This window comes from Bacillus sp. FSL R9-9834 (assembly GCF_038006905.1).
In the GTDB taxonomy this organism is placed as follows: Bacteria; Bacillota; Bacilli; order Bacillales; family Bacillaceae_G; genus Bacillus_A; species Bacillus_A pacificus.
The window spans coordinates 4,379,876-4,437,546 of the sequence record NZ_JBBOWD010000001.1; the positions used below are offsets into that span (position 1 = coordinate 4,379,876).

Below are 57,671 nucleotides of genomic sequence, written 5' to 3' on the forward strand. Positions count from 1 at the left end.
TCCATTCTGGAACAGATACGTTTTTATCAAATGGATACGGAATAAATTTCGCAAGTGCTGGCGCTAAATCTTTACAGTACCAGTATGCAACAAGGTATGCGATAATAAAGCTTGTTAACTTTACAAGTTGCAAGATGAACCCTCTGCGTAAGCCGAGGAAAAATCCCATAACAAGCAGTAAAATGATAATAATATCAATCATGTTATTCCATTCCTTTTTTTGTCATACTTTCTTTCAATTTCTCATGTTCTTCTTTTAATTTTATGTAATCGTGTATGACGTTTACCGCCGTCAATACCGCTAGTCTACTCGTGTCAAGCGAAGGATTCTTGGCATTGAGTTCGCGCATTTTATCATCCACAATCGCTGCTACCATGCGGATATGACTTGTACTTTCATCGCCAACAACTGAATATTGCTGACCATAGATTTCTACATTAATTCGACTTTTCTTTCCCTTTTGTTGTGACAACTCACCGGCCTCCAATCACGTACAGAATCCTAAAGTTTATCATACCATGAACCTTCATAATATGGAAACAGAAAGAACAATCCGATATGATAAAAATAACAATATAAAAAAAGGGGCGACCATTATGTCAAATTCTATCGTAATTCAAACAAGTTCTACAGTAATTGAAGACATGAAACAACAATATAAACATTCGCTTAGCCCGAAAACTCCGCAAGGCGGGATCTTCATGGCAAAAGTGCCATCGTGCACCATTACAGCGTATAAATCCGGAAAAGTAATGTTCCAAGGTGGACGTGCTGAAGCAGAAGCTGCCCGTTGGCAAACTGTCTCCCAAACTCCAAAAACAGCTGTAAAAAAATCTGTCGATTCACACCGTTATGCACCGCCTGCTTCTATCGGTACAATGTCAATCGTAGGGTCAGATGAAGTGGGTACTGGTGATTTCTTCGGACCGATGACAGTAGTTGCTGTATATGTGGATGCGAAGCAAATCCCACTACTAAAAGAGCTTGGTGTAAAAGACTCTAAAAACTTAAATGACGAACAAATTACTGCCATTGCGAAACAACTTCTTCACGTTGTCCCTTACAGCTCTCTCGTCCTTCATAACGAAAAATATAACGAGCTATTTGATAAAGGAAACAACCAAGGTAAGTTAAAAGCTTTACTACACAATAAAGCTATTACAAACTTATTAGCTAAAATTGCACCTACAAAACCTGAAGGCGTCTTAATCGACCAATTTACACAACCTGATACATACTACAAATATTTAGCAAAACAAAAACAGGTACAGCGTGAAAATGTTTATTTTGCGACGAAAGGCGAAAGCGTCCATTTAGCAGTAGCCGCTGCTTCCATTTTAGCTCGTTACTCATTCGTAAAACAATTTGACGAACTAAGTAAAAAAGCTGGTATGCCGCTTCCAAAGGGTGCTGGTAAACAAGTTGATATCGCCGCTGCTAAATTAATTCAAAAGCTTGGTAAAGAGCGATTACCTGAGTTTGTGAAACTGCATTTTGCTAATACAGAGAAGGCGTTTCGCTTATTAAAATAGTATCGACAAAAACAGGAGCCTACAAACTCCTGTTTTTTGTTTCACCCTACTATTGTCCTTATAGTTTTGTTATAATTATAATATACAGATTATTCTAACATAGGAGGAGATTCCCATTGCTACTTCTACAAATGATTCTAAATATTTTACTAGGTAATCCACACGAAAGACAGTTTGAAATTAGAGAAAACATTCAGCTACTCAGTGAGCAACGAGAGTTCAACGATTTAATAGAGCGTTACGGCCGGTCTTTCTTATTAAACTTTCGGATTCGAAGATTTATCCCACTTTAACGGGCAGTAAGACCCCCACCTCAAAATTCAGCGAAAGCAAAGAAGTTGGGTGGGGGATCAACTGCCCATAAAAGTCCGATTGGTTCAACTAATAATCAGTGGGGGATGACCCCCCCCACTGATTAAAGTTTCACTTTATCGGGAAACACGATGCCCGCTCGTTAATACATAATCCCGCAAAACTACAACACTTCTGCGAGGAGCTTGAATGTATGATTAGAAAAAGGAGGTTTTTCATATGAACGCTGTAAAAGTAAAAAAGATATTATATGCTTTCGTACACATCGTAGGTCCACTTTCTTACCTCACTATTTCTACCATTTGGGGAGCTTTTTTCACTACTAAATCTACATTTGAAAATATATCTGATAATCTTGGTGTGATGGCCATCTATTACGTGTTCATGAGCTTACTGTGGTTTTTCTATTTCGATCGATTAGACAAGGATGTAGATAACATTACAAAAGAAATTAACGATAAGAAAATGTAATATATAAAAAAGGAGAGTCGCCAAGACTCTCCTTTTTTATGTTAGCTTCGTTTCTGCTTCTTATTTGATGAAGGTACTTTATGAGAACCTGTTTCATGTGTTGTCGTTCCTTGTCCTTCTACTTCTGGAGAACCTAGGCCCGATCTTGAATGATCTTTTTTCACTTTTTTACTCATTTATATTCACCCCTTCGCGTTACTTTTTGCTACAGGAGAATAAACTATACAAAATAAAAAGCGAGAGGAAATCCTCTCGCTTTTTTCATATTTTAGAATTCAGAAGAACCTGGAGTTCTTGGGAATGGAATTACGTCACGGATGTTAGCCATGCCAGTGATGTACATTAGGAAGCGCTCGAAACCTAGACCGAATCCAGCGTGTTTTGTACCGCCGTATTTTCTAAGTTCTAAGTACCACCAGTAGTCCTCTTCGTTCATACCTAATTCTTTAATTCTGTCTACTAAAACGTCCATTCTTTCTTCACGTTGACTTCCGCCGATTAATTCGCCGATGCCAGGAACTAGAAGGTCAGTAGCAGCCACTGTTTTACCGTCGTCATTTAAGCGCATGTAGAATGCTTTAATGTCTTTCGGATAGTCAGTTACGAATACAGGGCGTTTGAAGATTTCTTCTGATAAGTATCTTTCGTGCTCTGTTTGTAAGTCAATTCCCCATTCTACTGGGTATTTGAAGTCAGCACCTGATTCTTGAAGTACTTTAATTGCTTCTGTATAAGTGATACGACCGAAGTCAGAGTTAATTACGTTGTTCATGCGCTCTAGAACTGTTTTATCAACGAAGCTGTTGAAGAATTCCATTTCTTCTGGTGCATGCTCTAATACGTATTTCATTGCATATTTCAGCATATCTTCTGTAAGGTTCATTACGTCACCTAGTTCAGCGAATGCAATCTCAGGCTCAACCATCCAGAACTCAGCAGCGTGGCGAGTTGTGTTTGAGTTTTCTGCACGGAATGTAGGTCCGAATGTGTATACATCACGGAATGCTAATGCATAAGCTTCAGCGTTCAGCTGTCCACTTACTGTTAAGTTTGTTTCTTTGCCGAAGAAGTCTTTTGATTCATCAACTTGTCCGTCTTCGCCTTTTGGTACGTTGTTTAAATCTTGCGTTGTTACGCGGAACATTTCGCCCGCACCTTCTGTATCACTACCAGTGATGATAGGTGTGTGAACATGTACGAATCCACGCTCTTGGAAGAATTGGTGAATCGCAAATGCTGCGATAGAACGTACGCGGAACGTTGCAGAAAATGCATTTGTTCTTGGACGTAAGTGAGCGATTGTACGTAAGTATTCAAACGTATGACGTTTCTTTTGAAGTGGGTAATCAGAATCTGATAAGCCCTCAATATCAATTTTTTCTGCTTTAATTTCAAATGGTTGCTTCGCTCCAGGCGTTACAATTACTTTACCTTCTACTTTAACTGAAGAGCTAAGTGGAAGTTTTGCAATTTCTTTGAAGTTATCTAATTCTGTATCGAAAACGATTTGAACGCTTTTGAAGAAGCTACCGTCGTTTAATTCGATGAAACCAAACGCTTTTGAATCACGTAAGTTACGAATCCACCCTGATACTTGTACTGTTTGACCTGCGTATTTATCTGTATCTCTATACAGACTTTTTACTAATGTGTTTTCCATAGTGAAATTCTCCTTTGCTGATATATTTAAATACAAAAAAACCTTTCATCCATAAAGGGACGAAAGGTTAAACTTCGCGGTACCACCCAATTTGTCATAAAGACCAACTTTAACTCGTATGTAATACATACTTCCCAGTTTGTAACAGGCCGGATTCCCGTCTAAGTCTACTCTTGAATACAAGATTCAATTTCGGTTAGCAACTCCAAGGTGTTCTTCACATATACCGCCTCATCAGGCTTTCACCGTCCCTGACTCGCTTTGGATTATAGTATATACTACTTTTCCTTATCATCGTCTTTCATTTTGTTAAACTAAAATTAATGTACTACATTCGAGAGAAAGATGCAAGATGTCGGAAAATATATCAGTATTTTTCTTTTTTAACAACATATATTTAAACGATTTCCATGAGAAACTAATTCTCTACCGTATTATTCTAATTCACTTTTAATAATTCTTTCATCTTCATTTCTGTATCTTCCTCTGTACGTGGCTGATAAATTGTAAGCTTTAATTCAGGTGCATCATAAACCTGGAGTGTAACATGATCCATAACTAACGTTCCTACGGCAGGATGTAAAAGTACTTTCCGACCAATAGGTGTTCCTTGCACTTCATGATTTGACCACCACATACGAAATTCACTACTTCTTTCCGTAAGTTCCTCAATCACATTTTTAAACCACTCGTCCCCAATAAATTGTGTATATGTAGCGCGGAACTGTGCAATTAAACGCTGTGCATGATTTTCCCAGTTTTCAAATAGTTTACGGTATTCTTTTGATGTAAAACAACGCCACACCGCATTTCGATTTCTCTCATCCATTTCACCAAAATCACCAAATACAACGCTGGCAGCCTTATTCCAATGAACAATGTTAAGTTTTTCATCAATTACATAAGCAGGACAAAATTGTAATTGATCTAATAATCCCTCTAAAACTCCATTTATATGTCCAGCAATCGGCTTCCTTATTTGAGAAGATAGCGAAAGATTTGCCAATAAAATCAAATGATTTCTTTCTTCTCCCTCCAACCGAAATACACGAGAAATTGACTCTATAACTTCTTGAGAAACTTGGATATCACGCCCTTGTTCTAACCATGTATACCATGTCAATCCAATTCCCGCTAATTGTGCAACTTCTTCTCGTCTTAATCCTTTTGTTTTTCTTCGCTGACCAATTGGTAAATTAAATTGCTCAGGAGTCAACCTAGCGCGGCGGCTTTTTAAAAAATCTGCTAGTTCCTTCCTTCTATCTGCATCGCTTAACATATAATATTCCCCTTTATTAGTGGTAGTTTTTATACCAGTATAAATACACTCCTATTTTCATTATAAACCTACCTTTATCTTAATAAGTAAAGGAGGTGAATTTTATGATAATAAAAAATATAGAAACACATTCTTTTGAACTAACACAGCGATTTGTTTTATTTATGGCGGTAATATGTGGTTTTACAGTAGCAAACGTGTATATAAATCAAACTCTTTTAGTAAGTGTAGCCCATACTTTTCATGTTTCAGAAACTAGAATCGGTATTGTCGCTACTGTAACCCAAGTCGGATATGCACTAGGAAATCTCTTCATAGTTCCTTTAGGGGATATACTTGAGAGAAAAAAATTAATTTTAATTTTATTGTCTCTCATTTGTATTAACTTAGCTTTAGCCGCTTTCTCAACAGATATGACTTGGCTAATTGGAGCTAATTTTATTCTTGGATTTGTTACAATCATTCCCCAGATTGTAATCCCTTTCGTCTCTCAATACGCCACTGATCGAAATAGGGGTCAAATTTTAGGCAATGTATCTATCGGTCTAGTTTGCGGCATTTTAGGAGCTCGATTAATTAGCGGATTCATCGATATTCACTTCGGATGGCGAACTGTTTATGGGATTTTTTTCATAAGTACTTTCATTCTTATGTTATTAGTGAAAATATATTTCCCTAAAGGAGATAAGCCTCATCACATGCAATATAAAAAGCTTCTCTTTTCTTTCATCCCACTCTTGTTGCAAGAGAAAATGTTACGAAAAGCTTGTTTAAGTCAAGGGATGGTATTTGGAGCTTTCAGTGTTTTTTGGACTACACTTATTTTCTTATTAACCACACGTCCTTATCATTACGGAAGCTCTACTGTTGGATTAATCGGTTTAGTAGGAATAGCAGGAGCATTTGCAACACCTATTATTGGACGCATTATAGATAAAAAAGGAGCCATATTTGCGAACGCTTTATGTACGTTTATTTCATTTTTTTCTTTTTTACTATTTTTATTTTCAGGGTACTGGTTACCAGGACTTATTGTAGGGGCTCTTTTACTTACAGCTGGCACTCAAGCAAATCAAGTAGCTTGTCAAGCACACCTTTTCCAATTAAATCCTGAGAAACGAAGTAGTTTGAACGGCATATACATGGTCGCAACATTTCTCGGTGGGTCTATAGGCTCATACTTCGGGCTACTCGTCTGGAGCAAATGGCAGTGGACCGGAGTATGCATTCTTGGAATTTCCATGATAAGTATTACACTAATCTCATTTATAAAGGTGCCTCACTATACTAGAAAGGAAGATGTATGTAATGAAAAATCCTAGTGTGAATTATGAAAAAGGAATGAAAATTTTAGCAAAAATCGCTCCTGAACATTACCAAAAGATCGTAAATAACCTTGCAGATTCTGTTGCACCTGATTTAGGAACATTAGCTGTAGAATTTAACTACGGTCAAATTTTTGCCAGACCAGGTCTCGACTTGAAATCCCGATTACTTGCGACCGTTGCTGGATTAACAGCTTTAGGAAATACTGAACAACTGAAATTTTATATAAACGGAGCTTTAAACGTCGGATGGACAGAAGAAGAAATCATTGAAGTAATGATGCAGATGATTATATATGCCGGATTTCCTGTAGCATTAAATACCATTTTAACGGTTGCTACCGAAGTTTTTACAGAAATAAAAACAGGCACAATGTAATTAAAAATAAAAAAGGTTGAGTATCCATTAAAGGGTACTCAACCTTTTTATTTAAAAATTACTTACGTAACTCCGCACCAAATTTCTCTTCTACCGCTGTTAATACACGGTTATGTGCTTCTGTTACTTCTTCGTCTGTTAACGTACGCTCTGGATCGAAGTAGTTCATAGAGAATGCAAGTGACTTCTTGCCTTCTTCCATTTTTTCACCTTCGTATAAGTCAAATAGTGTTACGTCTTTCAGAAGTTCCCCGCCAGCTTCAGCAATAACTTGCTTCATTTCGCCAGCTTTTGTTTCTTTCGTTACGACAACAGCCATGTCACGTGTCATGGATGGGAAACGTGGAATCGCTGAGTAGTAAGTTTCTTCTGCGTCTGCACCGAATACTTTTACAAGAGATAGTTCAAATACGAATGTATTTTTCACATCTAATTGTTTTTCTGCTTCTGGGTGCAATTGACCGATGAAACCAATTACTTCGCCATCTAATACGATGTCAGCTGTACGACCTGGGTGCATACCTTCACGTTTTGCTGGTGCATAAGTGATTTGGTTTGAAACGCCAAGTACGTCGAATAATCCTTCTAGTACACCTTTCACAACGAAGAAGTCTACTACTTTCTTCTCACCTTGCCATGCATGGTGAAGAGCAAGACCTGTCATAACACCTGCAAGATGTTGTTCTTCTTTCGGAAGTTCTCCTTCTTCTGTCGGTAAGAAGATAGAACCTACTTCGTATAAAGCAACACTGTCGTTTTTACGTGCAACGTTGTATGAAACTGCTTCTAACAATTGTGGTACTAAGCTTAAACGAAGTTGGCTACGTTCTTCACTCATTGGAAGTGCAAGAGCGACAGGCGCCTTTTCGTTTGGCTCAACCATATATTGTTTCGCTTTGTCAGTGCTTGTTAATGAATACGTGATTGCTTCATATAAACCAGCACCTTCTAAGAAGCGACGTACTTTACGACGTTTCGTTTGTGCTGATGTTAATTTACCACGAGTCATCGTTCCAGAAGGTAATGTAACTGGAATGTGGTCATAACCGTATAGACGGCCCACTTCTTCTACTAAGTCTTCTGAAATTGTAATGTCAGGACGACGTGCTGGTACATTCACGTGGAATGTTCCTTCTACTTCTGTGAATGGGAACTTTAAGTTTGTGAACATTGTACCCATTTCACTTGCAGAAATATTTGTACCTAATACACGGTTTACTTTGTCAGCAGTAACAGATACTGTACGCTCTTGTACTTGTAAGTTGTCAGCTTCTACTACACCTTCAAGCGCCTCACCGCCAGCGTATTTCGCCATTAAAGCAGCTGCGTGTTGAATTGCTTCAAATGTACGTGTTGGGTCGATTCCTTTTTCGAAACGCGCACTTGACTCACTGCGAAGACCTAAGTCTTTTGATGTACGGCGCACTGTTTGACCCGCAAAGTATGCAGACTCAATTAGAACGTTTACTGTCTCATTTGTAACTTCAGAATCCGCTCCACCCATTACACCAGCAACAGCTAAAGCTTTTGTACCGTTTGTAATGACAAGATGGTGGCTTTGTAATGTACGTTCTTGATCATCTAACGTTTCAATTTTTTCACCTTCTTTTGCAAGACGAACAACGATTTCTTTTGAACCTAATTTATCGTAATCGAATGCATGTAACGGTTGACCGTATTCCATTAAAATGTAGTTTGTAATATCAACTACGTTGCTAATTGGACGAATGCCAGCTGCCATAAGGCGCGTTTGCATCCACATTGGTGACGGACCAATTTTTACGTTCTTTACCATTTTTGCAATGTATAATGGGTTTTCTTCTTTCGCTTCTACACTTACAGAAATGTAATCAGCAGTTTTTTCTGCTGTTTCTTGTAAGTCGATAGCTGGAAGTTTTACTTCACGGCCATAAATAGCAGCTACTTCATATGCAACACCTAACATGTTTAAGCAATCTGCACGGTTTGGTGTTAAACCAAGCTCAAGTACTTCATCATGTAAGTTTAAAATTTCAAGTGCATCTGCACCAACTTCAGCGTCACTTGGGAAGATGAAGATACCATCTGCATATTCTTTTGAAACTAACTTTCCATCAATGCCAAGCTCTTGAAGAGCACAAACCATACCGTGAGAAGCTTCACCACGTAGTTTTGCTTTTTTAATTTTGAAATTACCAGGTAGTACAGCGCCAACTTTTGCAACTGGCACTTTTAAACCTTTTGCAATGTTAGCAGCACCACAAATAATTTGAACTGGTTCTTCTTCACCGATATCGATTAAGCATTTGCTTAACTTATCAGCTTCTGGGTGTTTTTCACATTCTAATACGTGACCAACTACAACACCTTTTACACCTTTATTTAATACTTCAACGCCTTCTACTTCAATACCACTTTTCGTGATTTTGTCTGCTAGTTCTTGTGCCGTTACATCTTTAATATCTACATACTCTTGTAACCAACGATATGATACGAACATACTTATCCTCTCCTTCCCTTACGCTCGTTTGAATTGTTGTAAGAAACGTACATCATTTGTATAGAAATGACGAATGTCATCTACGCCGTATTTCAACATTGCGATACGCTCTGCGCCCATACCGAATGCGAAACCTTGATATTCTTTTGAATCATAACCAGCCATTTCAAGTACGTTCGGGTGAACCATACCTGCGCCTAAAATTTCAATCCAACCAGTTCCTTTACAAGTGCCGCAACCTTTGCCGTGACACATCATACAAGAAATATCCATCTCTACAGATGGCTCTGTGAATGGGAAGAAACTTGGACGAAGACGGATTTCACGATCTTCACCGAACATCTTTTTCACGAATACTTGCAGTGTACCTTTTAAGTCACTCATACGAATATTTTTATCAATTACAAGACCTTCAATTTGCATGAACTGGTGTGAATGCGTCGCATCATCGTCATCGCGGCGATACACTTTACCAGGACAAATAATTTTAATTGGGCCTTTTTCTTTATTATTTTCCATCGTACGTGCTTGCACAGAAGATGTATGTGTACGTAGTAACGTTTCTTCTGTAATGTAGAATGTATCTTGCATATCACGTGCTGGGTGATCTTTCGGTAAGTTTAATGCTTCGAAGTTGTAGTAGTCTTTTTCTACTTCTGTTCCTTCCGCTACTTCATAACCCATACCGATGAATACATCTTCAATTTGTTCAACAACAGCTGTTAACGGATGGTGACAACCTGTTTCAACAGGACGACCTGGTAAGGTAACATCAATTGTTTCAGTAGCTAATTTCGCTTCAATTACTGCTTTTTCTAAGTTGCTGATTTTGTCATCTAGACGCGTTTGAATCGCTTCACGTACTTCATTTACTAATGCTCCCATACGTGGACGCTCTTCTGCTGATAATTTTCCCATGCCGCGTAATACTTCTGTAATTGGACCTTTTTTTCCTAAATACGCTACGCGTACGTCGTTTAAGCCTTTTAGCTCTTTCGCTTCTTCAATAAGCTCTAACGCTTTTTGCTTTAGCTCTTTTAAACGTGCTTCCATTTGGAACCCTCCTAATTTTAAAAATAAAAAAACCTCGCTCCCAAAAAGGGACGAGGTAAATTCGCGGTACCACCCTAAATTGACAGAACATGTCTGCCCACTCATTAGTTATAACGATCAATTCTGACCGGAACGCCTTTACATATACATGGTCCTGGCGTCAACTCCAGAGGTGAATTCACTTCCGTCTACCATAAGAATGCTTTCAGTCTACGGCATTCTCTCCCTATATGGCGATTTTGTAAGCTACTCTTCTCTATCAACGTTTTTCGTTATTTAACTTTTAATATAATGTACTTCAACTTATTATAAGAAGTTTTTTATTTGTTCGCAACCGGGCTTTGCAAATAATACGTTAAAATCCCTGCTGCAACTGCAACATTTAATGATTCTGCCCCGCCGTAAATCGGAATATACAAGTTTTGATCCGTTTTCGCAAGAATTTCTTGACGTACGCCGTTTCCTTCATTTCCTACAATTAATGCAAAACTACCAGCTGGTGTTACTTCCCCGTACGGAACTCCATTTTCAAGAGCTGTTCCATATACAGGAACGTTATTTTCTTTTAACTTGTCTACCCATTCTTCTAAGTTCCCTTTTACAATTGGTAAGTGGAAAATAGAGCCTTGTGTAGAACGGAGTACTTTACTATTATAAACATCAACACAACCTTCTCCAAGCACAACGGCATGAATGCCAGCTGCATCAGCTGTACGAATAATCGTCCCTAAGTTACCTGGGTCTTGCAGACCATCTAGTAAAAGAAACTTTCCATCAGCAAGAGCTACTTCTTTCTCATGCTTTTCACAGACAGCAAATACACCTTGCGTCGTTTCTGTTTCACGAAGTACTTTTACGATTGCTTCCGGTACGATATACATCTCTACATCATTAACTGTCCAATCTTTCGGAAGGTCTGTCTGATCTGAAACGATAAGTTCTGTTACAACTCCTACTTTTAAAGCTTCCTCCACTAAGTGGAATCCTTCTACAAAAAATAAACCTTTTTTATCGCGTTCTTTTTTCGTTTGCAGCTTTTTCCACTGCTTCACACGCGGATTTTGTACTGAATCAATGTTTTTCATAATATGTATTTCCCTCTCTTCTTGTCTTATCATTATAGCCTATTTTTCATACATATTTACATAAAAAAGAACAAAAACTAACGTCAGTTTCAATTCTGAAGAAGAGGTGAAAACAATGAGTTTTAATTTACGCGGTGCTGTATTAGCAAATGTATCTGGTAATACACAAGATCAATTACAAGAAACAATTGTCGATGCAATTCAAAGCGGTGAAGAAAAAATGCTACCAGGTCTTGGTGTTTTATTTGAAGTCATTTGGAAAAACGCCGATGAAAATGAAAAGCACGAAATGTTAGAAACACTAGAGCAAGGATTAAAAAAATAAGCAATTTGAAAATCACCTTTGCATAGGCCAAGGTGATTTTTTTTGCGGAAAAATTTTTTCTTCTCCTAAACATTTCTACTTTACTAACGAACTATGATGGAGTACAATGTTCAAAATACATTTAAACCGATCGATTTTCTTTATAGACACCATAAGATAAAGTGAAACTTTAATTAGTGGGGAGGGGGGGTCATCCCCACTAATTATTAGTTGAACCAATCGGGCTTTTACGGGCAGTTGATTCCTCACCTAACTTCCTCGTATTCGCTGAATTTTGAAGTAGGAATCTTACTGCCCGTTAAAGCGGGATAAAAGGAGTGAATGTTTTATGCACCGTATTACGCTTGAACAAATTTTTAAACACCATATTACACAAAAATACGTAAATCGTTCTGGGATGGTCCACGCGATTGCTGTCGCTTACCATGCGTTTCACTTAGCTAAAAAGCATCACGCCTCAGTCGATGCTGCTACAAAGGCTGGTTTCCTTCATGATATCGGACATCATACGTGGTACACAGGCGGCGAATGGGACTATGATTTATATAAAAAGAATGATATACACGCAATTAAAGGAGCAGAAAGAGCTCATAAATTGCTTATTAGATTAGGAGAGCACCCTAAACTAGCAAAAGAGATTTCTATCGCCATTCTTCTTCATACTGATTCTTTCTTAGTAGAACAAGAAATCGAAAGAACATCTCTTCAAAACATTATTAAATGGGCAGACGAAGCAGATGAAGAACCGGGCGGAGCGCATCATTATCGAACAATTTCTTATGAAAAAGCATTAAAAGCTATTCAACAGTTAGACCGTTTAGTAGAGCGTGAATTGCAAATAGAGCAATCAAAATCGAATAACAAAGCAGAACATAGTTATCAATAAGAAAGAGGCATCACTATAGGGTGATACCTCTTTTATTATTTTATGGAAAATACACCTTTATATGTAATATTTAAATGTTACACCCGAAAACGATATGCTTTATAATTAAATATACAAATATAAAGAGGTGATTTTACAAATGCAACCCGCTACACAACTTTCTAATGAACAGAAATACTCTATGTCATGGTTACAATTTATTAGCTCCGTTTTATTCGCTTTTTTCGGAACCGGACTTATTACTGTGTTCCTCGCAATGCCATTAACAATTTATACAGCTGGTCTCACAAATAAAAAACAAATTGCCCTGTACGAATCTATTGCCAATACCGCAAGTACCGTATTACAACTAGCCGTACTGTTATTCTTCATTTTTAAATTCGAACCCGCAAAAAAATTACTACTAAAATCTTTTAACTTTAAAGCACTGAAAGAATGGCGCACATACGTATATTTACTTCTTTTCTTCGTTATAAACATCGTACTCAATTACATACTGTTAAATTATGTGTTCCAAAATGCAACGAAGCAGCAATCTTCCGCACTAAGCTTAGACGTCTTTAAGCAATATCAAATATTATTGCTTCTCAGCTTCGCCATACTCACACCCATTTTTGAAGAACTTATTTTCCGTGGTTTTATACTTCGCTTCTTCTCAGAACGCTTTCCATTTTGGATCGCAGCCATCGTAACAAGTTTCTTCTTCGGTATCGCTCATACATACTCACTTGGGGTTATGGTAATTACTTTCTTCATGGGATTATTAATGGCTATTTTATGTAAAAAAACAAAATCCATTATTCCAGCTATGTTATTTCATATTATGAATAATATGTTGGCGTTCTTGAGTTAAAAAGAGGTATCATCGCGATACCTCTTTTATTAATTCGTATGACCACTACTCATTTCTATCAAATTATACATATTCATTAATAATATCCAAAATAAACCTCATGTAGTAAAATATAACTGATTACACAGAGGGAGATTACATATGTTGAGCTTACTTTGGATTGTTTATATGCCACTTCTTGTTTTATGCGGATTTTTCGGTGGTATTTTTTTAATTGTTACTAGCGTGAAACACCGTAAATTATTTGTCGGTTTAATGGGGCTACTTAGCTTTTCCTTTGTCACACTACCTTTTGTTTTTTGGGGCATGGGAGTGGAGAGCAATACAATCATCCCTATTTCAACTACTTTATATTGGATACTGTTTTCTTTAACTGGATTATTAGCAGGGATAAGTGGATTACAAGCCAAAATTAAAAGTATACGTAATATGGGATTCATTATTTTTACCGCTGGAATATTAGGGGTTATTTTCTGGGTGCTCATGTCTGTAGGTGATTCATTCTATATATAACATTTTTTGAAACCCAAAAATCGGAGGTAATACAGAAGTGTTCGGAATATTAACTTGGATGATTTTAGCTCTTACTTTCATGTTATGTGAATTCATCGTCGGTATTTTTTTAATTATTGCTGGCATGAAACATCGGAAATCACTTACCACTATAGCTGGTTTCATTAGCATATTACTTATCGTTGTTCCTATCTTTTGTATAGGTTCTGGAATAGATTTAGAAGGGATGGTTCCAATTTCGGGAACTTTATATTGGTGCTTCTTCTCTTTAGCTGGACTATTAACTATTATAAGCGGCAGACACATATCGAGTATTCGTTCTATGGGGACGATTTTGTTTATAGCAGGGCTTTGCTCCGTAGCTGGTTATCAGCTTTTATATGTAACTGCATAAAGAACACAAAAAAGCAGGGAAATTAATTCCCTGCTTTTCTATTTGGTTTATTGCCTGATTGCAAGAAGAACGATAACACCCATGCAACACCTGCTAATATTGTTGCAATTAAGAATGCATCGTTAATACCGTTAATTGCAGATAGCTTTGAAATTTGTCCATATAATAGTTGCGTGCTCATCGCATCTCCTGCTTGCGCTGATCCAGCTAAGGCCGCTAAGCTTTGCCCCATGCCATGTACTTTATCAACTAAAATTGGGTTTGACGTTGTTAACATGTTACCGTAATCTGCTACGTGAGCAGTTGTTTGTTGCGTCATAAGTGTGATTAAAATCGCTGTTCCGATTGAACCAGCTACTTGCCTTGATGTATTTTGCGTTGCTGTACCGTGAGAAATTAATTTCATCGGCAGTGCGTTCATACCAGCTGTCATAATTGGCATCATAATGAATGACATACCAATTGAACGTATAATATAGTCCGTCATAATAACGCTATATGGCGTATCCATTGATAACTTTGTAAATTCATATGTCGCAAACGTTGTAATAGCTAATCCAACAATCGCTAACGGACGAATTCCATATTTATCAAATAGTTTACCTGCAATAGGTCCCATGATTCCCATAATTAATGAACCTGGAAGTAATAATAAACCTGATTCAATTGGTGTGAAGCCACGAATGTTTTGCAGATATACTGGAAGTAGTAACATACCTCCGAATAATGCCATCGTAACGATTGCGTTAATTAATAAAGTGAAAGTAAATACTGGATATTTAAATACTTGTAAATCAAGCATTTTATTGTCTGTTGTCAACTCTCTCCAAATAAATAACGCTAAACCAATTACACCGATAACAAGTGAAATAACAACTTCGGCACTAGTCCAACTATTATTTCCAGCTTCACTAAATCCGTACAACAAGCTTCCTAGTCCAATACTTGAACTAATAACACCAAATACATCTAATTTCGTTTTAGATACTGGCTGAGCTAGTGTAAAGAATTTTAAAGATAGGAAGGTAATAATTAAACCGATAATAAACATCGCATAGAACATTAAGTTCCAGCTGTAGTTTTCAATTACCCAACCTGTTACAGTTGGTCCGATAGCTGGAGCTAAAATCATCGCTACACCTAGTAATCCCATCGCTGCTCCGCGCTTATGAGGTGGGAATAATGTCATGAAGATATTCATACCAACCGGCATTAAAATACCTGCACCGACCGCTTGAATAATACGACCTGTCATCATCATTGTAAAGTTTCCTGATGTAGCACAAATGATAGATCCTACAGTAAAGAATAACATTGCTGCTACGAATAATTTACGATACGTAAATCGTGAAACTAAAAAGGCACTAATCGGTACTAAAATACCATTTACAAGCATGAATCCTGTAATTAACCATTGTGCTGTTGAAGTTGATACGTTAAATTCATTCATTAACGGTGGCAATGCAACGTTAATAATTGTTTGGTTTAAAATAGAAACGAACATACCGAGAATTAATACTGTTACAACTGCTTTTACATTTACATTCTCTATAGGCATAGACGTTTGTTTTTTCGGCATTTCTTTTTCTTGTTTTACTTCTTCTTGCTTGCTTGTTTCTAACTCAACTACATTAGAAATTTCTACTTCTTGCTTTTGTTCATTTTCTTTCTCTTCTGTTTCTACCTTACTTACTTCTATTTTACTTACGGCTGGGACTTGTTCTTCTCCCACGTTCGTTTTTTTCTTTCGTAAAAGACGATTTACAAGGAAGAAGACGATTATACAAAATAGTGCATATCCTACAATTGCAATTGAGGACATCTCATCTCCCCCTTACTTATGAATACGAACTGACACATTCATTCCAGGAACAATATTTACTGATTTACTATGATCTAAAGAAATTTTAACTGGTACAACTTGCTTTACTTTCGTATAGTTCGCTGTTGCGTTACTTGATGGTAACATTGAGAATGTGTTCGCTGTTGTTAAGCCAACTTGTTCTACTTTTCCTGTTAACGTTGTGTCTGGGTATGCATCTACATATACATCTACCGTTTGGCCTTTTTGAACATCATCAATTACTGTTTCTTCAATATTTGCTGTTACCCATAAATTGTTCATATCAAATGCATACGCAATCGGGCTACCTGCTCCAACGAAAGCATTTGTTGTTGCGTTTGATTGTACAACTGTTGCGTTTTGCGGAATTGTTACATCTACTGTTTGTTCTCCATTTGCTGCTGCTACAGTAACAGCACCTAATTTATCGTTTTCATTGTAGTTCTTACCTACTTCTGCTTTCCAGTCAGTTAGTTTACCTGCTACTGGTGACGCAATCGGAATTACCTTTCCGTCAATCTTTGCATTGTCTGTTTTTAAGTAATTTTCCGTTTGGTTGTAATAGTAATAAGCGCCAATACCGCCGCCAACTAGTACAATTAATGTGATAATGTTGATAATTACCATTCTTCGAAACTGATTCATTGCATTCCTCTCCTTATATCGCATATAATTTTTTTCTAAACTATTTATGTCCTTATTGTTTAGATTGCTTAATTGTTAATTATATTAACTTTTAAACAAAAAAATCACACCATCTGCGGTGTAAATCGAAATTTATCTACCTGCGAGCGGTGCTGATTTCTGAAGGACTATCGTTTATAATTATAAATAATTATTTTAAATCTACAACCGACAATTTACGTATGAAATGTCGTTTAAACAACAATATAACGCTGATATGTTGTTTAAGTAAAGAAAATTAAACAAGGGGAAATAAAAATGTCTATTAAAAATACAAATGATCCACGTGTAAAACGGACGAGACAACTCATACAGGATGCTTTTGTCGCTTTAGTAGGCGAAAAAGGGTTTGAAAATGTAACTGTTCAACATATTGCAGAACGTGCTCCTGTAAATCGTGCTACGTTTTATAGCCATTATCACGATAAATATGACTTATTAGACAAAAGCATTGAAGAAATGTTAGAGAAGTTAACAAAAGTCATTAAACAAAAAAATAGAAATAAAGAAGATTTTCAACTTACATTTGATTCACCACATCCAAGTTTTTTGGCCTTGTTCGAACATATTGCAGAAAATGCGAACTTCTATAACGTCATGCTTGGTGATAAAGCTGCCGGAAATTATACGTATAAAATGATGAAAGCAATTCAAACACATTTAACATTAAGCCTCTCTATTTCACAACCTAACGATGAAAAACTAATGGTTCCACGTGATATTCTTATTAGTTATGTTACTGGTGCCCACCTCGGCATGATTATGTCATGGCTAAAAAAAGGAATGATATATACCCCGCATTTTATGGCCATGCAATTAACTCGTTTAATCATTTTAGGGGCTCATACTGCAGCTGGATTAGAACGGCCTTTTTAAAACATAAAAAAGCGAAGGAGAGGCTCCTTCGCTTTTTCTATTAATTAAATGTAATGTTATGTACTGCCTCTTTATCAAGACGTTTAATAACTTCTACAATTAACTTCACTGCATTTTCATAGTCATCACGGTGTAACATTGCCGCATGAGAATGAATGTAACGCGTTGCAATCGTAATGGCCATAGACGGAATACCATTTACAGCAATATGAATTGCACCTGCATCCGTTCCACCGCCCGCTACTGAATCATATTGGTATGGAATTTGTAATTCATCAGCAACATCAACTACAAAGTCACGTAAACCTGTATGACCAATAACAGAAGCATCATATAAAATAATCTGTGGTCCATCACCCATTTTACTTTGCGCTTCTTTTGATGTTACACCAGGTGTGTCACCAGCGATACCAACATCTACTGCGAACGCGATATCTGGTTTAATATAGTTTGCAGATGTTTTTGCACCACGAAGACCGACTTCTTCTTGTACAGTCCCGACGCCATATACAACGTTTGGATGCTTTTCATCTTTTAATTGTTTTAATACATCAATTGCAATTGCACAACCAATTCGATTATCCCATGCTTTTGCAAGTAACATTTTTTCATTCTTCATCACTTGGAATTCAAAGTAAGGTACAACTTGATCTCCTGGTCGTACGCCCCACTCCATTGCTTCTTCTTGGCTAGAAGCACCAATATCGATGAACATGTCTTTAATTTCAACTGGCTTTTTACGCGCTTCTGGAGGTAAGATATGAGGTGGTTTTGAACCGATAACACCTGTTACATCTCCTTTACGCGTTACAATTGTTACGCGCTGTGCAAGCATAACTTGTGACCACCAGCCACCAACTGTTTGGAAACGAAGGAAACCTTTGTCATCAATTTGTGTAATCATAAAGCCAACTTCATCTAAATGACCTGCAACCATAATTTTCGGGCCGTTTTCTTCCCCTACTTTTTTCGCAACTAAACTTCCTAAATTATCAGTAGAAAGTTCGTCCGCAAACGGCTCAATATATTTCTTCATTACTTCACGTGGTTCACGCTCGTTACCCGCAATACCACGTGCATCTGTTAATTCTTTTAGCATTGTCAATGTCTCGTCTAATTTTGTCATTGCCAACACCCTCCTTTTTCTTCAGTCACTTCATTATACAAAAGGAAATTGAAATATTCAAAAATTAACTTAGTATCCTTGTGTTTGACGCTGATGATTTACTTCGTTTTTATCTAAATATGCCTTTTCAATCTCTTCTTGTTCAAACTCAAGCGCTTGTCCTAGTCGAAGGTAGCTTGTAAATAATTCAATATAGTTCGTAATAGATGGTTGATCTGTAAAACGAATTACCTTCGCATATGTGTCTAAGAAAATTTCTACTTGTGTTTTATTCGTCTGTGCACACTTATAGAATAGGAAGTTTTTATCAATACCTAAATCAATTCCGATTGATAAAATAAAATGTAAACCATCTACGTATTCTTCTAGTATGACTTCACGTTCTGATGCTGGTTTGTTGCTCCAATATTTAAAACAACGTGTTTCATTTGCAAGTTCTCCAATTTCTACAAGAAGAGCTAACATTTTCTCTTTTAACAATTTTTTCGGTTGTAAGTCATGTTCTTTCGCAATACGGTCATCTAATTCTTTTTGTAATTTAAATAGTTGTAGTAAGTCCACTCTATTGTCCTCCTCCAACATCGCATGTTACGCAACAATGTTGTTTCATTTCAAAGTTCATTATTATTTTTCATTTCTTATTAATAAGTAAGCCATTTACCTCTTTACAAAATAGCTTGTCCTTAATTTACAAATACGTTTCAATCATCACGATTAGATTGTTCACTCCGATTGGTGATAGGTAATCATTATCTGTGTATTGTCCACTAATGAAAATGTTATTTTATCTGATGAAAGTTCCATATCATCTTTCCATTATAGCAGTGTCGTTTCACCTAGGAAAGATACTCTTCTTTCCAAAGGGGCATAATAAAAAAAAGCCAGAAGGATTCTCCTGACTTCATATGTATATTCTTCTATATTGCTATAGCTTTTATATAGGTTTTGTCATATCAATAACGACATCTCTCTCTTTGTATACAAATAAAAAACCTTAGAAGAAAATTCTCCTAAGGTTTCAACTAATTAATTAGTTAATGTTGTTTTTTGCAACTGTTGCTAATTCAGCGAAAGCTTTTTCGTCATGAACAGCTAAGTCAGCAAGCATCTTGCGGTTAACTTCGATGCCAGCATTTTTAAGACCGTGCATTAAGCGGCTGTAAGAAAGACCATTCATACGAGCTGCTGCGTTGATACGTGTAATCCATAATTTACGGAAGTCACGTTTCTTTTGACGGCGGTCACGGAATGCATACATTAGAGATTTCATAACCTGTTGGTTAGCAACCTTGAATAATGTATTTTTTGAACCGTAGTAACCTTTTGCTAATTTAATTACTTTTTTACGACGTTGACGAGTAACTGTACCACCTTTTACTCTTGGCATAATATTACCTCCTAATTGTTCTATATATCAGCCGAACTTATTTTAAGTTGTCAAGCATTTGACGAATGCGTTTGAAGTCACCAGCGCTTACTACACCAGCTTTACGTAGTTTACGTTTAGCTTTTGTAGATTTGTTAGCGAATAAATGGCTTGTGTAAGCGTGAGAACGTTTCAGTTTACCTGATCCAGTCTTTTTGAAACGCTTTGCAGCGCCGCGATGAGTTTTTTGTTTAGGCATAGGTATTTCCTCCTCTATCTATTACTTATCGTTTTTCGGTGCTAAAACTAAGAACATACTGCGTCCTTCCATTTTAGGCTTAGATTCGATTGTACTAACTTCAGCACAAGCTTCTGAGAAGCGATCTAAAACACGTTGACCGATTTCTTTATGAGTAATGGCACGTCCTTTAAAGCGAATTGACGCTTTAACCTTGTCGCCTTTCTCTAAAAACTTGATAGCATTACGAAGTTTTGTGTTAAAGTCGTGTTCATCAATTGTTGGACTTAAACGTACTTCTTTCATGCTAATTACTTTTTGATTTTTGCGCTGTTCTTTTTCTTTCTTCTGTTGCTCAAAGCGGAATTTACCGTAGTCCATAATGCGGCATACTGGCGGTTTCGCATTTGGAGCAACTAATACTAAATCAAGATTAAGATTTGCAGCTAAGTCTAAAGCGTCATTACGAGACTTGATTCCAAGTTGATCGCCATTTGCACCAACTAAACGTACTTCACGTGCACGAATTTGCTCGTTAATCATCATATCCTTGCTAATAGTAAGCCACCTCCAAGGTTTTCTCAGAACATAGTTTGTAGTCATAGAACCCGACAAAAAAAGTGCGGGCATACGACACCCACACTTGTAAAATCTTAAGTAAGAAATACATTTACCTGTAAACTGCGAATGCGTCCATCAGGTGAGAAGCGGGTGCTTCTACTTGTTCCACAAAACAATATTCTATTATCCTTGATGAGTTTATCATAGGACATGACGTCTGTCAAGAAGACGCGATGTGTTTTACTAACAACAAGAAATATTGTAACAAACAACTAACATACTTGCAATACTTTTTTACGATAAGTGTTACATGGTTTTTTTTTCTAATTTTCCTTACTCATATTACATAGAAAAGCCGCGGTATACCGCGGCTTTTTCTTATCGTTTTCCTTCTACTTTAATCATATCAACAAAAGCATCTAATGCGATTGTTTCTGATTTTTGTTCACCGTATTTACGTACGTTTACGCCGTTTTCAGTTACTTCATTGTCACCTACTACAAGCATGTACGGAATTTTTTGCATTTGTGCTTCACGGATTTTGTAACCAATTTTCTCTTCACGAGTATCTAATTCAACACGGATACCAGCACGACGCAATTCATCTTGTACTTTCTTCGCGTAGTCTAAATGTACTTGCGGAGAAACTGGAATTACTTGTACTTGAACTGGAGCTAACCAAGTTGGGAATGCACCTTTGTATTCTTCAATTAAGAAGGCTACGAAACGTTCCATAGTAGATACAACACCACGGTGAATTACAACTGGACGATGTTGTTTACCGTCTTCACCAACGTAAGATAGTTCAAAGCGTTCTGGAAGTAAGAAGTCTAATTGTACAGTTGAAAGTGTTTCGTCTTTTCCAAGAGCAGTACGAACTTGAACGTCAAGTTTTGGACCGTAGAATGCCGCTTCACCTTCAGCTTCATAGTAATCAAGACCCATTTCATCCATAGCTTCTTTTAACATACCTTGTGCTTTTTCCCACATCTCATCATCAGCATAGTACTTTTTAGTATCTGCTGGGTCGCGATAAGATAGACGGAATGAGTAGTTCTCTAAACCGAAATCTTTGTACACTTCTAGCGTTAAGTTTACAACACGTTTTAATTCTTCTTTAATTTGATCTGGGCGTACGAAAATGTGCGCATCGTTTAAAGTCATTCCGCGTACACGTTGTAATCCAGATAACGCACCTGACATTTCATAGCGGTGCATTGTTCCAAGTTCCGCAATACGGATTGGTAATTCACGGTAGCTGTGAATATCGTTTTTATAAACCATCATGTGGTGAGGACAGTTCATTGGACGAAGAACTAACTCTTCATTATCCATTTCCATTGATGGGAACATACCATCACGGTAGTGGTTCCAGTGACCAGAAGTTTCATAAAGCTCTCTGCTTCCTAGTACTGGAGTGTATACGTGATCATAGCCTAAGCTTGCTTCTTTATCAACGATGTAACGCTCGATAATGCGGCGGATTGTTGCACCCTTTGGTAACCAAAGTGGTAAACCTTGTCCTACTTTTTGGCTATTAGTAAATAGTTTTAATTCTTTACCTAATTTACGGTGATCGCGCTCTTTCGCTTCTTCAAGCATACGTAAGTGCTCATCTAATTCTGCTTTCTTAACGAATGCAGTACCATAAATACGTTGTAGCATTTTATTATTGCTATCACCGCGCCAGTAAGCACCTGCAACGCTTAATAATTTAAATACTTTAATTTTCCCTGTAGATGGAAGGTGAACACCACGGCAAAGGTCGAAGAATTCGCCTTGCTCATAGATTGAAATAACTGCATCTTCTGGAAGATCGTTAATTAAATCTAATTTTAACTCATCGCCGATTTCTTCAAAACGACGAATTGCTTCTGCACGTGGTACTTCATGACGAACGATTTCTAAGTTCTCGTTCACAATCTTTTGCATTTCTTTTTCGATTTTCTTGAAGTCTTCAACTGTAATTGCTTCTTCCATATCAATATCGTAGTAGAAGCCATTTTCAATTACTGGACCAATGCCAAGCTCAACCTTAACATCTTTATATAAACGTTTTAACGCTTGCGCTAAAAGGTGAGCTGTTGAGTGGCGTAAAATATATAAGCCATCTTCAGAATCTAATGTAATGATAGAAACTGCACCATCTTCTTCGATTGGTGTAACAAGATCGATCATCTCATCATTTAATTTTCCAGCCACAGCTTTTTTCTTTAAGCCTGGGCTAATAGAAGCTGCGATTTCTTCAGTTGTTACGCCTTTTGGAAACTCCTTCACAGCTCCATCAGGGAAAGTAATTTTAACTACATCTGCCATCACTGGTCACTCCTCTTTTTCTCAAAATAAAAAACACTCATCCCGTAAAAAGGGACGAGTGTTGAATTCGTGGTTCCACCCTTGTTCCAATTAACATAATTGTTAATTGCTCAAGTTCAACATAACGGTGTTGTCCGTTAGCAATTACTAGAAAAACCGTTCACTGCTAAAGTTTAGAGGTGGTAAGTAATAATCCCGTACTAGGAAGCTCACACCCTAAGGCTTCCCTCTCTGAAAATCGTAGAAAACTACTCATGTCCTCATCATGACATTTCAATATATTTCATTTATGTAGGTAATTATATGCTCAAAAACTTAGAAAATCAAGGGCGTTACCTTTATTTTTTAAATTTTTCACATTGCGCTCAAACTCATGTAATCCATGTAATTGTACCCGTTCTTGAAATACATTTCGCAAAGTAATAATCATATTATGATCTTGTTCCTTCGTATATAAATAAATTTTTTTCGGCGAAATAGAAAGAAGTGGTGCAATTACTTTCGTATCAATATATACATCCTTTTGTTTTAATAAGTCTTCATCTATATATTGAACCAATTTCTCTTGTTTTAAACGTCTACCTTTATCATCATAGAAAATAAAACTTTCATCAAAAATAAGATGGACACATGACAAACGTGACTTCCGGCTACGAACTTGTTGCCGGAGCGTTTCAATAAACATTTGATATTCTTGTTCCAACTTATACTCATCAATTGCCACTTCAGCAAGCTTAGCTACCATTTCCCTATATGTACGAAGACGAAAGCGAACATATGATGAAAACGAGAATGAAAGCGGATCACAAAGCCAGTTATTTAAAGAGGATTTAATATATGATTCAAATGTGTGACGTGTTAATTCACGAGCAATTCCTTTTCTTCTCCCTTTTAAAATCTCTTGTGCCATATGTAATATTTGATGGCACTCTTCCTCTTCTTCATAAAAAAACTTCTCTTTTAAGATTGTATATATCCACTCATTTTGTTTCACATTCACAATGAAATATACCATTACTGGCAATAAAATCTTTTCAATATAATTTGATTCACATACTGGTATGTGAATCACCACTTTTTGTTCCTGTAAATACACACTCGTTTCCTTATATAACAGTTCCGCTCTTTTCAGTAGTTGCCTATATACATGCATAGCATCATTTTTTTCTTCGAAGCAAATTTCAATCACTTTTGTCCCCCCTTTTATCCCTGCTCTAAAGGACTGTATCTATACGTTACAAATCCTATAAGAGTCCGTCCCGCGTGAAAGTTCACTCTTAGTAGAATTACATTTCCTATCGTTAGAAAATCCACTCGATATGGCTTGCTAATTTTATATATATTAAGGGAGGGAGAAAAAAATGATACAAGCTACTAGGAATTTTCAATAAGAACTTTTCATTTTATCATTCGACTACTTTAAAAAGCGTTTAACTACGAAAAAAAGAGCAAGCTTCTCAGCTTACTCTTTACTTATGACGACGGTTTTTCCCGCCAATTGGAATTGGTTTCGCTAAATATTTAATTCGCTCCATAATACGAGCTGCTTTCATTTCTTCCGCTTCACCGCGCTGCGTATATGTTAAATGATGTTCTAGCTGTTTAAAATCAAAGTTAGACGTAAAGAACGTCGGTAAGTTTTCTAACATACGGAATTGCAAAATTGCACCGAGTACATCATCACGCACAAAGCTTGACATCGCTTCTGCTCCAATATCATCTAACATTAAAACTTGTACGCGTTTCACTGCATCAATCTTTTCCCCAATTGAATTATCTTGAATCGAACTTTTAATTTCACGGAGAAATTCAGGGAAGTATACGAGCATCGAACTTATTTTCTTTCGAGCAAGCTCATTCGCAATTGCTCCTAACAAATACGTTTTCCCTACACCAAATTTACCGTATAAATATAAACCTTGTACTTTTTTACCAGGTTCATATGCACTTAAAAACTCATTAGCTGCACCAATTGCATCAATACGCGCATCTAAATCTGAAGGGTCTAAGTTTTCCATCGTTGCTTGTAAAATATCAGTTGGCATATATACACTTTGAACAAGCTTTTCATATTTCTTCCTCTCGTCATATGCTACTTTTCTAACACAACGATCATATTGAATATCAATCATCTTCCCTTGGATAACGAGCTTTGGCTCATATCCTTGCAGCATGTTTTTACACGAACCTAGATCCGGACAATCCGCGCAACCTACACTTTGTCCAATATATTCGTATAATTTCACAAGACTGCGTTCAATCATAGACGTTGTTACTTCCCCTTTATGTTCGTCTATAAATTCTTTCACACGCGGATGTGCCATTACTTCCGCCTTTAATACTTCATATCTATTTTTAAAATTTTCATTTTCCATTAACTTTGCAAATGAATTTTGAATATGCTCCATTTTCTCACCTCAAAGAGCGTTCATTCTCTTCTATTAATCACGCTTATATTTTTTTAACACTTCTTCTAATCGTTTTCGTTCGTCCTCTAACGTACTTGCACCTTTTTCAGCACTTACATCTTTTTTCACAGTTTCTTTCTCTTGTTCTTTCGGCTCTTCTTTCAGCCAATCTGGTACCATTTCTTTTCGTACTGTTTTCTTGGATGTACGACCTTTCTTCTTCGTCTCAGCCCATTCTTGATATTGACGATTTTCTTCTTTCGCTAATGCCATTGCTTCAGCAACTGTACCGACCTTTTTACGTGCCCAATGTCCCGCAATCTTCTCCACATACGTTTTCGCAAGTTTCATATCTGAGCGTAGCATAACGTAATAAATAAGTACATTCACAACACCTGGTGTTAACTTTTGATTCATCATTACATCTTCAACAATTTGCAAGTCAGCCTTCGTCGCCTCTGCACCGCCAGAGATTTCTTTCAATAGTTGCTTTGGTGAGATTTCCTCTAACTGTTTGATTAACATCTCTTCTTGCGATGTAGGCTCTTTTTCTTTCATCATACGTGCAGCGTGAGGCTGTACTCTTTCACTTAATACAGGTAACGCTTGACCGTTTTCGAACTGATACCAATCACGCGCTCCTTTTCTAAGCCTTTCGATATCAATTGTCTGCATCTCTGTCACCGCACCAAGAACGATATTTTGCATCGATAACACATCTACATCATACACGTAAGCAAGTGTAATGACACATTCTCGCACTTGATCTGTAATCGCCTTTTTAGGAACAAGAGCGGACAAGCCGTCTACAAATAAGGAGAAATCAAAGAAATCATTCCAAACTTTTGGAGCATCTCCCTTTTCATTACTTGGCATAACTGTCGCTTTTGGAATACGAAGATCTTCTTGCGCATGCTCAAGCTGTCCTGGATTAAACGAACCAAATACATCATTAAAAGAACGCGTAACATTTTCATACGATACAAAATCAAATTCTTCTTCTAAGAAATATTGTTTTACTTGATTATATTTTGTCCGACTCAATCGATTGTATAAAAAAATACTTAAAACAATATCATCAAAAAACTGCTTCGGGGATAAAGGTGGTTGCAGCTCATATATAAACATTCGAATATCTTTTTCTTTCTTAATATATACTTTTAAAAGCCCAATTGCTTCTAACTTTACTCGTTCCTCATACACTTCGGGAAGTTGCATTTGCATGGTCACCATAAGGGAATGGTGCGTATTCTCTTTTCCAAACACACGATCTTGCTCTAACTCTCCCCATAGCGTCATGTACAAGCTAAAAGCTCTACTACCTATTAACGGCTGATATAACATCGTTAACACTTTTCGGTCGTAATTATGCAGTAACCCTTTCGCACTTACTTTATAACGATCAATCGGCAATAGCTCCATCCATGACTGTTTTTCCATTCTTGCTTTTCCTTTCTCTCATCCAATCTTCACTATATAATTTATTAGCGAAAAAGAGCTATTAGCTTTCGCTTCTAGCTCTCTTATCTCATTATTTACGGTATGTAAAGAGAATACAATACAGATTCTACTCTCTTTCTTTTTGCAGTATATCTTTTAATTCTTCAATAAATACATTTAAATCTTTAAATTGGCGATATACAGAAGCAAAACGCACGTAAGCAACATCATCGATATCACGTAGTTCTTCCATAACAATTTCACCAATCATATCACTTTTCACTTCTGATATACCTAAATTACGAAGTTCACGTTCCACACTTTGAGTTACTTCTTCTAATTGTCTTAAAGATACTGGTCTTTTTTCGCACGCTTTAATTAAGCCGCGTAAAATCTTTTCTTTATTAAACTCTTCTCGTGTTCCTTCTTTTTTTACAACGATAAGAGGTGACTCTTCCACTCTTTCAAATGTCGTAAAGCGGCTTAAACAGCTTTCACACTCTCTCCTTCTTCGAATAGAGCGCCCCTCGTCTACCGGACGCGAATCTAACACTCTTGTACCATTATGAGAACAGGATGGACAACGCAATATATTCACTCCTTTACACTATACTCTTTATTTTTCTCTACTTACTTCATCTGACAATATATATACAGTATTATATAACTCATTCTAACTCTCTTACCACTTTAAGTTTAAACGCATTATGTTATCATCTCGGTTCCAAAAATAAGATGGTAGAATAGGGCGTTAACTTATTCGCAAGAGCTCAATTCATTCAACTAACGAGTACGTCATATTTTTCCTTTTTTTCAAACTAAAAAAGAGGTGCATTATACACCTCTTTACATTTTAAATCAATTATGTTCTTTTTTAAAGAGCTTTTGTTTCTCTCTGCTTAATTTCGAAGCTACCAGTGCCTCGAGGAAGCTCGATGCTCTCACGCGTTTTCGCGTTTAAACCTTCTGCAATATATTCTGCAGCAACATTTGGATCAATACGATCCCCACAAGTATAAACATCAATACTCGCGTAACCGTGCTCCGGAAAGCTATGAATTGTTAAATGTGATTCCGAGATAATTACTACTCCACTTACACCTTGTGGTGCAAATTTATGGAAAGCCACCTCACGCACTTCAGCACCAGCTCTTAGTGCTGCATCCACAAATAATTGTTCAATATACGGCATGTCATTAAGCTTGTCGAAATCGCAATCCCAAAGCTCAGCGATCACGTGACGACCCATCGTATCCATAGTATCCATTCTACAGTTCCCCCTTGTAAATTTATTCTAACTGTTCGAATTGAAAACTAATTTGCAATTTGGCTTGCTCCACTACCACGGGGGAAAGTTAGTCCAGAGAGGTCCTAACCCTTTAAGTAGTGACTACGTACCTCAGCTCTTAAGTTTACGAGTGTTAGTATACTTTGTTTATTTTCATTTTGCAACAACAGTTTTTTCGATTTTCTGTCATATTTTCCTCTTTACTTTTCCCTAAAAAAAATAAATGATTCACGAATACAGTAACCTCAACGTTTCGTGGTATGTCCACTTCTAAAAATATACTTATATAATTTTTTTCCTTTTCAGAAAAAAATAAAAAAAAGAGGGCAAATATTCACTTGCCCTCCCCTTATTCAATTAAATATGTTGTACATTTTCTTGTTTCGCTAATTCATCCACAACTAACGTTACAAGATCTACAACACGACGAGAGTAGCCCCACTCGTTATCATACCAAGCAAGTACTTTCACTTTACGATCACCCATTACCATTGTAGATAAACCATCAATAATAGCTGAGTGTGTATTTGTATTAAAGTCAATAGATACTAAAGGCTCTTCGCTAAATTCTACAATGCCTTTTAACGCACCGTTTGCAACAGTTTTGAATGCATCGTTAATAGCTTCAACTGTCACATCACGTTTTACATCTACTACTAAGTCAACAAGAGACACGTTTGGTGTTGGTACACGAAGTGCCATACCATGAAGTTTTCCATTTAAATGCGGAAGAACTTTTGCTAGCGCTTTCGCAGCACCTGTCGTTGTCGGAATAATTGATTGTCCGCAAGCACGTGCTCTTCTTAAATCTTTATGTGGGTTATCAATATTTTTTTGGTCATTTGTATAAGCGTGAACTGTCGTCATTAAACCGTTTTCAATTCCAAACTGCTCATCTAACACCTTCACAACAGGTGCTAAACAGTTTGTTGTACAAGATGCATTTGAAATAACAGTATGTTTTGTAATATCTAATTGGTCTTCGTTCACACCTACTACAATTGTTACATCTTCATTTTTACCAGGCGCTGTTAAAATAACTTTTTTCGCTCCAGCTTCAACGTGAAGAATTGCTTTTTCTTTTGAATTAAATTTACCAGTTGCTTCAATTACAACTTCAACACCTAAATCTGTCCAAGGCAATTCCTTTGGATCGCGGTTGTTTAAAAGGCGAATCATTTTCCCATCAACTAATAAGTGATCTTCAAATGCTTCTACTGTTCCGTCAAACTTGCCGTGAACTGTATCATATTTAATTAAATGTGCTAACGTTTCAGATGGATAGCTTGCATTGATTGCTACAATTTCGAATGCGCTTTCTTTTATTGCCTGACGAAATACCATTCTCCCAATACGTCCAAATCCATTAATTGCCACACGAGTCATAATATGTTATCCCCCTTGAATGCGTTATACTATTTATCTCCAATCCCAATAATAGTATAACACAAAAAGGGGATATGTCACTAAGCATTTTCATTAATTTCACAATTTTTTAGTCAATAATGTTCCATTTCTTTAAAATCCCCTGTAATTGTGTTTTCGTTCCCATAATTGTGCCATCATTATTTATCACTTCATCTGCATGTTTCACTTTTTCTTCTAACGGCATTTGAGATTGAATACGAGCTGTTGCTTCTTCTTCTGAAAAATTATTTCGCTTCATTAAACGTTCTAATTGCGTACGTGGCTTAACTGCTACAACTAAAACGCGGTCAACGAGACTTGTTAATTTACTTTCAAATAAGAGAGGAATATCTAACACAACCGCTTGCATACCTTCTTTTATGTACATTTCCTTCTGCCTATTCATTTCCTCACGCACTGCAGGATGAACAATTTTGTTTAACTGCAATCGTTTCTCTTCATTATAGAAAACGACACTTCCTAATTTCGGTCGATCCAGTTCTCCATCTTCTTGTAGTACTTCCGTTCCAAACACTTCTACAATTTTGTTATATGCTGGTTTTCCTTTTTCTACAACTTCTCTTGCAATAATATCTGCATCAATAACTGGTATATTTAGCTCGCGAAACATTTGAGATACTGTACTTTTTCCGCTTGCAATACCTCCCGTTAATCCAATTACTACCGTCATCATAACCCTCCTCATAATAAAAGGCGCGAAACTAATGTTCCACGCCCGTACTTACATTTTCCAAATTCCAATAATAATGAGTAATACCCCAGGCAGGAATGTAAATTTTTGCAACCATTTCATATTTGATAAAACCGTTCCAAGTTTCATTCCAATAAATAAAAACAAAGAACTCATCACTGCAACTAATATCGCCATCATAGCAGGTGCATACCCTAATAAAGATGCACCAATTCCAGCACCAAATGAATCTACAGAAAGAGCGATACCAAGAAGTAACGCTTCTCCTGCAGAAATGGTGCCTGATTTATCGAAATCTGCTACAGTCGGTTTCCGTAAAATTTGAATGACTAACCCAAGCGAGGCAATCTCTAATTTCCATACCTTCTCCTCTTGCTTCGGTTCTTCTTTTTTCTCACTTCGAAAAAATTGGTATAATACCCAAATTCCTATTCCAATAAGAACAAGCCCACCGATACGCGTTGCGATAACGGGTGAAAATACTTTCGCGATCATATGTCCAATTCCCATTGAAACAAGCATAACAGCCGCTGAACACATCCCGATAATTACAATTGATCTTAGTGGAATTCTTACGCTTCTTAAACCATATGTTAGCCCTACACTACAGCTATCTAAGCTTAATGTAAAAGCTAATAAAATAAGAGATAAATAAAGGTACATCGGTAAGCTCCTCCCTTATACATAGCTCTGCTGTATGTATATGACAAATGCCTATCCGATGTTATCTCTTTTCTATATTCTTGGCTGACAAATTGGGCAGTAATGCGTTCCTCTTCCACCAACAACTGTTTTTTCTAATATCGTACCGCAAGTCACACACGGTTCTCCTTTTTTTCCATATACATTTAGAAGTTCTTGGAATGAGCCAATTTGCCCTTGTGAGTTGATATACGTTCGAATTGTACTTCCGCCACGCTTCACTGCTTCGCCTAACGTTGTAACAGTCGCCTCATAAATTCGCTCAATTTCTTCTGCTGTTAAAGACGACGCTTCTCGTTCTGGATGAATTTGAGAACGGAATAAAACTTCATCTACATATATATTTCCAAGTCCTACTAAAAGACGCTGGTCTAATAATACAACTTTTATTTTACGATTTGTCTTTTGCAATCTCTCTTGTAAATACCGTGGTGTCAATTCAGCATCAAATGGCTCTGGACCTAAGTCAGCAAGAGGCATTTGATTCATTTCCTCACCTTTTTTAAAGAGATGCATCGTACCGAACTTTCTCACATCTTTATAATGTAATTCAGTTCCATCTGTAAATAAGAAACGGACGTGCGTATGCTTATCAATTGGCTCATCCTCTTGATGCAGTAAAAATTTACCTTCCATACGTAAATGTGAAACAATGACATAATTCGTTACATATAAAAGCAAAAACTTTCCTCTTCGCTTTATATTTTCAATCGTCTCGCCTTTTAGCATTTCTTTAAAGATTTCTGCATCATCTGGACGTTTTACTATTTTGGGATAGGTAACAATGACATCTTCAATTGTTTTTCCTGTTACAAGATTTTCAAGTGTCCGTCTGACGTTTTCAACCTCTGGTAATTCAGGCATTTCATCACTTCCTTATTTTGCGTCGTACCAAGTTGGGCCGTAAGAATAATCAACTTTCAGCGGAACTGCGAGTTCAATTGCATGCTCCATTACTTCTGGTACAAGCTTCTCTAATTTTTCAATTTCTTCTTTTGGTGCTTCAAATATTAATTCATCGTGTACTTGCAATAGAAGACGCGCTTGTAATCCTTCTTCTTCTAAACGATCTGCCATAATAATCATCGCTTTTTTAATAATATCTGCTGCAGTACCTTGAATTGGTGTATTCATAGCTGTACGCTCAGCAAAGCTACGCAAGTTGAAATTACGACTCGTAATTTCCGGAATGTAACGGCGGCGATTTAATAATGTAGCTACATATCCTTTTTGTTTCGCATCTTTTACGATGTCATCCATGTATTCTTGTACACCAGGGAAACTTTCTAAATACTTTTCAATAAATTCCGCTGCTGCTTTTCTTGTAATTCCTAAGTTTTGTGAAAGACCATAATCACTAATACCATACACAATTCCGAAGTTAACAGCTTTCGCTTGTCGTCTCATATTTGAAGTTACTTCATCTTTTTCAACGCCAAATACATCCATAGCTGTTTTTGTATGAATATCCATGTCATGTTGGAACGCGTCGACTAGCCCTTTATCATTTGCAATATGAGCTAATACACGAAGTTCAATTTGTGAATAATCCGCTGCGTACATAATCCATCCTTCTTCTGATGGAACGAATGCCTGACGAATCTTTCTTCCTTCTTCTAATCGAATCGGGATATTTTGTAAGTTTGGATCCGTTGAACTTAATCGGCCCGTTTGCGTTAATACTTGATTGAAACGAGTATGGATTTTAGATGAATCTTCATGTACAACTTTTAATAAACCTTCAATATAAGTTGAATTTAGTTTCCCTAATTGACGGTAATGTAAAATGTTTGGAATAATTTCATGGTGATCCATCAGCTTGTCTAGTACATCAGCTGACGTAGAATAACCTGTTTTCGTCTTCTTAATAACCGGTAAGTTTAAATTCTCAAACAGAATAACACCAAGCTGCTTCGGTGAATTAATATTAAATTCTGTTCCCGCCAGCTTATAAATTTCCTGTTCCATTTCCTTTAATCTACCTGCAAGTTCTTCTCCCATATTACGAAGACGTTCTGTATCAACTTTTACACCTTTTACTTCCATATCAGCTAATACACGTGCAAGTGGTAATTCTAACTCTGTAAACAGTTCATATTGCTCATTCTTTTCTAACTCTTCAACGAATGTTTGCTTCACATCATATAATACATGCACTTTACGAGCTACATGCTCCGCTACTATCTCTAACTCTGGAACAGCACGCTTCGCACCTTTTCCGTAAACTTCTTCATCAGATTTCACAGCATGTGTTTCTTTCATTTTCGCTACAGTACGGAAATCTTTATCTGTATCAGCCGGGTCAAGTAAGTAAGCAGCAATTAATAGATCAAAGTCAATCCCTTGCACATCTATACCGTTCCATTTCAGTGCAACGATCGCACGCTTCGCATCAAATGTATACTTTCTCATTTCTCCATCTGCAAGCCACTCTTTAAAAGCATCTGATTTAAGTGCAATGTCTGTCTGAATAAAGTAACATCCGTTTTCATTTTGAATACCGAAACCTTGAATATCTGCTTTATGATAATTATCTTCTTGTACTTCAACGATAAGCGCACTATCTTGCTGAAGCATTTCTTCTGTAACTTCTTCCACAATATCAAATGTAATATCATCTAATTCAGCTGGAGCCGTTTCTTCTGGAGTAACACCTAATTTATTTAAAAGAGATGTGAATCCTAAATTCTCGAACATTGGAATGACATCACTTGGCTCATATCCTTTATACTCCATATCATCCACATGCACAGTAATCGGTGCGTCTGTAATAATGGTTGCAAGATCTTTACTCATAAGAGCTTGGTCTTTATTTGCTTCCAGCTTTTCTTTTAATTTCTTCCCGCTTACTTGATCTATATTTTCATACACTTCTTCAACCGTTCCAAACTGTGTTAACAATTTAATCGCAGTTTTTTCACCAACTCCTGGTACACCTGGAATATTATCTGATTGGTCTCCCATTAAACCTTTCATATCGATAATTTGCTTCGGTGATAAGCTGTATTTCTCAAATAAAGCTTCTTTCGTATATTCATCTACTTCCGTAATCCCTTTTCGAGGAATACATACAAGCGTGTTATCAGAAACAAGTTGAAGTAAATCTTTATCTCCTGAAATAACTTTTACACTAGCTCCTTGTTCACTCGCTTCTTTCGCTAGCGTTCCCATAATGTCATCCGCTTCATAATTTTCTAATTCATAACGCGGTACATTGAATGCATCAAGCATCTCACGAATAAATGGGAATTGCTCTGATAACTCAGGCGGAGTCTTTTGACGTCCTCCTTTATACTCACTATATGTTTTATGACGGAACGTTGTTTTACCCGCATCAAATGCAACTAACATATGCGTCGGTTTTTCTTCCTCTAATATTCTCATTAACATCATTGTAAAACCGTAAATTGCGTTCGTATGTATACCTTTGTCGTTATTTAAAAGCGGTAGTGCAAAGAAAGCACGATACGCGATATTATTACCATCTACTAATACGACCTTTTTTTCCAAATCAGAAACCTCCCCATACAAATTTGAAATGATTTTTTTCACAGAAAAAAACCGTTTCTTTCCTCTCTCTATATTAACATGACTAATAGAGAGAAGAAAAATAACGGTTATTTTCTTTCATATATAAAACAGACTGATATTGGCATAAAGGGAAGTGACGAGAACAGCTTAACTATTCTCGTCCAAAATTACTCCTTGGATGAAGGGGTTTTCATGTATTATATTAACAGAGCTTTATTAATATTTAATTAAGCCATTGTTAATATATTGTAAACATCCTTCATCCTATTTTTCAGTTGCTGATTTTGGTAAAACAACTGTAAAGGTTGTCCCTTCTCCTACTTCACTATCCACTGTAATCGTACCGTGATGGGCCTCGACTAAATGCTTTACGATTGATAATCCAAGACCTGTACCACCAGTATTTCTACTTCTCGCTTTATCCACTCGGTAAAAGCGTTCAAAAATACGCGGAATTTCATCTTTACTAATACCAATTCCAGTATCCGACACTTTTATATAAGCATTATATTTATCTTCTGCTAATTCTACAGAAACAACGCCTCCAGCCGGTGTATATACGATTGCGTTATTCATTAAATTAATAAAGATTTGCTGCAAACGACTTGGATCTCCAATGACAGAGACACGTTTTAATGCATTTACTTGTAAAGAGATTTCTTTTTCTCCCGCTTTATTATCAAGCACCATATGAATATCTTCAAGAAGTCCCTTCATATCAACGGTACCCATATTCAATTTAAATCCTTGTTGCTCAATCTTTGATAAATCTAATAAATCTTCAATTAATCCTTGCATACGTTCACTTTCTTTTAAAATAATGTGCAAGAAATGTTCGCAGAATTTTTTATTATCCATAGCACCGTCTAAAAGTGTTTCTGAAAAACCTTTAATAGAAGTAATCGGCGTTTTTAGTTCATGAGAAACATTCGCTAAAAAGTCTTTTCTCATTTGTTCTAACTTTTTCAGCTCAGTAATGTCATGGAATACAAGGACAATCCCTTTCCATTCATGGTTCGTCCCGATAATCGGTGCTCCATATACTTCGAAATGCTTTCGCTCAATTCCAAGTGGCAATAACATTTGTTTGCGCACTTTCACTTCTGTCATAAAGATTTCTTCCACAAGCTCTATAATTTCCGGATGATGAAACGATTCATAATATAAGCGATCTAAATATTCTTCATCTGTGACGTGGAAAGTTTCCTTATACGAACGGTTTACAAGGTTGATATAACCGCGGCTATCAATTAAAATCATTCCGCTTCCCATATTTTCAATTAACGTATGCAGACGATCTTGTTGCATTTCTTGCTCAAGTGTCATCTCTTGTAAATTACGAGCTAAAATATTAATCGCTTTACTTAACATTCCCGTTTCATCCGAATGACTTTCATAAGCGCGTGCTTTATAATTCCCCTTGGCTAATTCGATGGCAACTTTCGTAACGGACTCAATCGGCCTAATATATTGCCCTGTAATTTTCATACCTAAAAATACGACTACAAGACACGCAATAACAAATCCGATAATTAATAATCCCCACGTTTTTTGATGAACGTCTTTCAAAGGCTCAATTGTGCTCTTTACCAAAATGTATCCTTGTTTCCCTGCTACATCTTGCACGAACACCGCATGGTAAAATTCATTATTTTGATCTGTTTCTTTCGTAATGACTTTATTTCTTTGTTTCGTTGTTTCAGAGGAAAGTTCTTTTATTATCCCTTGGCTAAAAGCAGACGGTTCTCCCCCGCTATATTGAACTTTCTTTTTCTCATCTACAAAGGCAATAGAAGCCTGAATTTTTTCTTCTAGCTTTTTAAATATATATGGATTTTTTAAAACATCATCAAAACCTTGTTCTTCTGCTAATACCGCAACATACTCTGTCTCTTTTACCATTCTCTCTTTCGCATGTTCTATATAATAGTTTTCAAACACGGTTTCCAGCAATAAACCGAGTCCGACTAAAATAAAAACAATAAGAGAAACAAATGTAAAAAGAAGCCTGGAACGAAATTTATTCATCCCCTTTTGGCTCCTCTAATTTATATCCTAAACCACGTATCGTTTTAATGTACGTCGGTTTTTTCGTATTTTGTTCAATTTTATCGCGCAAATGGCTAATATGAACGTCAACAATTCGTGTATCACCAGCGAAATCATAATTCCATACAGCACTTAATAATTGATCACGCGTTAATACGCGACTTTTATTTTTCGCAAGATAAACAAGTAGTTCAAATTCTTTTGGTGTTAATTCAAGCTTTCTTCCTTGGAAATAAGCCTCATAAAACTCCGGTAAAATTTTAAGTTCAGCAATTGTAATGCTCTCTTCATCTGACGATTCTGTAACTTGCTCTTCTTGTTGTAATTTCGTGCGGCGTAAAATTGCCTTCACACGCGCAACAACTTCCCTTGGGCTAAATGGCTTCGTCATATAATCATCCGCCCCAAGTTCAAGACCTAGCACCTTATCGAACTCATCATCTTTTGCTGTTAACATTAAAATTGGCGTCATAACGCGCTGCAATCGTAATTCTTTACATACTTCCATACCATCCATTTTTGGAAGCATTAAATCTAATATAATTAAATCTGGACGTTCTGTTGTCGCTTTTTGAAGCGCCATTTCTCCATCCATCGCTGTTATCACTTCAAAACCAGCTTGTTGTAAATTAAATTCGATTAAAGTTAAGATAAACTCCTCATCATCAACTACTAAAATACGATTGTTCATTCTTTTCCTCCAAGTTATAGACTTGAAACCTTCTTCATCCTAGTATTTTCCCCGTTATTCTCATCATACTAGAAAACAAGGTCCCTCTCAATATAATTGTCTATTCATGGATTCGGATTGCGCAATTAACTTGTAGTGATCCATACTTTATACACTTCTATATCTTTATTAAATTCAATACTCGTATGAATATGATATTCTCGACTTTGCGCTAAGAAAAAAGATAGAGCGTACGCTATTTTATAATCTAGTGTTTCATACCCATCAAATACTCTTCCATGCATTTCATTCGCAACCCCGTCCGCCCACACTTCAGCTTCTCTTATCGTTTCAAAGATAACGTCTTCTCTTTTCCATCTCACCTTAAAGATCACTCCTTCCATTGACTTACATTAACAATCTGTATATTATAAATTTAAATATATAGATACAAACAGTATGGAGGTCTATTATGCGACTAGTACTACCTATTCTATCTTTAATAGTAACGTGTATTCTTACATTCAACGCCCCAAGCTGGGATACAATTAAAACAGGTTGTTCAGATTTCGCTCAAGGATTTACTGAAGGATTCTTCAATTAAAAATAGCGCTAGCTCCTTTATGAAAGGTATGCTAGCGCTATTCATATTTTCATGTTTTAAAAATTATCTAATGCTTTCTCCATAATAGAAACTGATTTGAAAGGAGGCGTTACTGTTAAGGAACCTTTTACAACCGTTTCTCCTTTTTCATCATGAGCAGATACAAGCATATCAATTGTATGTTCCTCCTCAGAAACAGCCACTACTTCAAAGTGGATTTGTAACGTTTCATAATGGTGAACATGCTTCACGAACGTAAGGTCCTTTCTCGTAATATGACTACCTGGACCTGGTAAATATTTCGTAACTGCCGTTGTAATCATTCCAGTTAGCATAATGCTTGGTACAATCGGCTTTTCATACGGAGTTTGGGATGCGTAATCATGCTGAATATATAATGGATTGGCATCATTTGTTAACCCTAAGTACAATAACAAATCTTTATCCTCAATTTTTTCAGTGATAGATAATTTCTCTCCTACTGTAATTTCATCCATTTTACGACCGATTTGAACTTTTTTCTTTAACATGTTACAACCCCCTCCGATTTTTTCACCTTATTATCCTACGAAAAGCGATACCTGATCCGAAATTTACTATGATGAGGGCAATGTATAGTATAAATCTACAGTTTCATTATAGGATATTACAAATGATAGCGTTTTCATGTTATTTCAAAAAAACATTTGTATAAATAGTAGAAAAAGATTCGGGGCCCCGAATCTTTTTCTACTTCTATTTCATTATTAAACAAGAACTTTCATAACGTTACGTACAGATTCTACAGAGCGATCTAACGCCTCTTTTTCATCTGTAAGAAGTTCTAATTCAATAATTTTTTCAATTCCGTTACCACCAAGAATTACTGGTACCCCTAAGTAAAGATCGCTATAACCATATTCACCTTCAAGGTACGCAATAGCCGGTAATACACGGCGTTGATCTTTTAAGATTGCTTCTGTCATTTCAACTAAAGAAGCAGCTGGTGCGTAATATGCACTACCGTTTCCTAATAAGCCTACAATCTCACCGCCACCTTTACGGGTACGTTCTACGATTGCTTCTAAACGCTCTTTCGGAATTAACGTTTCTAACGGAATGCCACCTGCATAAGAATAACGTACAAGAGGTACCATATCGTCGCCGTGTCCACCAAGAACAAATCCTGTAATGTCTTTTACAGAAAGATTTAATTCTTGAGCGATGAATGTACGGAAACGAGCTGTATCTAATACGCCCGATTGACCGATAACACGCTCTTTCGGGAATCCCGCTTCTTTAAATACAGAATATGTCATTGCATCAACTGGATTTGTTAATACAACAATAATTGCATTTGGTGAATGTTTTGCAATGTCGCGCGTAATACTTTTCATAATTTTAGAGTTTGTTGCTACTAAGTCATCACGGCTCATACCAGGCTTACGCGCAATACCTGCTGTAATCACAACAACGTCAGAATCAGCAGTATCTGCGTAATCAGATGTTCCAATAATGTTAGCATCAAAACCTTGTACTGGGCTCGCTTCTAACATATCTAACGCTTTCCCTTTTGTTGGATTTTCCAGTTGTGGAATGTCCACTAATACAACATCTGCAAGTTCTTTTTGTGCTAATAAGAATGCTGTTGTTGCTCCTGTAAATCCTGCACCGATGACTGAAATTTTCTTGCGTTTGATTGTCATAATTTACCCCCCGCTTTAATTATGCGTTTTTGATTATCGCTACATCCATGTTTTTAATAAGTTCATTAGCGAACTCAGAACATTTCACTTCTGTTGCACCTTCCATTAAGCGTGCGAAATCATAAGTCACTACTTTTGAAGCAATTGTTTTCTCAACTGAAGCAGTTACTAATTTCGCAGCTTCGTTCCATCCTAAGTGCTCTAATAATAATACACCAGAAAGAAGAACTGAAGATGGGTTTACTTTATCTAAACCTGCATATTTTGGAGCTGTACCGTGCGTAGCTTCAAAGATAGCATGTCCAGTCACATAGTTAATGTTTGCACCAGGTGCAATACCAATTCCACCTACTTGTGCAGCAAGTGCATCAGAGATGTAGTCTCCGTTTAAGTTCATTGTTGCAACAACATCAAACTCACGTGGACGAGTTAAAATTTGTTGTAAGAAGATGTCTGCAATAGAATCTTTTACGATGATTTTTCCAGCCACTTCAGCGTCTGCCATCGCTTTATTCGCTGCATCTTTTCCATCTTTCTCAACGATACGATCATATTCAGCCCAAGTAAATACTTTGTCGCCGAATTCTTGTTCCGCTACTTCGTAACCCCAATTTTTGAAAGCACCTTCTGTAAATTTCATAATGTTTCCTTTATGAACTAATGTAACAGAAGAGCGTTTTTCGTTAATTGCATATTGAATTGCAGCACGAACAAGACGCTTTGTCCCTTCTTCTGAGATTGGCTTAATACCAATACCAGATGTTTCTGGGAAGCGGATTTTATTCACACCCATTGCTTCTTTTAAGAAAGTAAGAACTTTTTCTGCTTCTGGAGATCCTTGCGCATATTCAATTCCAGCATAAATGTCTTCTGTATTTTCACGGAAAATAACCATATCAGTATCTTCCGGACGTTTTACAGGTGAAGGAACACCTTCAAAATAACGAACTGGACGTAGACATACATATAAATCTAATTCTTGACGAAGTGCTACGTTTAGAGAACGAATACCACCGCCAACTGGAGTTGTAAGTGGACCTTTAATCGCGATTAAATATTCACGAATTAAATTTAAAGTTTCTTCTGGTAACCACTCGCCTGTTTGGTTGAATGCTTTTTCCCCTGCAAGCACTTCTTTCCAAACGATTTTCTTCTCACCATCATAAGCTTTTTCAACTGCTGCTTCTAGTACACGAGATGCAGCTGCCCAAATATCAGGACCAATTCCATCTCCTTCAATAAATGGAATAATCGGATTGTTTGGTACATTCATAACACCATTAGTTACAGTAATTTTTTCACCTGTCGTCAATGTGATAACCCCCATGTTTGAAATTTCATATGTATGAAACTGAGGGAATAACCCCTCAGTTCAAACCGTTATTCAAATTAAAATATTCTAATCATTACATCTTTCCGAAAAAATCAGACTTTTGAAAGCGTATTTTCACTATCAAAATAGTGTTATTCGCTTATCGTTGTGCAATCGGAACATAAACTTGATGTGTTGGTCCATTATAATCAGCACGCGGACGGATTAAACGGTTATTTTCATATTGTTCTAGAATATGAGCTAACCAGCCTGACATACGGCTAATTGCAAAAATAGGTGTAAATAAGTCATGGTCAATTCCTAAACAATGGTATACAGAAGCTGAATAGAAATCAACATTTGGTGGAAGACCTTTTTCTTTTGTTACAATGTCTTCAATTTTGATAGACATATTATACCATTTCTCTTCTCCTAAAAGCACGCATAATCTCTTAGACATTTCGCGTAAATGTTTTGCACGTGGATCACCATGCTCATATACACGGTGGCCAAAGCCCATAATTTTCACTTTATTTTGAAGAGCATTATGAATATATGATTCTACATTTTCTTCTTCGCCAATTTCAGTTAACATCTTCATTACATTTTCATTTGCCCCGCCGTGAAGAGGACCTTTTAACGCACCGATTGCTGCTGTAATACCAGAATATACATCTGAAAGTGTAGCTACACAAACGCGTGCAGTAAATGTAGAAGCGTTTAACTCATGATCTGCGTGAAGTACAAGCGCCTTATCAAAAGCTTCAATTTCAACTTCATTTGGCTCGCGATCATTTAACATGTACAAGAAGTTTGCAGCTAATGATAAATCATTTCTAGGCTCAACAACATCTAAGCCTTTACGGATTCTTGCGTAAGCAGCAACTAAAGTTCCTACTTGAGCCTGTAATTTAACCGCTTTCAAATAATTGGACTTTTCATCCATAATTTCAGCGCTCTCATCGTATAATGATAGCATGGAAATTGCAGTTCGTAAAACAGACATCGGATGTGCGATTTTTAAATCTACTTGTTTCAAATATGCTAAAATCTCACCTGGAACTTTATAGTATTCCGATACAATCTCCTTAAATTCCGCTAGTTCTTGCTCGTTAGGAAGCTTGCGATGCCATAATAAGTACACTACTTCTTCAAATGTAGCATTCTCAGCTAAATCATCAATATTATACCCAACATAAGTTAATGTATCATCAATAATAGAGCTCACAGATGATGTTGTTGCTACTACCCCTTCTAAACCTCGAATAACAGTCATGACATTCTCTCCTTTTCCTGAAAATTCTCCCAACCTTGCTCCTTATATCTATTTGCTCCCCTTTTGAATTATGAACGCCCGTTCACTCTTTAGGCAAGCAAAATGCACGATCATGCAAATTTGTTGCGATGTTCCCCTCTTATTGTCCATTGTTTACATGGAAAGCATGAGCGTGAATGTCTCCCCGAATCCTCACGCTCAAAACAACAAGTTAGTGAGGAAAATGAATTCCGAAGAGTTTTATGATAAAAACAACATAAAGCAATATCATTATAAAATTGTTTTATGTTGTTTTTATTTTATCTGGTGTAAAGTCTCTGCTGTTATGTAACTTTTCAAAGTTTCTAATCCTATTATAAACAATTATCTGACTTTTGTGAACAGAAAGAATTCAAAAATTTTATATTACTATAAAATTCTTTATTTAAACATCTGTATAATACTCATAACTGCATAGGCAATTCCAGCCCCAATTAATGGACCTACAGCGACCCCATTAAATAAAGCAACTGCTATAATTGTCCCGAAAACGAGTGCAGTTGTAATATGAGGATCTGTCGTTAATAATTGTACGCCACCTTTCGCTAACAGAGCAACTGCTACCCCTGAAGCTAAAGCAATCCATGCATAATACGATTTCGCTGCTTCCCCAAGTTGCTTAAAACCTATTTCCCCCGTTGCAATCGGTACGAGTACTGCTATTGTAATAACCGTAACACCGAGGTTAATCCCTTTCGTTTGTAGATAAGGAAAGACTTTATCTCCTAGAAACGTAAATTTCAATAGAAATAACACACCAATAGCTACAGTAAGCGATTGGTTTTTCGCAATAAGTCCTATAATAAGTAGTATGAATAAAAATAACGTTGACTGACTAATCATGTTTGCACTTCCTTTCTGAAAATAATGAACTCATTTCCAAACAAAAATACCTTTAAACCTATCGTTATACATGCTATATCGATGCCTATCCAACATGAATCACTTCATTTTTTATGCATTTTAAAATGAAAAACTGAGACTTTCACCATACAAATGTAAGCATGTATACATTTTAAAAAACGAGCGTCTCTCCTTTCTTTTCTAATTAGAAACAGGTAAAATAAAAAGAAGAGAAAATGAAGTTTTTACCATATAGTAGAAGCATCAACACCAAGCTTTCACAGTCACTCACGTACTGAAAAAGCAGGAAAAATCCATCATTCCACTATAACATAAAGTGAAACTTTAATCAGTGGGGCATTTTCCACTGATTATTAGCCTTCACCAATCGGGCTTTTACGGGCAGTTTATCTCCATGTAACTCCTTTGATACAGCTGCACTTCGGGCAGGAGATTTACTGCCCGTTAAAGCGGGGTAAAGTGAAACTTTAATCAGTGGGGCACACTCGTTATAAGTTGAACGAATTAGGATAATCCAAATTGGAATGGGAGGTATACATCTTTGAATCGAAACTTACTATATATGATATTGCGACTCATATTTGTCATTGTAGCTACGGTAGCCGGGTTCTATGCATTACTATATATGTCAGGACTTATCTATCCTTTTATTATCGCTTTCGCATTTGCTTATTTGATTAATCCTGTCGTCAATTTCCTTAATCAAAAACTACAATTTCCTCGCGCACTCGCAGTACTCGTTAGCTTAATTCTCGTATTTGGAGCTATCGTCGGACTCGTTACATACCTTGTAACAGAAGCAATATCTGCTACAACATACTTACTACAACTTGTTACAGTAAAATTTCCGGATATCGTTGCATTCGCTCAGCAGTTTGCACTTAATCATATTATGCCTCTCTATGATGATTTAATTTCTAAATTTAATCATCTTGGGGAACCACAGCGCTATACGATTACACAAAACATTCAAAACTTAGGAACTGAAGCAACGACGCAAATGAAAGAACTTTTAACCGCTATTATAAGCGGGTTAACAAATTTTATTAGTGCACTACCAACTACTTTAACTGTACTTGTTTTCGTTTTATTAGCCACTTTCTTCATTAGTTACGATTGGCATCGTCTTGCTCAGAAGGTAAGAAAGTTTTTACCCAACCGTGTTCATGGCTATGGAAAAACTATTTTTGTGGATTTAAGAAAAGCTTTATTCGGTTTTGTTAAAGCACAACTTACACTCGTATCTATGACAACTGTTATTGTATTAATCGGACTTTTAATATTACGCGTACCATACGCCATTACTATCGCGATTATTACAGGGGTTGTAGATTTACTCCCGTATTTAGGAACAGGAGCTGTCTTCGTTCCTTGGGTTATATACGTATTTTTCACTGGCGACACTGCTTTCGCCATCGGTCTTCTCATTTTATACATCGTCGTGATTGTCCAAAGACAAATTATGGAGCCAAAGGTACTTTCATCTAATATCGGCCTTGATCCATTAGCAACACTGATTGCTCTATTTGTCGGCTTTAAGCTCTTTGGCTTCTTAGGATTAATCATCGGTCCAGTCACCTTAGTACTACTTAATACATTACACAAAGCTCGTGTATTCCATGATTTGTGGAAATATATTAAAGGCTCACCTTCAAAATAATAGTTTCTAATTCATACACAACAAAAAACTTACATGTAATCAGTGGGAATTTCCCACTGATTATTCCTTGTACTTATTTTTCATACTCATTACATAAAACAAGAGAATTGCACTCAAAAAAGATAATCCTCTTGTTTTTTTGCATAAAAAACGCATATTTAGTGGTGTTTTTACATATTTATTCTATTATCATTATAATTATTACTTACATTTATTACTTTTTATGTAAATGAATAAATATACAAAATGGCATAAAATGAGACTTAAACTGACCGTTTGCCTATTCTTATTTAACTTTTTTCATTCCAATTCATTCTTTTTTACATACAAAAACAATCTTAAGTTCAGATTCCCACTTTAAACACACTAATTCAGAGTTAACAACTCCCCAAATCACATATCCAATCGAAAAAATACACAACAAATACAACAAAGTAAAACTTTAATCTACAAGGATCCTATCCCCATCGATTATTAACTGTCACATTCGCCGCATGTTAAAACACATCTTTCATTAACTGAACTTTAACCACCCTCTCATCCTTTTACAGACAAAAAAATAGTGCTTAGATCGCTATAATCTAAGCACTATTTCTGCACAATAATAGTTGAGTTTTTTCTAAACTTCCATTCCATCCACTTCATAACAAACGGCTTCAATACAGCCCTCGTCATAGGGACAACAAAGATGAAACCTATTATATCCGTTACATATCCAGGAAGCACCAAAAGAATACCTCCTATAAAGATAAAAATACCATCTAAGACCGCTGCTCCTGGCATTTCTCCTCTATTCAACTTAGATTGAATCTCTCCAAGCACTTTAAACCCTTGTCTTTTCGCCAAATATACACCTACAACGCCTGTAAATACGATCATAGCGAACGTAGACCACAAACCTATTACATGACTCGACCCAATTAAGACTGTAATCTCAATAGCCGGTATTAAAATAAACAAGAATAGTAACCACTTCATAGTTCTACACTCCTTTCATATCCCATCACTTTAAACACCCTCACAACGTCCATATACACCATATAAAAGCCAAACGCACTTTCCCATCAAACTTCATAATAAATAGCTTTTAAAAGCAATTTCAGACGTTTTAAGCTAATTTTACCTCATTTTTGTGTAAAAAAAAGAGAAGGACTCCGATCCTTCTCTCCGTATTACTTATAGCACTTCCGCATGTCCATTATAAACAATTCCGCGTGCTGCATCAACTGTTACTTCTTGGCCATTTTTTAAAGTTGCTGTTACGCCGTTTACACCAACGATAACAGGAATACCGATTGATACACCTACAACAGCCGCATGGCTTGTTAGACCGCCTTCTTCTACAACTAGAGCAGCAGCTTTTTCGATTGCAGGGATCATATCTTTATCAGTGCTTGTTGTAACAAGGATATCACCTTCGTTTACGTTCGCTACAGCTTCAGCAGCTGTTTTCGCTACAACTACTTTACCTTTTGCAGCTTTACGACCGATTCCTTGTCCTTTAGCAACTTCTTCACCAACAACGTGGATTTTCATTAAGTTTGTTGTACCAGTTTCAGCAACTGGAACACCAGCAGTGATTACTACAGTGTCTCCAAGTCCGATTAGACCTGCATCCATACCTGTTTGAATCGCTGTATCTAACATTTCGTCAGTAGAAGCTGCGCGCTTCTCAGCCATAAATGCTTGTACACCCCAAACAAGCGCAAGACGACGTCCTACTTGCTCGTCAGATGTTACAGCTACGATTGGAGATTTTGGACGGTATTTAGAGATCATTTTCGCAGTATATCCACTTTCTGTTGGAGCTACGATTGCAGCTACATCAAGAGCAAGTGCTGTATGCGCAACAGATTGGCTAATTGCATCTGTAATTGTTGGAGTGAACTCTTTAATACGTTTTTTGAACATATCTTCATATTGTAATGATTTTTCAACACGTACTGCAATGTTAGCCATCATTGTTACTGCTTCTACTGGGTATTGTCCAGCAGCTGTTTCACCTGAAAGCATGATTGCGTCTGTACCATCGAAGATTGCGTTAGCTACGTCACTTGCTTCCGCACGAGTTGGACGTGGGTTACGTTGCATAGAATCTAACATTTGTGTTGCAGTAATAACTGGTTTACCTAACACGTTACATTTTTTGATTAGACGTTTTTGTACTAATGGTACTTCTTCTGGTGGAATTTCTACACCCATGTCACCACGAGCTACCATTAAACCGTCAGAAACTTCTAAGATTGAATCGATATTGTCGATACCCTCTTGGTTTTCGATTTTTGGTACGATTTGGATGTATTGAGCGTTATGCTCTTCTAGTAATTCACGGATTTCTAATACGTCAGCTGCTTTACGTACGAATGAAGCTGCGATGAAATCAACTTTTTGCTCGATACCGAAGATGATATCTTTTACGTCTTTTTCAGTGATACCAGGAAGCTTAATGCTTACGTTTGGTACGTTAACACCTTTTTTATTTTTTACAGTTCCGCTGTTAAGAACTTTTGTACGGATGTTTCCGTCAGCTTTTTCGATTACTTCTAGCTCGATAAGACCGTCATCGATTAGAATGCGAGAACCTGGGTTTACATCGTCATAAAGACCAGCATAAGATACAGAGAACTTCTCTGCAGTACCTAATACTTGCTCAGTAGAAATAACAACTTCTGCACCTGTTACAAGCTCAGCTTGTCCGTCTACGAAGTCGTGAGTACGGATTTCTGGACCTTTTGTATCAAGTAAGATACCAACTGTTTTACCAGTTTTCTTTGAAGCTTCACGAATGTTTTTAATACGAGCGCCGTGTTCTTCATGGCTACCATGAGAGAAGTTTAAACGAGCAACGTTCATACCTGCTTCGATTAATTGCTCTAATTTTTCAATACTTTCACTAGCAGGACCTATAGTACATACAATTTTAGTTTTACGCATATTGCACCTCCGAAAATTATGAAACCGTTCCCAAATATCCGACATTACGCCGATTAGATGGATAATTCTTTAGATAATTGATACATATCTTTATCGATTGTATGCTTTTGAGCTAACGCTTCGATAATATCATGATCAACAAGTTTGTTATCTTGAATACCTACACAACGTCCACCTTTACCAGCAATTAATAATTCAACTGCTCTTGCACCAAGACGGCTTGCTAATACACGGTCTTGTGCACTTGGTGATCCACCACGTTGTACGTGACCTAATACAGTTACGCGAGTATCAAAGTTTGTTGCTTCTTCAATGTGCTTACCGATGTCAATTGCACTTCCAACACCTTCAGCTACAACGATAATACTGTGTTTTTTACCACGTTCACTACCGCGCTTCAGACGAGCGATAACATCTTCCATGTCATACTCTTCTTCTGGAATTAAGATTGTTTCCGCACCATCAGCTAAACCAGCCCATAATGCGATATCACCAGCGTGACGTCCCATTACTTCGATAACATATGTACGTTCATGAGATGTAGCTGTGTCACGAATTTTATCAATTGCATCAATAACAGTGTTTAAAGCTGTATCGAAACCAATTGTGAAGTCTGTTCCAGGGATATCATTGTCAATTGTACCTGGTACACCAACACATGGGAATCCTTGTTCAGTTAATTTTTTAGCGCCTTGGTAAGAACCATCTCCACCAATAACAACAAGTCCTTCGATACCGTGTTTCTTTAATTGCTCGATACCTTTTAGTCGTACTTCTGGGTCTTTAAACTCAGGACATCTTGCTGTATATAATTTCGTACCACCGCGGTGGATAATATCGCCAACAGAACCTAGTTCTAATTTTTCAATGTGACCAGAAATTAATCCAGCGTATCCATGGTAAATACCATATACTTCAATATCATGGAAAATCGCTTTACGAACAACTGCACGAATGGCAGCATTCATACCAGGTGAATCTCCACCACTTGTTAATACACCAATACGTTTCATTTGTACTCACCTCATAAAGATTATTTGCCTTATAATAAAATAACACGAAAAAATATAAAAATACAATGGAGAAGATGTGTCTTTTCATAATAAAAACGTGCATTCGCGAAGTGGAACGCACGCTTTTCTTATTTTATCCAAATGGAAGCGTTTGAAAACGAAACTTGCCCAATTTTCATATATTTTTCATAACGTTTTTCGATTAATTCATCTTTCGAAATTCCGTTTAATTGTTCAAAAGTTTTCCCTAGCATTAAATCTATATTTTCTGATTGTTTCAAAATATTACGGTGTGCTCCACCCTTTGTCTCTGGAATAATTTCGTCAATTACACCTAATTCTTTCAAATCTGCTGCTGTAATTCTCATCGCCTCTGCAGCTTCCTTTGCTTTTCCTGCATCTTTCCAAAGAATTGCAGCTGCACCCTCTGGCGTAATAACAGAATAAGTGGAATTTTCTAGCATATGAATGTAATCTCCTACTCCAAGACCTAGTGCACCACCACTACCACCTTCGCCGATAACGATACAAATAACAGGCACCGTTAAGCCTGCCATTTCGAATAAATTGCGGGCGATAGCTTCACTTTGACCACGTTCTTCAGCAGCTTTACCAGGATAAGCTCCTTTTGTATCAATAAAACAAATAATTGGACGGTTGAACTTTTCCGCCTGCTTCATTAAACGCAATGCTTTTCGATATCCTTCTGGGTGAGGCATCCCAAAATTACGGCGAATATTTTCTTTCGTATCTTTTCCGCGTTGATGCCCGATTACAGTTACAGGCATCCCTTTATACTTCGCAATGCCGCCGACAATCGCTGCATCATCGCCAAATAGACGATCTCCATGACATTCAAAAAAATCAGTAAATAAGTGCTCAATATAATCGAGCGTTGTCGGTCGTTCTGCATGACGAGCAATTTGAACACGGTCCCACACTTTCATATTGCCGTATATATCTTCCTCTAAATTTTCTAGCTTGTCTTCCAAAATACGAATCTCCTCACTGAAGTCCATCTGGCTGTTTTTCGTATAGTCTTTCAGTTCACGAATCTTATTTCTTAGCTCAACAACTGGTTTCTCAAATTCTAGCTCTGCCATACAGCCATTTCCCCTCCTTGATGAACTTCTAAAATCTTACGAAGCGATTCTCTCATATCATCACGATGTACCACCGCATCTAATTGACCATGTTCTAGTAAGAATTCTGCCGTTTGGAAATCTTCCGGTAGTTTCTCACGCACCGTTTGTTCAATTACACGTCTACCAGCAAATCCGATCAGCGCCCCTGGTTCTGCAAGATTATAATCACCAAGTGAAGCGAAACTCGCTGAAACCCCGCCCGTCGTTGGGTGAGTCATAACAGAAATAAATAATCCTCCTGCATTACTATGCTTTTTCAAAGCTACGCTTGTTTTTGCCATTTGCATTAAACTTAATATCCCTTCTTGCATACGGGCACCACCCGAAGCAGTAAAGATAATAAATGGAACTTGTAAGTCGTACGCCTTTTCAACCGCACGGGCAATTTTTTCTCCTACAACAGAGCCCATGCTCCCCATTCGAAAACGAGAATCCATTACTGCAACAACAACAAGCATGTCATCAATTGTTCCTTCACCAGTTACAACCGCTTCGTTCAATTCAGTCTTTTTACGATCGCTCTCTAGTTTCTCTTCATATCCTGGAAACTCGAGTGGATTTAATGAAACCATTTCTTTGTCATACTCACGGAATGACCCTTCGTCCAATATACTATCAAGACGTTCCCATGCATTCATAGGATGATGATATCCACAATTCACACATACTTTTAAATTTTTTAGAAGCTCTTTCGTATACATGATTTTTTTACATTTCGGACATTTTGTCATAACGCCGTCTGGTACATCTTTTCGTACTTGTTCTGAAGGTATTGCAGCGTACTTTTTCTTTTTCACGAATAAATCTCTTAGCACAATTTGACCCCCTTCGTTGAGAGCTAAGGTTAGCGTAAGAAGAAAATTGGGCTAACACCAAAGTTTGATGTTAGCCTTATCTTCTCAATCTGTCTAATAACCTCACTCTTTACGTTTAACTTTAACCGCTACGCGATAGAATGTTTGTCATAACGTGTCATGGTCATTTCGACAAATTTTATACATTACGAGTGAAACTGTATATTCTCTACTAATTCATCGTAAATTTTTAGTGCATCATTTTCTTGTTTTTCTTCCAAAATAGCGTAAAGCTTTCTATACATATCGATAGAATCTCCTAAAACTTTACAAGAAAGAGTTGATACGTAATCATTTACGATCATCCAAATGCGATATAGTAAATAATTATCGACTTGTTCAATAAGTGTTTTAAAGAACGTTTGGTGAAGCATTGGAACTGAGTTTTCATTTCCTTCAAGCACTTGATGTAATTTACTTAGCACTTTAGAAAACGTTTCTTTCGGTAAATTACATACAATTCGAATCATATCTTTCTCAAGCAATCGTTTTGTTTGTAATAAATCACGAATTGTTTTCTCATCTTGCAGCAAGAACGGAGCAATCAATTGTACAAGACCGTTATCGTAAAAGTTTCGAATAAACGTCCCTTCACCACGTCTCGTTTCAATTAATCCTACAAGTTCTAAGGCACGCAACGCTTCTCTTACAGAGGAACGTCCTACATTTAAACGTGAACTTAACTCACGCTCAGACGGCAAACGATCCCCTGCTACCAATCCATCCTCTTCCATAATGGAACGGATTTTTTTTACAATTTCGAGATATACTTTTGTATTTGATGATGTCAATGGAAATTCCTCGCTTATTCTTTACCAATCAGCGCTAATTGTTTTGTTTTCTCAGCAACTTCATTTGGATCTACTTGACGGCGAGCTACTCCTGTCTCCATTGCAGCTTTTGCAACGTAAGCTGCTACTTGAGGCGCTACACGCGCGTCAAACGGTGCTGGAATGATATAGTCTGCATTTAACTCATCTTCTGCTACAAGCTCAGCAATAGCTTGTACAGCTGCCATCTTCATTTCTTCGTTAATTTGTGTCGCATGTACGTCAAGTGCACCGCGGAAAATACCAGGGAACGCTAGTACATTATTTACTTGGTTTGCGAAGTCAGAACGACCTGTTCCAACAACAGCTGCGCCCGCTGCTTTTGCCAATTCTGGCATAATTTCTGGAACTGGATTCGCCATTGCAAAAATAATTGCATCGTCATTCATTGTACGAACCATCTCTTCCGTTAATGCACCTTCTGCAGATACACCAATGAATACGTCCGCACCTTGTACAACATCAGCTAAAGAACCTTCGATACGATTCTTATTTGTATATTTTGCCACTTCATCCTTCACCGGATTCATACCTGTAGGACGACCTTCATAGATCGCGCCTTTACGGTCACACATAATAATGTCGCGTACGCCATAGCGATATAAAAGTTTAATAATTGCAATACCTGCTGCACCTGCGCCATTTGCGACAACTTTAATGTCAGACATTTTCTTTCCAACTAATTTTAGCGCGTTCACAAGACCTGCTACTGTTACGATAGCTGTTCCGTGTTGATCATCATGGAAGATAGGAATATTTGTTTCTTTTTTCAAACGTTCTTCAATAATGAAGCAGTTTGGTGCTGCGATATCCTCTAAGTTAACGCCGCCAAAAGTTGGCTCCATTAATTTTACAGTTTCAACAATTTTATCTACATCGTTTGTATTTAAGGCAATTGGGAATGCATCTACACCAGCAAAGCTCTTGAATAATACAGCTTTACCTTCCATTACTGGAAGAGATGCTTCAGGTCCGATGTTACCAAGACCAAGTACAGCCGTTCCATCAGTCACAACTGCTACCATATTTCCCTTCATCGTATATTCATATACCTTACTTTTATCGTCATAAATTTCTTTACAAGGTTCTGCAACCCCTGGAGAATATGCAAGACTTAAATCTTTTGCATTTTCTACTTTTACTTTTGATACAGTTTCTAATTTTCCTTGATGCACTTTATGCATGTGAAGTGCTTCTTCACGAAGTGTTGACAAACTATCCACTCTCCTCAAATTATTCTTGCTGATATCAATTTCTCCAAGTGGTCTGACCACGAACACTACTACTATAATAATCGAAGTGTAGGGAAATTGTCCATTATATTTTCACAACCACATTTTCTTCCCCGACAATTTCACGAAGTGCTCCTAAACATTCTTCACTTGGATGAATCGATAAACTTCGAGATAATTGTACCATTTTATGTTCCTTTTCATAATAAATTAGTACTTTCGCAAAACCCGAATAGTCAAACAATATTTTAGTAACCTGATTTAAAAGCTTTTTCTCATATTGAGACGGCAATTTCACGTAAACAGACGCATCTTTTTTTCCCTCATACACATCCATTTCTTCTAACGGATATAGTCCATTTACAATCCATTGCAGCTTATGATTTCTAAGCTCAATCATGCCGTCAACTAAAACAATTGCTCCTTCTTGTAACTTATCTGAGAAATGTATATACGTCTCGGGGAAAAGAACTGCTTCCATTTCATCATTTTGATCACAAAATGTAATAAATGCCATCTTTTGCAACTTTTTCGTACGAATCACTCTCACGCTTGTTATGTACACGATAGCTCTTTGTACTTTTTTCTTATGTCGCATCGCCTGAGCGAGAGTTGGAATTTCTAATTCTTTCGCTAACTTCACATACTGCGCTGTCGGATAGCTTGATAAATAAAAACCTAGTACTTCCTTCTCTTTATTTAACTGTTCAATAAAAGAGAGCTCTTCTCCTTGTACGTATTTTGATTTCGGAACAGCATCTCCTAAATCACGTGCAAGATTGGCATACTCTAACGCTCCTTTAAGACTTTTCCATAAATTCGTTCTCGAAACACCAAAATCATCAAAACATCCAGACCAGACGAACGCCTCTAAATTTCGCTCCGTTACAAACTTTGATGGCATGCGCAGACAAAATTCAAATAAATCTTCAAACATTTTTTTCTCTCGTTCTTCGATTAATGCTGTCACTGTAGCCATTCCGATGTTTCGAATGGAAAGTAAGCTGTAACGTATCGCATTTCCTTCTATTTGGAAATTGTAACCACTTCTCTGAAGAGACGGCGGCAAAACATGAAAACCTTTTCGCTTCGTTTCGCGTATATACTGCACAATCTTATCTTCATTTCCAATTGCACTCGATAATAGTGCCGTCATAAATTCCAGCGTATAATTCGCTTTTAAGTAGGCAAGTTGATATCCAATCATACTGTAGGCTACAGCGTGACTTCGGTTAAAACCGTAATTTGCAAATCTTACAATTAAATCATAAATTTTCTCTGCCGATGTCTCGTCATAACCATTTTGTAAACAACCTTGCACAAAATGCTTACGTTCCTGATCTAAAATATCACGATTTTTTTTACTCACTGCACGACGTAATAAATCTGCTTCTCCGAGCGAGAAGCCCGCCAACTTCGACGCAATTTGCATAATTTGTTCTTGATATACAATTACACCGTATGTTCTTTCTAAAATCGGTTTTAAGTCCGGATGTAAATATTCAATTTTTCTTTTTCCGTGCTTTGATTCAATAAAGGTTGGAATTTGCTCCATCGGTCCTGGTCTATATAACGAGTTAACAGCAACAATATCTTCAAATTCATTCGGCTTTAACCCGCGAAGTACATTTCGCATACCACCTGATTCAAGCTGGAATACACCTGTTGTATCCCCTCTACCTAACAATTGGAATGTCTTTTCATCTTGAAGTGGTAAATTTCTTATATCGATTTCTTTTCCTGTTTTTTGCACGATAAACTTTATAATATTTTCAAGTAACGTTAAATTCCGTAATCCTAAAAAGTCCATCTTGAGCAACCCAAGTTCTTCTAATGCATCAGCGGGGTATTGCGTAACATATACATCGTTATGCCCTTCTTGAATTGCAACACTTCCGGTTAATGGCTCTTGGCTCATAATAACGCCAGCTGCATGAATAGACGTATGACGTGGTAAGCCTTCTACACGTTTTGCAATTTCAAACACACGCTCATGCAAAAGGTTTCCTTGTATAAACTCCCGGAGTGATTGCGATTCCTCATATGCATCTTTTAACGTTATACCAAGCTTTGATGGGATAAGTTTTGAGAATATGTCGATATCTCGCGGTGGAAGCCCCATTACACGCGCAATATCTCTAATTGCCGCTTTCGCTGCCAGCGTCCCGAACGTTACAATTTGAGCAACACGAAGCTGACCATATTTATCTTTCACATATCGAATCATCTCATCACGTCTTATATCTGGAAAATCGATATCAATATCTGGAAGTGTCACACGTTCGGGGTTTAAAAATCTTTCAAATAATAGATCGTATTCAATTGGATCAATATCTGTAATTTCTAATACGTAAGAAACGAGTGAGCCAGCCGCCGATCCACGACCTGGTCCTGTTAAAATATGATTTTCATGCGCGTACTTCATAAAATCCCAGACAATGAGGAAATAATCACTAAACCCCATGCTAGAAATCACGTTTAATTCATGATTCAAACGCTTTATATGTACTTCTTTCGGCGTACCATAACGTTTCTGCAATCCTTCTTCACAAACGCGGCGTAAATACATATCATTCGTTTCGTTAGATGGAACAGGGAATTTCGGTAATTGATTTACATGAAACGGTATTTCTACTCTGCAACGTTCTGCAATTTCTACTGTGTTATAAATCGCTTCTTCTACGTGAGAAAATAGTGCTTCCATTTCATCTGATGATTTTAAATAATATTGATCTGTTTTCAGCCTCGGCCTATCCGGATCCGTCATTTTCGTTCCACTTTCAACAGATAATAAGCATTCATGAACAAGTGCGTCACTTTGATTGATGTAGCGTACATCATTTGTTGCGACGACTGGAATATTTATCCTACTTATAAATACAGGTAATTTCTCTTGCAGAAGCAGTTCATCTTGAATCGCATGATGCTGTAAACTCATATAAAAATTGCCGAACATATTTTGATACATACGAGCTACTTCTTCAGCTTGACTCTCTTTGTCTTCTAATAATAATTGTTCGATTTCCCCATCTTTACCTGGTGAAATAGCAATTAATCCTTTCGCATAATGTGCAAGCCATTTCTTAGGAATACCTTCTTTTGACTTCGTCATAATGCTACTAGAGATCTTTAATAAATTTTGATAACCTATTTCATTTTCAGCAAGTAAGACAAGTGGATAAGACTTTTCTTCTTCTTCACTAAAAATAGAAGCTGTTAAGCCGATAATAGGATGTATACCATGTTTCTTACATGCTTTATAAAACGGAATAACGCCATACATCACATTTTCATCCGTAATAGCAAGTGATGAATAACCGAGCTCTTTCGCCCTAACTACAAGTTCATCAATTTTACAAGCACTTTTTAATAAACTAAAAACGGTTTGACATTGTAAATGCACAAACTTCACTGTTGTACCCTCTCTTTACCTATTTGACTACTTTTATTATAGGTGAAGAGGAAAGAGGAAATCAAAACATACTTCTTATACTTTGTCCATATATATGAAGAAGAAAGGGGAATGACGATGGATGTAAGAGAACACACTTTTTTCTCTCTGCTTATTATTAGTTATTTTATTGCCTTTGGGGTTATACTTGGTGGTTCATTAATTGGTGGATTTGGTGCATTTCTTATCGGAAAACCAACTCTCACTTACATTAATCAATTCGCCCAAAATTTAAGGATTTGGGCACTCGTTGCAGCGATTGGCGGAACATTTGATACGTTTTATAGTTTTGAAAGAAGTTTCTTTGGCGGGGATATGAAAGATATCGTAAAACAAATTCTCCTTATTTTTTTCGCAACAGGTGGTATGCAAACTGGTCTTATTATTATTAAATGGCTAACGCAGGAGCATGTATGAGAGTACCAAGTGCCAATACAGCGAAAAGATGGTATTTAGTTTTAGCTGGCGCTGCTGTTGGAGGCGTGTTGAGCTGGTTTATTTTTTTGTACATATACGGTGTTTTTCAAGAAGAACAAGCTAGTAAAATAGCAGAACAAAGAGAAATTATAGAAAAACAAGAAGCAAAGCTCCACGTCCTTCTCGAAGATCAAGAAAAATTGAATACTGAAAATAAACGGCTCTTAACCATTCAAGAGATTAAAATAAAACTTATAAATCGAGAAAAATACGATTTAGACAATCTTACACTCGAAAATATGACTACATCTATCCATAATGACCTCCAGCATCTTTTAACGAAAAACATACAAAGTATCGCAAAAAATAAAGACCTACTCAAAAAAGTAATCGAAAACAAGACGTACAAACATTACGATCGGCTATACCGTTTTAAAGTCGATACAATATCTTTTGATACCGTGCTTGAAATTAGCATTACGATAGAGAAAGAAAAATAAAGTGAAACTTTAATCAGTGGGGGTTTTCTTCATCCCCCACTGATTATTAGTTGAACCAATCGGGCTTTTATGGGCAGTTGATCCTCACCTA

Annotated in this window: 57 protein-coding genes and 4 other annotated features (1 of these 61 cut by a window edge); of the genes, 15 read left to right on the plus strand and 42 right to left on the minus strand. The window is 36.9% G+C overall.

Annotated features, from left to right (window positions below; translation table 11 throughout):
* Together MKY00_RS22905 and zapA are read right to left on the minus strand one after the other, a co-directional pair.
* Positions 1-202: the 5' end (the start) of a CvpA family protein gene (locus MKY00_RS22905; RefSeq protein ID WP_000565408.1), read on the minus strand. 338 nt of this gene lie to the left of the window's left edge; 202 of the gene's 540 nt are visible here — the first part of the coding sequence; it begins with the start codon at positions 200-202; its stop codon lies off the left edge, out of view.
* Between the two features lies 1 nt (position 203).
* On the minus strand, positions 204-473 hold the full coding sequence (gene zapA, locus MKY00_RS22910; RefSeq protein WP_000082701.1) for a cell division protein ZapA: 270 nt from the start codon (positions 471-473) through the stop codon (positions 204-206).
* 124 nt (positions 474-597) lie between these two features.
* On the opposite strand from zapA, the gene rnhC reads away from it, so the two are divergent.
* The 3 genes from rnhC (at position 598) to MKY00_RS22925 (ending at position 2,316) form a co-directional block, all read left to right on the plus strand.
* On the plus strand, positions 598-1,533 hold the full coding sequence (gene rnhC, locus MKY00_RS22915) for a ribonuclease HIII (RefSeq protein WP_000071611.1): 936 nt from the start codon (positions 598-600) through the stop codon (positions 1,531-1,533).
* Between the two features lie 116 nt (positions 1,534-1,649).
* Entirely contained in the window at positions 1,650-1,826 is a 177-nt protein-coding gene (locus MKY00_RS22920) for a hypothetical protein (protein WP_175574664.1), read from the plus strand.
* A 238-nt stretch (positions 1,827-2,064) separates the two neighbouring features.
* Positions 2,065-2,316, plus strand: coding sequence for a hypothetical protein (locus MKY00_RS22925; RefSeq protein WP_074585618.1), 252 nt, complete (start codon positions 2,065-2,067; stop codon positions 2,314-2,316).
* Positions 2,317-2,357: 41 nt separating this feature from the next.
* Here the strand turns inward: MKY00_RS22925 and MKY00_RS22930 are convergent, their stop codons facing one another.
* The 3 genes from MKY00_RS22930 to MKY00_RS22940 all read right to left on the minus strand — a co-directional run bounded on the left by MKY00_RS22930 (position 2,358) and on the right by MKY00_RS22940 (position 5,255).
* The gene (locus MKY00_RS22930) at positions 2,358-2,492 is read right to left on the minus strand and encodes a YuzL family protein (protein WP_000039588.1); all 135 of its coding nucleotides are present in this window, start codon (positions 2,490-2,492) and stop codon (positions 2,358-2,360) included.
* 92 nt (positions 2,493-2,584) lie between these two features.
* Positions 2,585-3,976 carry an asparagine--tRNA ligase gene (gene asnS / locus MKY00_RS22935; protein WP_000432167.1) on the minus strand — a complete coding sequence of 464 codons (1,392 nt, stop codon included), beginning with the start codon at positions 3,974-3,976 and terminating at the stop codon, positions 2,585-2,587.
* A gap of 52 nt (positions 3,977-4,028) precedes the next feature.
* Positions 4,029-4,280: a binding site (T-box leader), on the minus strand.
* 135 nt (positions 4,281-4,415) lie between these two features.
* Complete coding sequence (locus tag MKY00_RS22940) at positions 4,416-5,255, minus strand: helix-turn-helix transcriptional regulator (protein WP_016718633.1); 840 nt, start codon at positions 5,253-5,255, stop codon at positions 4,416-4,418.
* 104 nt (positions 5,256-5,359) lie between these two features.
* On the opposite strand from MKY00_RS22940, the gene MKY00_RS22945 reads away from it, so the two are divergent.
* Positions 5,360-6,577, plus strand: a complete 1,218-nt coding sequence (locus MKY00_RS22945) for an MFS transporter (protein ID WP_016718634.1) — start codon at positions 5,360-5,362, stop codon at positions 6,575-6,577.
* The gene (locus tag MKY00_RS22950; RefSeq protein ID WP_016718635.1) at positions 6,564-6,959 is read left to right on the plus strand and encodes a carboxymuconolactone decarboxylase family protein; all 396 of its coding nucleotides are present in this window, start codon (positions 6,564-6,566) and stop codon (positions 6,957-6,959) included. Before MKY00_RS22945 ends, MKY00_RS22950 begins: the two co-directional genes overlap by 14 nt.
* 58 nt (positions 6,960-7,017) lie before the next feature.
* Here the strand turns inward: MKY00_RS22950 and pheT are convergent, their stop codons facing one another.
* The 3 genes from pheT to MKY00_RS22965 form a co-directional block, all read right to left on the minus strand.
* Positions 7,018-9,438 (minus strand): phenylalanine--tRNA ligase subunit beta, encoded by a 2,421-nt coding sequence (gene pheT / locus MKY00_RS22955; RefSeq protein ID WP_016718636.1) that lies wholly within the window; start codon positions 9,436-9,438, stop codon positions 7,018-7,020.
* A gap of 18 nt (positions 9,439-9,456) precedes the next feature.
* Positions 9,457-10,491, minus strand: a complete 1,035-nt coding sequence (pheS, locus tag MKY00_RS22960; RefSeq protein WP_000388219.1) for a phenylalanine--tRNA ligase subunit alpha — start codon at positions 10,489-10,491, stop codon at positions 9,457-9,459.
* A gap of 43 nt (positions 10,492-10,534) precedes the next feature.
* Positions 10,535-10,763, minus strand: a binding site (T-box leader).
* Between the two features lie 48 nt (positions 10,764-10,811).
* On the minus strand, positions 10,812-11,609 hold the full coding sequence (locus tag MKY00_RS22965) for a TrmH family RNA methyltransferase (RefSeq protein ID WP_016718637.1): 798 nt from the start codon (positions 11,607-11,609) through the stop codon (positions 10,812-10,814).
* 82 nt (positions 11,610-11,691) lie between these two features.
* On the opposite strand from MKY00_RS22965, the gene sspI reads away from it, so the two are divergent.
* The 5 genes from sspI to MKY00_RS22990 all read left to right on the plus strand — a co-directional run bounded on the left by sspI (position 11,692) and on the right by MKY00_RS22990 (position 14,547).
* Positions 11,692-11,901: a small acid-soluble spore protein SspI gene (sspI, locus tag MKY00_RS22970; RefSeq protein WP_000009513.1), complete on the plus strand. Its 210-nt coding sequence runs from the start codon at positions 11,692-11,694 to the stop codon at positions 11,899-11,901.
* A 328-nt stretch (positions 11,902-12,229) separates the two neighbouring features.
* Positions 12,230-12,787: an HD domain-containing protein gene (locus MKY00_RS22975; protein WP_000554788.1), complete on the plus strand. Its 558-nt coding sequence runs from the start codon at positions 12,230-12,232 to the stop codon at positions 12,785-12,787.
* A 139-nt stretch (positions 12,788-12,926) separates the two neighbouring features.
* Positions 12,927-13,640, plus strand: coding sequence for a CPBP family intramembrane glutamic endopeptidase (locus MKY00_RS22980; RefSeq protein ID WP_001182127.1), 714 nt, complete (start codon positions 12,927-12,929; stop codon positions 13,638-13,640).
* Between the two features lie 141 nt (positions 13,641-13,781).
* A complete protein-coding gene (locus MKY00_RS22985; RefSeq protein WP_000950042.1) occupies positions 13,782-14,153 on the plus strand; it encodes a hypothetical protein in 372 nt (123 codons plus the stop codon).
* Between the two features lie 37 nt (positions 14,154-14,190).
* Positions 14,191-14,547, plus strand: a complete 357-nt coding sequence (locus MKY00_RS22990) for a hypothetical protein (RefSeq protein WP_016718638.1) — start codon at positions 14,191-14,193, stop codon at positions 14,545-14,547.
* A gap of 22 nt (positions 14,548-14,569) precedes the next feature.
* Here MKY00_RS22990 and MKY00_RS22995 read toward each other — a convergent pair whose 3' ends face one another.
* Positions 14,570-16,369: a DHA2 family efflux MFS transporter permease subunit gene (locus MKY00_RS22995; protein WP_000094780.1), complete on the minus strand. Its 1,800-nt coding sequence runs from the start codon at positions 16,367-16,369 to the stop codon at positions 14,570-14,572.
* 12 nt (positions 16,370-16,381) lie between these two features.
* Positions 16,382-17,035: an HlyD family secretion protein gene (locus MKY00_RS23000; RefSeq protein ID WP_001071400.1), complete on the minus strand. Its 654-nt coding sequence runs from the start codon at positions 17,033-17,035 to the stop codon at positions 16,382-16,384.
* 297 nt (positions 17,036-17,332) lie between these two features.
* On the opposite strand from MKY00_RS23000, the gene MKY00_RS23005 reads away from it, so the two are divergent.
* Positions 17,333-17,950 carry a TetR/AcrR family transcriptional regulator gene (locus MKY00_RS23005; protein WP_000023673.1) on the plus strand — a complete coding sequence of 206 codons (618 nt, stop codon included), beginning with the start codon at positions 17,333-17,335 and terminating at the stop codon, positions 17,948-17,950.
* Between the two features lie 40 nt (positions 17,951-17,990).
* Here MKY00_RS23005 and MKY00_RS23010 read toward each other — a convergent pair whose 3' ends face one another.
* The 19 genes from MKY00_RS23010 to MKY00_RS23100 form a co-directional block, all read right to left on the minus strand.
* Complete coding sequence (locus tag MKY00_RS23010; RefSeq protein ID WP_000163568.1) at positions 17,991-19,076, minus strand: M42 family metallopeptidase; 1,086 nt, start codon at positions 19,074-19,076, stop codon at positions 17,991-17,993.
* A gap of 69 nt (positions 19,077-19,145) precedes the next feature.
* Positions 19,146-19,637, minus strand: coding sequence for a dUTP diphosphatase (locus MKY00_RS23015; RefSeq protein ID WP_000365050.1), 492 nt, complete (start codon positions 19,635-19,637; stop codon positions 19,146-19,148).
* Between the two features lie 469 nt (positions 19,638-20,106).
* Positions 20,107-20,463, minus strand: a complete 357-nt coding sequence (gene rplT, locus MKY00_RS23020) for a 50S ribosomal protein L20 (RefSeq protein ID WP_001138362.1) — start codon at positions 20,461-20,463, stop codon at positions 20,107-20,109.
* A gap of 37 nt (positions 20,464-20,500) precedes the next feature.
* Positions 20,501-20,701, minus strand: coding sequence for a 50S ribosomal protein L35 (gene rpmI / locus MKY00_RS23025; RefSeq protein WP_001125945.1), 201 nt, complete (start codon positions 20,699-20,701; stop codon positions 20,501-20,503).
* Between the two features lie 21 nt (positions 20,702-20,722).
* Complete coding sequence (gene infC / locus MKY00_RS23030; RefSeq protein WP_000973214.1) at positions 20,723-21,226, minus strand: translation initiation factor IF-3; 504 nt, start codon at positions 21,224-21,226, stop codon at positions 20,723-20,725.
* Positions 21,227-21,288: 62 nt separating this feature from the next.
* Positions 21,289-21,409 (minus strand) — a sequence feature (ribosomal protein L20 leader region).
* Between the two features lie 210 nt (positions 21,410-21,619).
* Entirely contained in the window at positions 21,620-23,557 is a 1,938-nt protein-coding gene (gene thrS / locus MKY00_RS23035; protein ID WP_000786083.1) for a threonine--tRNA ligase, read from the minus strand.
* A gap of 47 nt (positions 23,558-23,604) precedes the next feature.
* Positions 23,605-23,833 (minus strand) — a binding site (T-box leader).
* A 31-nt stretch (positions 23,834-23,864) separates the two neighbouring features.
* The gene (gene ytxC / locus MKY00_RS23040; RefSeq protein WP_000569618.1) at positions 23,865-24,746 is read right to left on the minus strand and encodes a putative sporulation protein YtxC; all 882 of its coding nucleotides are present in this window, start codon (positions 24,744-24,746) and stop codon (positions 23,865-23,867) included.
* A gap of 280 nt (positions 24,747-25,026) precedes the next feature.
* Positions 25,027-25,965, minus strand: a complete 939-nt coding sequence (gene dnaI / locus MKY00_RS23045) for a primosomal protein DnaI (protein ID WP_016718639.1) — start codon at positions 25,963-25,965, stop codon at positions 25,027-25,029.
* Between the two features lie 33 nt (positions 25,966-25,998).
* Positions 25,999-27,405 (minus strand): replication initiation and membrane attachment family protein, encoded by a 1,407-nt coding sequence (locus MKY00_RS23050; RefSeq protein ID WP_016718640.1) that lies wholly within the window; start codon positions 27,403-27,405, stop codon positions 25,999-26,001.
* A 127-nt stretch (positions 27,406-27,532) separates the two neighbouring features.
* Complete coding sequence (gene nrdR / locus MKY00_RS23055; RefSeq protein ID WP_001203687.1) at positions 27,533-27,994, minus strand: transcriptional regulator NrdR; 462 nt, start codon at positions 27,992-27,994, stop codon at positions 27,533-27,535.
* 285 nt (positions 27,995-28,279) lie between these two features.
* On the minus strand, positions 28,280-28,663 hold the full coding sequence (gene speD / locus MKY00_RS23060) for an adenosylmethionine decarboxylase (RefSeq protein ID WP_002003660.1): 384 nt from the start codon (positions 28,661-28,663) through the stop codon (positions 28,280-28,282).
* Between the two features lie 387 nt (positions 28,664-29,050).
* Positions 29,051-30,079, minus strand: a complete 1,029-nt coding sequence (locus MKY00_RS23065) for a glyceraldehyde-3-phosphate dehydrogenase (RefSeq protein ID WP_000198972.1) — start codon at positions 30,077-30,079, stop codon at positions 29,051-29,053.
* A 109-nt stretch (positions 30,080-30,188) separates the two neighbouring features.
* On the minus strand, positions 30,189-30,791 hold the full coding sequence (gene coaE, locus MKY00_RS23070) for a dephospho-CoA kinase (protein ID WP_016718641.1): 603 nt from the start codon (positions 30,789-30,791) through the stop codon (positions 30,189-30,191).
* Positions 30,792-30,842: 51 nt separating this feature from the next.
* On the minus strand, positions 30,843-31,475 hold the full coding sequence (gene ytaF / locus MKY00_RS23075) for a sporulation membrane protein YtaF (RefSeq protein ID WP_000281751.1): 633 nt from the start codon (positions 31,473-31,475) through the stop codon (positions 30,843-30,845).
* A gap of 72 nt (positions 31,476-31,547) precedes the next feature.
* Positions 31,548-32,378 carry a DNA-formamidopyrimidine glycosylase gene (mutM, locus tag MKY00_RS23080; protein WP_016718642.1) on the minus strand — a complete coding sequence of 277 codons (831 nt, stop codon included), beginning with the start codon at positions 32,376-32,378 and terminating at the stop codon, positions 31,548-31,550.
* A gap of 12 nt (positions 32,379-32,390) precedes the next feature.
* Positions 32,391-35,024, minus strand: coding sequence for a DNA polymerase I (gene polA / locus MKY00_RS23085; RefSeq protein WP_000412815.1), 2,634 nt, complete (start codon positions 35,022-35,024; stop codon positions 32,391-32,393).
* A gap of 285 nt (positions 35,025-35,309) precedes the next feature.
* Positions 35,310-37,073 carry a sensory box histidine kinase PhoR gene (gene phoR / locus MKY00_RS23090; RefSeq protein ID WP_016718643.1) on the minus strand — a complete coding sequence of 588 codons (1,764 nt, stop codon included), beginning with the start codon at positions 37,071-37,073 and terminating at the stop codon, positions 35,310-35,312.
* Complete coding sequence (gene phoP, locus MKY00_RS23095; protein WP_001065225.1) at positions 37,066-37,785, minus strand: two-component system response regulator PhoP; 720 nt, start codon at positions 37,783-37,785, stop codon at positions 37,066-37,068. The genes phoR and phoP overlap by 8 nt, the downstream gene beginning before the upstream one ends.
* Before the next feature lie 125 nt (positions 37,786-37,910).
* On the minus strand, positions 37,911-38,147 hold the full coding sequence (locus tag MKY00_RS23100) for a hypothetical protein (protein WP_001267377.1): 237 nt from the start codon (positions 38,145-38,147) through the stop codon (positions 37,911-37,913).
* 89 nt (positions 38,148-38,236) lie between these two features.
* On the opposite strand from MKY00_RS23100, the gene MKY00_RS23105 reads away from it, so the two are divergent.
* Positions 38,237-38,368, plus strand: coding sequence for a hypothetical protein (locus MKY00_RS23105; RefSeq protein ID WP_016718644.1), 132 nt, complete (start codon positions 38,237-38,239; stop codon positions 38,366-38,368).
* Positions 38,369-38,424: 56 nt separating this feature from the next.
* On the opposite strand, the gene MKY00_RS23110 is transcribed toward MKY00_RS23105, so the two are convergent.
* From MKY00_RS23110 to MKY00_RS23130, 5 genes are all read right to left on the minus strand, one after another.
* Positions 38,425-38,898, minus strand: a complete 474-nt coding sequence (locus tag MKY00_RS23110; protein WP_000914180.1) for a MaoC family dehydratase — start codon at positions 38,896-38,898, stop codon at positions 38,425-38,427.
* Between the two features lie 216 nt (positions 38,899-39,114).
* Positions 39,115-40,053, minus strand: coding sequence for a malate dehydrogenase (gene mdh, locus MKY00_RS23115; protein WP_016718645.1), 939 nt, complete (start codon positions 40,051-40,053; stop codon positions 39,115-39,117).
* A 19-nt stretch (positions 40,054-40,072) separates the two neighbouring features.
* The gene (icd, locus tag MKY00_RS23120; protein WP_000206903.1) at positions 40,073-41,365 is read right to left on the minus strand and encodes an NADP-dependent isocitrate dehydrogenase; all 1,293 of its coding nucleotides are present in this window, start codon (positions 41,363-41,365) and stop codon (positions 40,073-40,075) included.
* Positions 41,366-41,525: 160 nt separating this feature from the next.
* Positions 41,526-42,674, minus strand: a complete 1,149-nt coding sequence (gene citZ / locus MKY00_RS23125; RefSeq protein ID WP_000503657.1) for a citrate synthase — start codon at positions 42,672-42,674, stop codon at positions 41,526-41,528.
* A gap of 387 nt (positions 42,675-43,061) precedes the next feature.
* Complete coding sequence (locus MKY00_RS23130) at positions 43,062-43,523, minus strand: DUF441 domain-containing protein (RefSeq protein WP_000625507.1); 462 nt, start codon at positions 43,521-43,523, stop codon at positions 43,062-43,064.
* Positions 43,524-44,085: 562 nt separating this feature from the next.
* On the opposite strand from MKY00_RS23130, the gene ytvI reads away from it, so the two are divergent.
* Positions 44,086-45,204 carry a sporulation integral membrane protein YtvI gene (ytvI, locus tag MKY00_RS23135; RefSeq protein WP_001081377.1) on the plus strand — a complete coding sequence of 373 codons (1,119 nt, stop codon included), beginning with the start codon at positions 44,086-44,088 and terminating at the stop codon, positions 45,202-45,204.
* Between the two features lie 588 nt (positions 45,205-45,792).
* Here the strand turns inward: ytvI and MKY00_RS23140 are convergent.
* The 8 genes from MKY00_RS23140 to dnaE form a co-directional block, all read right to left on the minus strand.
* Positions 45,793-46,182 carry an FxsA family protein gene (locus tag MKY00_RS23140; RefSeq protein WP_016718646.1) on the minus strand — a complete coding sequence of 130 codons (390 nt, stop codon included), beginning with the start codon at positions 46,180-46,182 and terminating at the stop codon, positions 45,793-45,795.
* A gap of 198 nt (positions 46,183-46,380) precedes the next feature.
* Complete coding sequence (gene pyk, locus MKY00_RS23145) at positions 46,381-48,138, minus strand: pyruvate kinase (protein WP_001232661.1); 1,758 nt, start codon at positions 48,136-48,138, stop codon at positions 46,381-46,383.
* A 53-nt stretch (positions 48,139-48,191) separates the two neighbouring features.
* Positions 48,192-49,151 (minus strand): 6-phosphofructokinase, encoded by a 960-nt coding sequence (gene pfkA, locus MKY00_RS23150; RefSeq protein WP_000821163.1) that lies wholly within the window; start codon positions 49,149-49,151, stop codon positions 48,192-48,194.
* A gap of 128 nt (positions 49,152-49,279) precedes the next feature.
* Positions 49,280-50,254, minus strand: a complete 975-nt coding sequence (accA, locus tag MKY00_RS23155; RefSeq protein WP_000818797.1) for an acetyl-CoA carboxylase carboxyl transferase subunit alpha — start codon at positions 50,252-50,254, stop codon at positions 49,280-49,282.
* The gene (gene accD, locus MKY00_RS23160; protein ID WP_000942865.1) at positions 50,242-51,111 is read right to left on the minus strand and encodes an acetyl-CoA carboxylase, carboxyltransferase subunit beta; all 870 of its coding nucleotides are present in this window, start codon (positions 51,109-51,111) and stop codon (positions 50,242-50,244) included. Before accD ends, accA begins: the two co-directional genes overlap by 13 nt.
* Positions 51,112-51,296: 185 nt before the next feature.
* Positions 51,297-51,941 carry a FadR/GntR family transcriptional regulator gene (locus MKY00_RS23165; protein WP_016718647.1) on the minus strand — a complete coding sequence of 215 codons (645 nt, stop codon included), beginning with the start codon at positions 51,939-51,941 and terminating at the stop codon, positions 51,297-51,299.
* A 14-nt stretch (positions 51,942-51,955) separates the two neighbouring features.
* On the minus strand, positions 51,956-53,164 hold the full coding sequence (locus MKY00_RS23170) for an NAD(P)-dependent malic enzyme (RefSeq protein WP_011199012.1): 1,209 nt from the start codon (positions 53,162-53,164) through the stop codon (positions 51,956-51,958).
* Between the two features lie 133 nt (positions 53,165-53,297).
* Complete coding sequence (gene dnaE / locus MKY00_RS23175; protein WP_016718648.1) at positions 53,298-56,624, minus strand: DNA polymerase III subunit alpha; 3,327 nt, start codon at positions 56,622-56,624, stop codon at positions 53,298-53,300.
* 42 nt (positions 56,625-56,666) lie between these two features.
* On the opposite strand from dnaE, the gene MKY00_RS23180 reads away from it, so the two are divergent.
* Together MKY00_RS23180 and ytrI are read left to right on the plus strand one after the other, a co-directional pair.
* Positions 56,667-57,080 (plus strand): YtrH family sporulation protein, encoded by a 414-nt coding sequence (locus tag MKY00_RS23180; RefSeq protein WP_001998397.1) that lies wholly within the window; start codon positions 56,667-56,669, stop codon positions 57,078-57,080.
* Complete coding sequence (gene ytrI, locus MKY00_RS23185) at positions 57,077-57,580, plus strand: sporulation membrane protein YtrI (RefSeq protein WP_001265736.1); 504 nt, start codon at positions 57,077-57,079, stop codon at positions 57,578-57,580. The genes MKY00_RS23180 and ytrI overlap by 4 nt, the downstream gene beginning before the upstream one ends.
* Positions 57,581-57,671 lie beyond the last annotated feature (91 nt).

Bases quoted from the DNA above. Each gene is read 5' to 3' on its own strand.
- rnhC (WP_000071611.1), top strand. From the start codon at position 598: ATGTCAAATTCTATCGTAATTCAAACAAGTTCTACAGTAATTGAAGAC.
- MKY00_RS22925 (WP_074585618.1), top strand. From the start codon at position 2,065: ATGAACGCTGTAAAAGTAAAAAAGATATTATATGCTTTCGTACACATC.
- MKY00_RS22930 (WP_000039588.1), bottom strand. From the start codon at position 2,492: ATGAGTAAAAAAGTGAAAAAAGATCATTCAAGATCGGGCCTAGGTTCT.
- asnS (WP_000432167.1), bottom strand. From the start codon at position 3,976: ATGGAAAACACATTAGTAAAAAGTCTGTATAGAGATACAGATAAATAC.
- MKY00_RS22940 (WP_016718633.1), bottom strand. From the start codon at position 5,255: ATGTTAAGCGATGCAGATAGAAGGAAGGAACTAGCAGATTTTTTAAAA.
- MKY00_RS22945 (WP_016718634.1), top strand. From the start codon at position 5,360: ATGATAATAAAAAATATAGAAACACATTCTTTTGAACTAACACAGCGA.
- MKY00_RS22950 (WP_016718635.1), top strand. From the start codon at position 6,564: ATGAAAAATCCTAGTGTGAATTATGAAAAAGGAATGAAAATTTTAGCA.
- pheT (WP_016718636.1), bottom strand. From the start codon at position 9,438: ATGTTCGTATCATATCGTTGGTTACAAGAGTATGTAGATATTAAAGAT.
- pheS (WP_000388219.1), bottom strand. From the start codon at position 10,491: ATGGAAGCACGTTTAAAAGAGCTAAAGCAAAAAGCGTTAGAGCTTATT.
- MKY00_RS22965 (WP_016718637.1), bottom strand. From the start codon at position 11,609: ATGATAAGACAAGAAGAGAGGGAAATACATATTATGAAAAACATTGAT.
- sspI (WP_000009513.1), top strand. From the start codon at position 11,692: ATGAGTTTTAATTTACGCGGTGCTGTATTAGCAAATGTATCTGGTAAT.
- MKY00_RS22975 (WP_000554788.1), top strand. From the start codon at position 12,230: ATGCACCGTATTACGCTTGAACAAATTTTTAAACACCATATTACACAA.
- MKY00_RS22980 (WP_001182127.1), top strand. From the start codon at position 12,927: ATGCAACCCGCTACACAACTTTCTAATGAACAGAAATACTCTATGTCA.
- MKY00_RS22985 (WP_000950042.1), top strand. From the start codon at position 13,782: ATGTTGAGCTTACTTTGGATTGTTTATATGCCACTTCTTGTTTTATGC.
- MKY00_RS22995 (WP_000094780.1), bottom strand. From the start codon at position 16,369: ATGTCCTCAATTGCAATTGTAGGATATGCACTATTTTGTATAATCGTC.
- MKY00_RS23000 (WP_001071400.1), bottom strand. From the start codon at position 17,035: ATGAATCAGTTTCGAAGAATGGTAATTATCAACATTATCACATTAATT.
- MKY00_RS23005 (WP_000023673.1), top strand. From the start codon at position 17,333: ATGTCTATTAAAAATACAAATGATCCACGTGTAAAACGGACGAGACAA.
- MKY00_RS23010 (WP_000163568.1), bottom strand. From the start codon at position 19,076: ATGACAAAATTAGACGAGACATTGACAATGCTAAAAGAATTAACAGAT.
- rplT (WP_001138362.1), bottom strand. From the start codon at position 20,463: ATGCCAAGAGTAAAAGGTGGTACAGTTACTCGTCAACGTCGTAAAAAA.
- rpmI (WP_001125945.1), bottom strand. From the start codon at position 20,701: ATGCCTAAACAAAAAACTCATCGCGGCGCTGCAAAGCGTTTCAAAAAG.
- infC (WP_000973214.1), bottom strand. From the start codon at position 21,226: ATGATGATTAACGAGCAAATTCGTGCACGTGAAGTACGTTTAGTTGGT.
- thrS (WP_000786083.1), bottom strand. From the start codon at position 23,557: ATGGCAGATGTAGTTAAAATTACTTTCCCTGATGGAGCTGTGAAGGAG.
- dnaI (WP_016718639.1), bottom strand. From the start codon at position 25,965: ATGGAGCATATTCAAAATTCATTTGCAAAGTTAATGGAAAATGAAAAT.
- MKY00_RS23050 (WP_016718640.1), bottom strand. From the start codon at position 27,405: ATGGAAAAACAGTCATGGATGGAGCTATTGCCGATTGATCGTTATAAA.
- speD (WP_002003660.1), bottom strand. From the start codon at position 28,663: ATGGATACGATGGGTCGTCACGTGATCGCTGAGCTTTGGGATTGCGAT.
- MKY00_RS23065 (WP_000198972.1), bottom strand. From the start codon at position 30,079: ATGACTCGTGTGGCAATTAATGGATTTGGACGTATTGGGAGAATGGTA.
- coaE (WP_016718641.1), bottom strand. From the start codon at position 30,791: ATGACGGTAGTAATTGGATTAACGGGAGGTATTGCAAGCGGAAAAAGT.
- ytaF (WP_000281751.1), bottom strand. From the start codon at position 31,475: ATGTACCTTTATTTATCTCTTATTTTATTAGCTTTTACATTAAGCTTA.
- mutM (WP_016718642.1), bottom strand. From the start codon at position 32,378: ATGCCTGAATTACCAGAGGTTGAAAACGTCAGACGGACACTTGAAAAT.
- phoR (WP_016718643.1), bottom strand. From the start codon at position 37,073: ATGAATAAATTTCGTTCCAGGCTTCTTTTTACATTTGTTTCTCTTATT.
- phoP (WP_001065225.1), bottom strand. From the start codon at position 37,785: ATGAACAATCGTATTTTAGTAGTTGATGATGAGGAGTTTATCTTAACT.
- MKY00_RS23105 (WP_016718644.1), top strand. From the start codon at position 38,237: ATGCGACTAGTACTACCTATTCTATCTTTAATAGTAACGTGTATTCTT.
- MKY00_RS23110 (WP_000914180.1), bottom strand. From the start codon at position 38,898: ATGTTAAAGAAAAAAGTTCAAATCGGTCGTAAAATGGATGAAATTACA.
- mdh (WP_016718645.1), bottom strand. From the start codon at position 40,053: ATGACAATCAAACGCAAGAAAATTTCAGTCATCGGTGCAGGATTTACA.
- MKY00_RS23130 (WP_000625507.1), bottom strand. From the start codon at position 43,523: ATGATTAGTCAGTCAACGTTATTTTTATTCATACTACTTATTATAGGA.
- MKY00_RS23140 (WP_016718646.1), bottom strand. From the start codon at position 46,182: ATGAAGTGGTTACTATTCTTGTTTATTTTAATACCGGCTATTGAGATT.
- pyk (WP_001232661.1), bottom strand. From the start codon at position 48,138: ATGCGTAAAACTAAAATTGTATGTACTATAGGTCCTGCTAGTGAAAGT.
- pfkA (WP_000821163.1), bottom strand. From the start codon at position 49,151: ATGAAACGTATTGGTGTATTAACAAGTGGTGGAGATTCACCTGGTATG.
- accA (WP_000818797.1), bottom strand. From the start codon at position 50,254: ATGGCAGAGCTAGAATTTGAGAAACCAGTTGTTGAGCTAAGAAATAAG.
- MKY00_RS23170 (WP_011199012.1), bottom strand. From the start codon at position 53,164: ATGCATAAAGTGCATCAAGGAAAATTAGAAACTGTATCAAAAGTAAAA.
- ytrI (WP_001265736.1), top strand. From the start codon at position 57,077: ATGAGAGTACCAAGTGCCAATACAGCGAAAAGATGGTATTTAGTTTTA.